Raw genomic sequence first — 56575 nt, forward strand, 5'->3', positions numbered from 1 at the left:
GGTCCCGGACGGTGCCGCGCTTCCAGGGCCGTTGCCGGGCCCCGGTCCTGAGCCCTGGTCAGCAGCTGCCGACGCGGGCGATGCGGGTGTGCCAGAGGGAGAGGTTGAAGTACTGCTGGGCGATCACCGCGCAGCTGCCACCGGGGACTGACGGGTCCGTGACGACGGATGAGTAGTCGCCGAAGCGGGTCTGGGTGGTGGAGTTGCCGATGAAGTGGACCTGCCCGGAGGCGATCAGGTTCGGGATGCCGCCGAACGGGAGGACCCAGTCGACGTTGTCGGTGGCGCCGAAGTTGGTGTCGGTGAAGGCCCAGTTGAGAAAAATGTAGTTGCCGCCGCCCGGGGCGATGCCGATCCCGATGCTGGGGTTGAAGTCATCGCTGGTGCCGCTGTGGAACGCGAAGGCGGTGGTGACCGTGTTGCTGGTGATGTTGATCGCGCCGTAGCGCACGGTCGGGAACCCGGCGAGGGACACGTCGTGGGCGAAGTAGATCGAGACGCCGTCGGTGACCGGCGACCACTGGATTCGCCCGTCGAGCGGGTCGAGGGTGACGCTGGTGCCCGGCTGGTTGATCCGCCGGGTCGGCGCGGTGAACGGCGAGCTGATCGTGGCCTGCAGGGTCAGGCTGGCGCTCAGCGTGCCGCTGTTGGTCATCCGGTAGAGCCGGTAGCCGGTGCCGGGCACGGCGACCACGAAATAGCTGGACGGGAACGTGAAGACCGTCGAGGTGTCGGCGTTGGACACCGGTGCGGAAAGACCATCCGTGGGAAAGGCGACGAAATCGACGTGCGCGCCGATGTAGAGTTTGCTCTTCGGCAGGCTGAACACGGTGAACGTCACGCTGCCGCCGGGCTTGACGTTGGCCGAGCTGATCAGCACCGAGTCGGTGTCCTGGCCGAGTATCGGGTAGTCGATCAGCGTGCCGGACGGGAACGAGCTGCCCTGGAAGGTGAGCCGGAAGCCGCGCCACGTGCCGCAGACGTCGCCGGTGTCGCTCGCCGCCACCCACATCGCCGGCGTGGCCGAGGACGACGGGGGTATGACCGTCACGGAAATCGTGAAACGGTCGAAGAGATGGTCGTACTGAATCCGGGGATCGGACAGGTTGTCCGAGGTCCTGAGGAACCTGTTGAGCGTGACACCCCCATTGCACAGGATCGAGCCGTTCTTGTCGGTGACCTGAAGGAACGTGTTCACGATCTCCGCGATCTCGGTGGGGCCCTTCGCGGCGTTGACGTCCGGGGGCTCACAGAAGCAGCTCGCGCCCTCGGCGATGCCCTCGAAGTTCTCCATGACGCCGAACGTCGGCGTCGGTGTGCCGTCGACGGTGCCGCCCTCGATGTCACGGGACTTCGCCGGCAGCGCGGGGCGGCTGCCGGTCGTGGGTCTGGACGGTAAGGCGGGCCGGGCCAACTCGTTGTGCTTGACGACCGCCGGCCGCGCCGGCTGGACGTCCGCCATGCCGGCCACGTCCCTGAGATTGACCACCACCGGCGCGTCTCCCCCGCCCCCACCCCCGCCATCACCCTGAATCACCGGCGCGGCGACCGCCGAACCGGTGAACGTGGTGATCACGGTGGATGCCATCAGGGCCGCAGCCGCGAAAGGCATGATTCTCCGCACGCACTCCTCCTAGCGTTGGAAATTGACTCCCGCTGCTTGGCGTTCCACCGAGTTCCACCTCCGGTCCTGGCGATGGAACACCCCACGGAATCAGTTGTGGTCGGCGCAGCCGGTGGCGAGGGCGTCCTGCGCGTCGCTGAGGGCGGAAACGATCGCGTTGGACTGGTCGACCGCGTTGCGGAAACGCTCGTGGGCGGTGCGGGCGCGGGCCGAGGTTTCCCTGCGACGCAGGCGTGTGGTGGCCGCACTCAAGCGGCTGCGGGAGGAAGCCGGGCTCACCATGATCCAGGTCAGCGAGAAGACCGGCTTCTCCCAGTCCCACGCTCAGCCGCGTCGAGGCACTCGAAGTCGGCATCAGCGGCGACGACACCCGCACCCTCTGCGAGACCTATGGCGTCGACAAGGACACCACCCACGCTCTGGCCGAACTTGCCCGCCACAGCCGAAAACGCGGCTGGTGGCACATCTACCCCGATGACGTGCTCGGCAAGTTCGTCGACTACGTCGAGCTGGAGACCGACGCCGGCTCGATCAGTGAGTTCCAGGTCGACGTGTACCCGGCCTGTTGCAGACCGATCGCCACGCCGAGGCGGTGATTCGGCATGGCTACCCCAACGCCGACGACGAAACCGTTACCACTCGCGTTGAAGTGAGAGTCGAGCGACGACAACTGTGGCACAAGAGGAACTTCGAGCTGTGGTCCATTGTGGACGAATCGGCTCTGCGGCGGCCGAATCGGAAACTCAGAGATCATGGCCGAGCGACTTGATCAACTGGTGGCGATGGCCGAACACCCCAAGCTCACGCTCCAGGTCTTGCCGACGAAAATCAGCGGCCACGTGGTGCTTGGCGTGCCACACGTCATCATCAATCTGCTCGACAGGGCGACCTTCGTGTACGTGGACACCTTGACCGGCGGGCTGTACCTCGAAGACGACAACGATGTGCGGCCATATGAACTGGCGTGGAAGCGACTCTCCGCGACAGCACTAGACTTTGACCACTCGACGCTTTGATCGAGCGGATCGCGGGTGAGCACAGGAGTGGTCATGTCAAGCAGCGTCGCCGAACGCACCAGGCGCAAGAGCAGTCGTGGCAACGCCAGCGGCGCATGCGTCGAGATCGCCTTTCCGCCCAACATCACCGCGGTACGTGATTCCAAGAACCCCGCCGGTGGCACCCTTGTTCTCGGTGCCGCCGCGTGGAAAGCCTTCTGCTCGGCGGTGCGAGGCTGAGCGGCATCGTCGTCGGAGCCGCCATCGTGCGGCACGGCACGCTGCTCGCCCAGCAACGTGCGTACCCGGAATCCGTTGCGGGGCAATGGGAACTGCCCGGCGGCCGGGTCGAACCGGGGGAGACTGACCGCGCCGCCGTGCTCCGCGAGTGCGTCGAGGAACTCGGTGTGCGGGTGCGGGCCGGCGATCAGATCGGACCCGATGTGCCGCTCCACGACGGCCTCGTGCTCAGGGTGTACCGCGCGGACCTCGACCCGTTCGATGCCACCCCGCACCCGCACGACCACCACGCCCTGCGCTGGGTTACCGCGGACGAACTGGACGAGGTCGGGTGGCTGCCGGCAGACCTGGTCCTGGTTCCGTATCTGCGGAGCGCGCTGATGCGGACTAGCGACGCTGGCGGGCGTTGAGTCGGGCGGCTTGGCGGGTGAGGTGGTCGCGTTCGGCGAGGTTGGGTGCTTTGTGGGCGGCCTCGGCGTAGAGCCGGGCCGCGGTGGCCAGGTCGCCGTCGCGTTCGTGGAGGTAGGCCGCGACTGCGGTGTGCCGGGGTAGTGCGTCGTCCAGGGCCGCGAGTGCGGCCAGGCCGGCGCGTGGTCCGTCGGCCTCGCCGAGGGCCACTGCGCGGTTGAGCCGGACGACCGGGCTGTCGGTCAGCCGGGCGAGCTCGTCGTACCACTCGAGGATCTGCACCCAGTCGGTCTCCTCGGCCGTCCGGGCGTCGGCGTGCAGTGCCGCGATGGCGGCCTGGGCCTGGAACTCGCCCAGCCGGTCGCGGGCGAGGGCCGCCTGCAGGATCTCGACGCCCTCGGCGATCGACTCGGTGTCCCACCGGCCGCGGTCCTGCTCGGCGAGCGGCACCAGGCTGCCGTCGGGCGTGGTTCGGGCGGTGCGCCGGGCGTGGTGGAGCAGCATGAGGGCGAGCAGCCCGGCCACCTCGGGGTGGTCGATCGCGGCCGCGAGTTGCCGGGTGAGCCGGATGGCCTCGACGGCGAGGTCGACATCGCCGGAGTAGCCCTCGTTGAAGACCAGGTAGAGGACGCGCAGCATGGTGGCGACATCGCCAGGCCGGTCGAACCGCACGCCGGAGACCGTGCGCTTGGCCCGGCTGATGCGCTGCGCCATGGTCGCCTCGGGCACCAGGTAGGCCGCCGCGATCTGGCGGGTGGTCAAACCGCCGACGGCGCGCAGCGTGAGCGCGACCGCCGACGACGGTGTCAGCAACGGGTGGGCGCACAGGAAATAGAGCTGGAGCGTGTCGTCCACCGTGGGCGCGGGCCCGGGCGCCGGCTGTTCGTCAAGGACGTCCTCACGCCGGCGGCGGGCGCCATCCGCGCGGGTCGCGTCGAGGAACCGGCGCCAGGCCACGGTGACCAGCCAGCCCTTCGGGTCCCGCGGCGGCTCGGCCGGCCAGACACGGACCGCCTCGACCAGCGCGTCCTGCACGGCGTCCTCGGCCGCCGCGAAGTCGGCTCCGCGGCGGACGAGGATCCCGAGCACGCTCGGCGTGAGGCTGCGCAGCAGGACCTCATCCACCGTGCGTCACTCCGTGATCGTGGGCGACGAGCCGTAGAACGGGCGCAACTCGAGCCACTCGTGGATCGGCTTCCCACCCGCCCCAGGCGCGGCCGACAGCTCCCCGGCCAGCTCGACGGCGCGCTCGTAACCGTCGACGTCGATCACCATCCAGCCGGCGATGAGGTCCTTGGTCTCGACGAACGGACCGTCGACCACCGGCGGGCGCCCCTCCCCGTCGTACCGGACCCACGTCCCCTCCGGGGCCAGCGCCTGACCGTCAACGAACTCGCCGGTCTCCTCCAGCCGGGCCGCGAAGTCGTGCATGTACTGCACGTGCGCCGAGATCTCCGCCGGCGTCCACCGGTCCATGGGCACATCGTTGACCGCAGCCGGAGCGCCGCGGTAGTGCTTGAGCAGCAGGTACTTGGCCATCGTGGTTCTCCTGGGGTGCTGGCGCGACCCATTGTGGTCGCGCTCATACCGGGGGACGGAGCCGGTCACCGGTTCTCGACATCGCCGTCGAAAATTCTCAGCCGACTCCGGCCAGGCGTAGCGCGGACTCCAGCCGGTGCGCCCCCCGCTCCCGGGCCATCACCGCACCCGAGGCCCGGATCTGGTCCAGCTCAACGGGATCCGCGAGCAGCTCCAGGGTCCGGGCGCGCACCGGGCGGAGCTCCTCGATCAACGCTTCGGCGACGGCCTCCTTCAGGGTGCCGTAGGAGGAGTACGCGGCGGCCACCTCGCGCGGGGCCTTTCCGGTGCAGGCGGCCTGGATCTCCAGCAGGTTGGCCAGGCCGGGCTGGTCGTCCGGGCGGTACTCGAGGCGGTCGAGGCTGTCGGTGATGGCCCGTTTCACCTTGCGGCGCACCAGGTCGGGCTCGTCGAGGACGAACACCACGCCGGGTGCGTCGCCGGCGGACTTGGCCATCTTCGCGTTCGGGTCGACGAGGTCGCGGATGCGGGCGGCGACCGGTGGGGTGACGGCCGTCGGCACCGTGAAGACCTCGCCGTAGGTGCCGTTGAACCGGCGGGCGAGGGCGCGGGCCAGCTCGACGTGCTGGGCCTGGTCATCGCCGACCGGGACCTCGGAGGCGCCCTGCAGCAGGATGTCGGCGGCCATCAGGACCGGGTAGGTGAACAGGCCCACCCGGACCGCGGCCTTGCCGTCGCCCTGGGTTTTCTCCTTGAACTGGGTCATGCGGGCCGCCTCGCCGTACGCGCAGGTGCACTCCAGCAACCAGGTCAGCGCCCCCAACTCGCGGACCAGGTCGGACTGGACGAACACCTGGTCCGGGGAGATCCCGCTGGCGACGAGCACGGCGAGCATCTCCCGGGCCCGGGCGCGCAGCTTCTGCGGGTGGTACGGGGTGGTCATCGCGTGCAGGTCGCTGACCAGGTAGAGGTCGCCGGGGCTGCCCTCGCGGGCCCAGCGCCGCACCGCGCCGAGGTAGTTGCCGACGTGGGCGTGCCCGGACGGGGTGATCGCGGACAGTCGGGCCATGGCTCGCACTCCTTCAGGTTCGCGCCACCCGTGCGGAGTGCCCCGTGCACGACGAAGGCCGCCCGTCCGGGCGGCCTGGCATTGGTCAACACCGTCACGGCCGCCGGTCGGCGGCCCACCACAGTCCGGTGTTGTGCGTCATGCGCACCATGGTAGCGGGGTCAGGCCGCCTTCCTGAACTCCGATTTCGCCTTCTTGAGCGCCAGCACCGGGCACCGCTTGCACCGCGGGCAGGACCGGCAGCACTTCTTCTTGAGCTTGCCAGCCTTGATCAACTTACGGACCCGGTCCGCCGGTGTCTTCGCCACGCCATTCACCTCGCACGCTCGGTGATGGCTGCCCTGTCGCCTCGCAAGCTCGGCGACAGGGCAGTATTCGATGGTTCGCTCGCAAGCTCGCTCACGCACACTCCGATTAGGTTAGGTTTACCTTGCTCAGTGTGCCGCATGGTCCGGCTCACACCAAGGGCCCGGCTATCCTGGGAAGCGGCCGTTCCCCCACGAAAGAAACAGGAGCACTTGTGCCTGCCGCCGATACCGGGACGGCCGTACTCATCCGTACCGACCTGCGCAACGTGGCGATCGTCGCCCACGTCGACCACGGCAAGACCACGCTGGTCGACGCGATGCTGCGCCAGTCCGGCGCGCTGTCCCACCGCTCCGAAGGCGTCGACCGGGTCATGGACTCCGGCGAGCTGGAGCGGGAGAAGGGCATCACGATCCTCGCCAAGAACACCGCCGTGCGGCGGGCAGACCCGCACGGCGGCGGAAAAACGGTGACCATCAACGTGGTGGACACCCCGGGCCACGCCGACTTCGGTGGCGAGGTCGAACGTGGACTGTCCATGGTGGACGGTGTGCTGCTGCTCGTGGACGCCAGCGAGGGCCCGCTGCCGCAGACCCGGTTCGTGCTGCGCAAGGCGCTCGCCGCGCACCTGCCGGTGATCCTGGTGGTGAACAAGGTGGACCGGCCGGACGCGCGGATCGCCGAGGTCGTCGACGAGACCCATGACCTGCTGCTGGAGCTGGCCGAGGAGCTTGACCACGTGGACGAGTCGGTGCTCGACCTGCCGGTGGTCTACGCCTCCGCCCGCGCCGGCCGGGCCAGCCTCACCGCGCCCGCGGACGGTGGCATGCCGGACAGCGAGAACCTGGACCCGCTGTTCGACACGCTGCTCGAGCACGTGCCCGCGCCCACCGGCGACCCGGGCGCCCCGCTCCGCGCGCTGGTCACCAACCTGGACGCGTCCAGCTTCCTCGGCCGGATCGCGCTCTGCCGCATCCATGCCGGGCGGCTGCGCAAGGGCCAGACCGTGGCCTGGTGCCGGGCGGACGGCTCGGTGGCCAACGTCCGGATCAGCGAGCTGCTGATCACCGAGGCACTCGCGCGGGTGCCGGGCACCGAGGCCAGCGCGGGCGACATCGTGGCCATCGCGGGCATTCCGGAGATCACGATCGGCGACACGCTGGCCGATGTGGACGATCCGCGCCCGTTGCCGCGGATCACCGTGGACGAGCCGGCGATCTCGGTGACCATCGGCGTCAACACCGGACCGCTGGCTGGGCGCGGCGGCGGCACCAAGCTCACCGCGCGGCTGGTGAAGGCGCGCCTGGACACCGAGCTGGTCGGCAACGTCAGCGTGCGGGTGCTGCCCACCGAGCGGCCGGACACCTGGGAGGTGCAGGGCCGCGGCGAGCTGGCGCTGGCGATCCTGGTGGAGACCATGCGCCGGGAGGGTTTCGAGCTCACCGTGGGCAAGCCCGAGGTGGTCACCCGCACCGTCGACGGCACCCTGTGCGAGCCGTTCGAGCGGCTCACCGTGGACGTCCCAGAGGAGCATCTCGGTGCGGTGACCCAGCTTCTGGCCACCCGCAAGGGACGGCTCGAGCACATGGGCGGGCACGGCACCGGCCGGGTGAAGCTGGACTTCGTGGTGCCGTCCCGCGGGCTGATCGGGTTTCGCACCGAGTTCCTCACCGAGACCCGCGGCACCGGCATCGCCAACGCGATCTTCGAGGGCTACCACCCGTGGGCCGGGGAGATCCGCAGCCGGTACAGCGGCTCCCTCGTGGCCGACCGGTCCGGCGCGGTCACCGCCTACGCCATGCTCCAGCTCGCCGACCGCGGCACGTTCTTCGTCGAGCCGGGTGCGGCGGTCTACGAGGGCATGGTGGTCGGCGAGAACCCGCGCGCCGAGGACCTCGACGTGAACGTCACCCGGGAGAAGAAGCTCACCAACATGCGCAGCTCCACCGGTGACGAACTGGAGCGCCTGGCCCGCCCCCGCAACCTCGGCCTGGAAGAGGCGATGGAGTTCTGCCACGCCGACGAATGCGTCGAGGTGGCACCGAACGTGGTGCGGATCCGCAAGGTGATCCTGGACGGCACCACCCGCGCCCGCGAACGCTCCCGCGCCAAAACCCGCGACCGCGCCTGATGCTCAGGCATTCAGTTCGGGGTTGATCTGGCGGTTGTCGAAGTCGAGCCAGATGCGCCTGTCCTGCCGGCAGTCGTACCGCCGGCAGACGCCGGGGCGCTGGGCGTAGATGTCGCAATGGTGGGTCTGGGCATTGGAGTGCACGCACAGCCCGTCAGCGCGCTGCAGGTTCAGGTATGGCGCGGACAGGTCCCATCGCACCATTCCCTCGTGGATGTCCTGCTCGCTGAGCGCGAAGCGAAGCTTGCAGCATGCGCCGTGGCACAGCTCGTACCGGGCCGCACAGTCGATCCGCACCTCCTCCGCCTCGGACAGCGCGTACTTGTCCGGCTCATCGGCAAGCTGGACGCCCATGCCGGCGTCCTCGGCCGACTTGGTGAGCCGGTTCTCCACGCCGCGCCTGGCCCGGTCCAACTCGTCCATGCCGATGACACCCTTGGCGATCAGCAACTCGGCCAGCGCGTAGGTCTGCGCGGTCGTCTCGGTCGACTGCTGCACGGTGACGCCGATCCGTCGGTACGCCTCGTGAAAGCCTGACGCGGCGTTCACGGGAAATTCTTGTTCCACTTGTCCTGTTCCTTCTGGATCAGCCCGTGGTTGGTGCTGTCGTCGTAGTCCTTCTGTTTCGTCTTCAGATCCTTCCTCGCGTCGTTGAAGAGTTCCGTGAGCCTGGTAGCGGGGTTGAGCGCGGCGAACGCCGTCGCCGCGCTCGCCAGGGCTTTCGCCTTGCCGCACTCCGTCATTTCCACGGACATCGTCGCCGCGGCCGCGCGCAGATCTGCCTGGAGTTTCGTCGCGATGCTGTTGGTGACATTGAAATGGACCTGCTCGTGATTCAGCAGGCGGGCCGATTCAGCCTTGTCGATCGTGTCGACCGACGCCTTGAAGCTCGTCACACAATCGGCTCTGGTCGCTGCCGTGGCACTGCCGCCCGCCGTGTGGGTGAAGGTGAACGAGCCGGGGGTGAAGCCCGCGAGCTCGGCCGCTTTGCAGTCGGTGACGAACGATTTGGCGCAGTCCTTGGCGGAGGTCGCGGTTACGGCCGTGGCCCCGACGGTCATGGTGAACGACGTACTGCCCGACTTGAATGCCTGCTTGCATTGGCCGGCCAGGGTCTTGCAGTCCGCCGCCGCCTGCGTCTTGAACTCCGCGAGCTGCCGGTCGAATTCCCGCTGGCACTTGGTGACCTGCCGGGCGGTGGCCGCTACAAGACCCTTCTTGAGGTCCGGCTCCGCACCGGACTGCTCCTGCGAGAAGAACGCCTTCACGTTGTCGAACATGGCCGGATCCACGGAGATCTTCACGGTGAACTCGGTCTTGCGCTGCTTGGCCTTCGGTGGCGTGCAGTCCGTGCCGGTGTCGACGATCTCCTTGGCCTGCTTGAGGTTCGGTAGCTTACGAATGTCCGACCTGGTGGTGGCCGGAAAGCCGCTGGACGGACTTCCCTTGAAGTCCGCCCAGGTCAACGGCCGGAAGTCGATGTCGGCGCGCTGCACCACGAGCCGCTGAGCATGCCTGAACTCCTGCGGCTTCTCCTCGGCGCACGAGCAGCCCGGATGCACCTCGCCGCCACAGCGCTGAACGATCTTCGGCGTCACGGCTGAAACGACCGCGGCGTTGCCGGCGAGTCGCTGCAGGGCAAGGATCGCGCGCATGTCCTTCGGTCCACGTCGCGGTATCGCCGCCGGTACGACCACCGGCGGGCCCCGGCGACGGCCGTCCGGGATCCGAGCGACGCGATCCAGATCCACCCCCGCAGTGAAACCGTTCGCCGCCCCATGAACCAGCGCCGCGGGTGTGCCCATGAGGGCAACCGGCATTGCCCTCGCCGCCCCGTCGCCCCACCGGCGGTACCGCTCCCGGAGGAAAAGGGTTTGGGGCACTCTGGAAGTCTGGTGCCGCGACCCGTTACAGGCCTGGGGAGGTGGACGTGGGTCGAACCGCCCGGTTGTTGCCGGCGCTGCTCGGTCTCGTCGCGCTCGCCGGCTGCACCAACGCGCCGCCTCCGCCGCTGGTGACCACGCCGGTGGCGAGCACGACGCCGAGCCGGCGGGTGAACCCGGGCGAGGTCGTCGTCGGGGTGGACAGCGTGACCGGGGGGCTCAACCCGCACAAGGTCTCCGACCAGTCCGCGGTCACCACGGCGCTGGCGACTCTGCTGCTGCCGTCGGTGTTCCGGCCCGCCCCGGACGGCACCGCCCGGCTGGACACCACGCTGATGGTCTCCGCCGAGGTGACCAGCGCCGACCCCTACACGGTGACCTACCAGATCCGGCCCGAGGCGTCCTGGGCGGACAACGCGCCGATCGCCGCGGAGGACTTCGTCTACCTGCGCGACCAGTTGCGCAGCGCGCCGGGCGCCATCGGGGCCGCCGGCTACCAGCTCATCTCGAACATCGCCGCCCGGGAGGCCGGGAAGATCGTCGAGGTGACGTTCGCCAAGCCGTACCCGGGCTGGCGGTCGCTGTTCACCGGGCTCGTGCCGGCGCATCTGCTCAAGGACGTGCCCGGCGGCTGGGCGAACGCGCTGAAGGACGGCTACCCGACCAGCGGCGGGCCGTTCGCGGTCAAGACGCTGGACCGGGACCGCGGCGAGATCGTGCTGGAACGCAACGACCGGTACTGGGAGCGGCCGGCCGCGCTGGACCGGATCATCCTGCGCCGCGGCGACCCGGCCGCCGTGGCCGACGCCCTGCGGGCCGGGCACGAGCAGCTCGCGCTGCTGCAGGCGGACGCGGCCGGGGCGACCATGCTGACCGCGCTCGGCACCGGGGTGAGCGTGCACGCCGTGGCCCGCTCCACCGTGGCCGCGCTGATCCTCCGCCCGCTCGGGCCGGACCTGGCCGCCGAGGGCGTGCGCCGCGCCCTGGTGGCGCTGCTCGACCGCGAGCCGCTGATCGCCATCGGCACCGGCAACGGGCCGGCGTCGCGGCTGCGCGCGGACGCCGAGGTGCTGGCCCCGGCGGTGCCCGGGTACACCCCGACAGTGCCCGCCGGCCCGCCGGTCAAGCCCAACCGCGACCTTGCCGCCCAGCTGCTCACCGAGTCCGGCTATGCCAAGGTCAGCGGCGCCTGGACGCGCGCCGGCCGGGCCCTGACCCTGGTGATCGCCGCACCCGCCGAACGCCAGCCGTACGTCGCCATGGCCTACGAGGTGCAGCGCCAGCTCGCCGTGGAAGGCGTGGCCAGCAAGGTGATCACCGCTCCGGCCGACGTGCTGATCACCAGCCAGCTCACCGCCGCGCCCAGCACCGAGGAGACGATCAACCTGGTGCTTGCCCCGCAACCCGCGGGCGGCGACCCGGCCACCGCGATGGCCACCAACTTCGGCTGTGTGAACCGGTCCGACGGCTCCGCCCCCGCGCCGCTGAGCCCGACCGGCAGCTGCGACCCCGCCATCCAGCCCACCATCGACGCCGCCCTCACCGGCGCTGTCTCCCTCGCCGACGCACTGTCCACAGTGGAACCGGCGCTCTGGCGCCAGGCGGTTTCCGTTCCGCTGTACCAGGAAGCCGACACGCTCGCGGTGCGCGCGGAGATGTCCGGCGTCACCCCCGGCCCGCCCCTCGCCGGCCCCTTCCCCGGAGCCCCCGAATGGCGCCGCACCCCGAACTGAATCAGGCCGAAACAGTGCCGCCGAGCCCAGGCACGGAGGGGGGCATGCGCGGGCTCGGCGGCACCCCCAGTGGAGCGGGCAGGGGTCCAGGCTGACCGGTCTGAGCGCGCGATGTCCACGTGGACCGGCGAAGATGGGACGATCTGGGACGGTCCGGTTCGCCGTATGTGCCTGGGGGTGATGACGGCATGCCGCCTTCGGACGGTGCCGATCTGGCGGAGGAGCTCCGCCGGATGAAGGACCGGGCCGGGCTGAGCCTGGCCCAGCTCGCCACGCGCACCTGGTACAGCAAGTCGTCACTGGAGCGCTACATCAACGGCAAGGTGTTCCCGCCGCGCCGGGTGGTGGAGGCGATCAGCGACAGCTGCGGCGGGGACACCGACGCGATGATCGCCGCCTGGGAGCGCGCCTGGTCGACCGTCCGGGACCGGTCCGGCCAGCCCAGCGCCTACCCCGCGCCGATGGAGCTGCCGGCCGAGCTGCCCGACTTCACCGGCCGGCGGGCCTACCGCGCCGCCCTCGAAGCCCAGCTCACCGCCCTCGACTCGCCGGCCCCCGCGGTGGCCGTGATCTGCGGCATGGCCGGCACCGGGAAGACCGCGTTGGCCGTGCACGTGGCGCACCGGGTCCGCGGCTACTTCCCGGACGGCGCGCTCTACCTGCACCTGGCCGGCATGTCGGAACGCCCGGTGCGACCCCGGGAGGCGCTCGGCCAGCTGCTGCGCTCGCTGGGCGTGGACGGCGGCGCGATCCCGGACGCCACCGAGGAACGCGCCGCGCTCTACCGGTCGAAGCTGGCCACCCGCCGGGTGCTGATCCTGGCCGACGACGCGCCGTCGGCCGAGGCGGTCCGCCCGCTCATCCCGGGCACGTCCGCGGCCGCGCTGATCATCACCAGCCGGTCCCGGCTGGCCGCACTGGCCGGCGCGCGGCTGCACCAGCTCGAGCCGTTCCGCCCGGACGAGGCGCTGGAGCTGCTGCGCGCCCTGGTCGGCGCGCACCGGGTGGATGCCGACCGGGCGGTGGCCGAGCGCGTCGCCTCCTCCTGCGGCAACCTGCCGCTGGCCATCCGGATCGCCGGCGCCCGCCTGGCCTCCGGGCTGCGCAGCGGGTTGGACGATCTCGCGGCCCGGCTGACCGACGAGCGGTGGCGCCTGGGCGAGCTGGCCGTCGGCGACGTCGCGGTCCGCTCCAGCCTGGAGCTCAGCTACCGCGGCCTCACCGCCGTGCACCAGGCCGTGCTCAGCCGGCTGGCCATGCTGGACCTGACCCGCTCGGCGCCGTGGCTGGTCGCCGCCCTGGCCGGAGTGGACCTCGCCGCGGCCGAGCGGATCATCGACGACCTGCTCGCGGCGAACCTGCTCACCGACGCCGGAACCGACGGCACCGGCGAGCGGACACTGGTCATGCACGACCTGGTTCGCGACCACGCCAAGGAAAGGGCCAGCGGTGACCCCGAAGCCGGCGCCGCCACCGGCCGGCTCCTCGGCGCCTGCCTGGACCGCGTCGAGCGGGCCGAGGCCGCGCTCAACCACCGCTTCTACCCGCCGCCGCCCGCGCTCGCGCCGCGGTGGCGGCCCGCGGACGCCGAGGACCCGCCCGCGGATCCGATGGCCTGGTTCGTCGCCCGGCGCCGGCTGCTGATCACCGCGGTACGCATCGCCTGCGACACCGGCCGGATCGGCCTGGCCACCGAGCTCGCCGTGGCGCTGAGCAGCTTCTTCGCCGCGCACAGCGACTGGGCCGGCTGGCGGATCACGCACCAGGCGGTGCTCGACGCGTCCGGCGGCACCGACCCGTACGCCCTGCGCGGCCTGGGCGAGCTGTACGTCTACCTGGACCGGCTGCCGGAGGCACTGGACACGCTGGACCGGGCCCGCCGGCTGCTGGACACCGGCGCCGATCCGCTGTCCGTGGCCTACGTGTACGTCCTGCTCGGGGTGGCGCACCGGAAGAGCGGGCACGCGCGCGCCGCGGTCCGCTACTACAACCTCGCGGCCGCGCGGTTCGCCGAGCTCGACGACGAGCTCGGCCGCGCGCAGATCCGCTACCAGCTGGGCATCCAGCGGATCTACGAGGGCCGGTTGGCGCCGGCGGAGGACCTGCTGCGCACCGCGCTGGACGGGTTCGAGGCCGGTAACGACTCCCGGGACGTGGCTTGGACCTGCTACTGGCTCGGGATCGCGAACCAGCTGCGCGGGCACATCACGTCGGCGCAGCACTGGCACGACCGGGCCGAGCGGGGGTTCGCCGGCCTCTCCGACCGCGCCGGGGCAGCGTCCTGCCTGCGGGAGAAGGCGGAGCTGCTGCGCCAGCAGGGGGCGCTGGACGAGGCGGCGGCGCTGTGCGTCAAGGCGCTGGCCACGCACCGCGAGCTCGGCGACCGGTCCGGTGAGCTGAGCGACCTCCGCCAGCTCGGCATGATCACCGGCGAGACCGATCCGGTGCGCGGCCTGGCGCTACTGGAACGGGCTCGGATACGCGCGGCCGAGCAAGGGCGTGAACCCGTAGTCCGGCGAATCGCGGCGGCCATCGAGGAGTTGCGCCGGCGCGTACCGGCTGATCGCCCGGATGCCGGATAGTGGAATCCCGTTTGCATCCAACTGCGTCCTATTTCCGAAACGAGGAACATTCACAACGATCACGGACCTGGCAGAGCTTGGCCAGGCTTGGCTGGTGGTGGGCCGGCCACTCGGCGGGCCAGCGTGCCGTGCGGTGTTCGCGGTCTGTCGTCATCATGGCAGCGCTGGTCACGGGTCCGACCGCTCGGGCTGACCATCCTCTGCCCCGCCTCACCCGCTCATCGTGGCGCTCCGCGCCGCAGTGCCCTCAAGCGGCCGGCCCTCGCGTCCGGTGGCGAACACCGCCCGGCGGCCCACCCTCGCTGGGCCGGCGTTGCGAATAACCCTCGCTGTGCCAGTTGCGCAATTCTGTTTTCGCCGGTAATGCGCTGCGCCGTTCGGCGGGTTGACAAGCGGGTGGGGCCAGCGCGCTAACCTAGGCCCGGTGTCCCGTAGTAACGGAAGGGTCGCGCGTTGCCGTCAACGTGTCACCCTTTGGTCACGATCGTACTCCGACAGGTGACCGCGGCCTTTCCTGTTCCTAACGTCCTGCAACGGCGCGCCCGCCAAACGGTGCGAACGCGTCACAAGATCCGAGGATGCAGACAGAGGTTCGTTACGGCGTGCACGTCATGATCGATCGCGATGCGACGGACGCTTCCCCCGAGAGCCCCCGTCGCGCGGCATCCACGGGTTCCGTGCACGATGTGCAACGACAAAACCGGGCGCACGCCCGCCCCCGTGCGTGCTCGCTCATGGAGGATTGACTTGAGTACGAAATCAGTGTGGCTGCGTGCCGCGGTGGGCCTGACGGTCGCCGGGCTTGCGCTCGCCGGCTGTGCGAAGAAGGAGAACACCGGCACGAGCGGCGGCAACCAGGGCGGCAACAATGCCCAGCCGACTGCCGGCTGGCCGGAGACCGCCGAGGTCAAGATCCAGCCGGGCAAGCCGGGCGGCACGTTCCGCCAGGGCCTGACCGAGCCGACCGCCATCGACCCGGTCAACGCCCAGGAGTCCGAGGGCATCAACATCGCCCAGTACATCTTCACCGGCCTGATCAAGGTCGACCCGGACGGTGCCACGAAGGAGGGCGCGGCCACCAAGTGGGAGCCGAACAACGACTGCTCCGAGTGGACCTTCACGCTGAAGGCCGGCGCCAAGTTCACCAACGGTGAAGAGGTCACGTCCCAGTCCTTCAAGTTCGCCTGGGAGCGCGAGGCGGCCAAGGCGTCGGCCTCCGAGGTGGCCTACCACATGGAGCCGATCAAGGGCTTCAAGGAGCTGCAGGACGGCACCGCGACCACGTTCTCCGGTGTGGACGCGTCCGACCCGGGCAAGCTGAAGGTCACCCTGACCGACCCGGACTGCGAGTTCTACCTGCGCACGTACCACACCGTCTTCGCCCCGCTGCCCAAGGTGGCCGGTGCCGGCGACAACAAGGCGTTCAACGACATGCCGCTCGGTAACGGCCCGTTCAAGATGGCCGGCCCGTGGCAGCACGACAAGGGCATCAAGCTGGTGCGCAACGACGACTACGCCTACGGCCAGAAGGCCTACCTGGACGCCGTCGAGTTCACCATCGTGCCCAACGGCAACAACGACGAGTACGACGGCTTCAACAACGGCACGTTCGACTGGGCCCGGATCCCGGTGCCGGCGCTGACCAAGGCCCGTTCCGACAACGAGCCCAAGAGCCAGTGGATCCGCAAGAACACCAACGGCATCAACTACCTGCTGCCGATGCTGCACGAGAAGCCGCTGGACAACGTGAAGGCCCGGCAGGCCATCTCGCTGGCCCTCGACCGCGGTGCCGTCGCCGAAGGCGTGTTCAAGGGTTCGCAGATCCCGGCGACCTCGTTCGTGCCCGGCGTGTTCAAGAAGGCCTACCAGGCGGGTGTCTGCGGCTTCTGCAAGTTCGACCTCGAGCAGGCCAAGAAGCTGGCCCAGGAGGCCGGCCTCACCCCGGGCACCGAGCTGAACATGCAGTTCAACTCCGGTGGCGGCCACGAGGAGTACATGGCGGCCTACAAGCAGCAGCTGGAGAAGAACCTCGGCCTGAAGGTCAACCTGACCGCGGTGCAGTTCAAGGACCTGCTCAACAACGAGCAGGCTCCGCACGCGACCGGCCTGTACCGGGCTGCGTGGGGCGCGGACTACGCGACCCCGGGCAACTTCCTGGCCCCGCTGCTGAGCTGCAAGGCCACCGGCCTCGACGACCCGAGCGACCTGAGCAAGCCGGTCGTCGGCGACAACCGGGCCCGGTACTGCAACAAGCAGTTCGACGACCTGCTCAACAAGGCCAAGGCCAGCAAGAGCGAGGACGAGCGGACCAAGCTGTACCAGCAGGCCGAGAAGATCGCCATCGGCGACGACCTCGCCCTGATCCCGACCTTCGTCCGCACGCAGAACCGCCTGTGCAACACCGCGAAGTTCATCAACTGCCGGATGGACTTCAACGAGAACGCTGACATCTCGGTAATCAGCATCAAGTGAACTAACGTGGTGGCCGGCGGATCCCGTATCCCGGGGTTCGCCGGCCATCAGCCATAATCAAACCGTCTCGAGGCCGGAGCTCGCAGTGGGCAAGTTCATCATCCGCAGGATGGCCCAGGGCGTCCTGGTGATCATCGCGGCGATGGCCGCGATCTTCCTGGCGTTGTTCGCGATCGGCGACCCGTTCTCGTCCAGCGGGGACAAGGTGGTCCCGCCGGACACCCAGGCGCTGCTGCGTTCGAAGTTCGGTCTGGACAAGCCGCTGCCGCTGCAGTTCGTGATCTATCTGAAGAACATGTTCACCGGCGACCTGGGCATCGACTACGACCAGCGCCGGCAGGTCTCGAGCATGCTCGGTGAGGCGTTGCCGCACACCGTCCGGCTGGCCCTGGTGGCGATCGTCCTCGACATCCTGATCGGGGTGATCGCCGGCATCATCGCCGCGGTGTTCCGCTACACGTTCTGGGACGTGCTGGTCACGATCCTGACCACGCTCGCCCTCGGCGTCCCGGTGTTCGTGCTGGGCCTGAGCCTGCGGGCGAACGTCACCGGCCACTTCTTCTTCCCGGCGGTACCCAGAAGCGCGTTCGGGGAGGAACCGTTCTGGCTGGCCGAGGTGATACTTCCGGCGCTCGCCCTGGCGGTCACCGACGCAGCGTTCGTCGCCCGGCTGATGCGCGGGTCCATGCTCGAGGTGATGCGCGCCGACTACATCCGCACGGCCAGGGCCAAGGGTCTGTCCGAGCGCACGGTCATCGGCCGGCACGCGCTGCGCAACTCGGTCATCCCGGTGGTGACCTACATGGGTATCGGGTTCGGCACCCTGCTCGGCGGCGCGATCATCACCGAGACGATCTTCCTGTATCCGGGGGTCGGCCTGCTCCTGTTCAAGTCGATCCAGAACAACAACAACCCGGTGATCATGGCGGTCGCCGCGTTCGCTGTGATCGTGTTCGTCGGGCTCAGCCTGATCGTCGATATCCTCTACGCCTACCTCGATCCGCGGATCAGGTTGAGTTGAGCGAGGTGACTTACCGGTGACCACCACACCCGATCCCGCCGACCTCCGGTTCCCCGCCGAGGCCCTGCTGACCGAACCGGCCGTCGAGGAGGTCATCCCGGTCGGCGAGGACGTTCCGGTCAAGCGGCGGTCCAACAGCCAGTGGGCCGACGTCTGGCGCCGGTACAAGCGCAACAAGCTCGCCATGGTCGGCTTGGGCGTCATCGGCGTGCTGTTCGTGCTCGCCGTCGTCGGGCAGTTCCTCGCGCCGTACGACCCGTTCGAGCAGAACCTGATCAACACCTTGGAGGGGCCGAGCGCCGACCACTGGTTCGGCACCGACGAGCTCGGCCGGGACCTGTTCTCGGGCCTGCTGTACGGGCTGCGGCTGGCGTTCATCGTGGGCCTCTCGGTCATGGTCGGCTCGCTGCTGATCGGGGTCACCCTCGGGGCGATCGCCGGCTATCTCGGCGGCGCTATGGACAGCCTGCTGATGCGCATCACCGACGTGTTCCTGGCGTTCCCGTACCTGATCGCGGCGATCATCCTGATTCGCGCCTTCGACCCCGGCCGCCAGCACGTCTATCCGGTGGTGATCGTGCTCGTGGTGCTGGCCTGGCCGACCACCGGCCGGCTGATGCGCGGCCAGGTGCTGGCCGCCCGCGAGGCCGAGTACGTCGAGGCGGCCCGGTCGATCGGCGCCCCCGGACCGCGCATCGTGCTGCGGCACATCCTGCCGAACTCGATCGCACCCGTGCTGGTGTACGCGTTCACCGGGATCGGTGTGGCCATCGTGTCCATGGCCGGACTGTCCTTTCTCGGTATCGGGGTGCCGACGGACGAGCCCGAGTGGGGGCGGATGATCGCGGCCGGATTCAAGTTCTTCCAGGTTCCCGGATCGAGCTACCTGTGGGTCTTCCCGAGCATCGCGATCGTGATCACCGTCCTCGCGTTCGCGTTCGTGGCAGACGGGCTGCGCGACTCCCTCGACCCGAAGCTGCGATAGGAGAACCCGCGCGTGGTGGTGGAAGACATCGGCCTTGACGCCTCGGCCCCGCTGCTCGAGGTCCGCGACCTGCGGGTGCACTTCAAGACCGACCGCGGCACGGTCAAGGCGGTCGACGGCGTCTCGTGGTCGATCAGCGAGGGCGAGACGATGGCGATCGTCGGGGAGTCCGGCTCCGGCAAGTCGGTCTCCGCGATGACGATCCTCGGCCTGATCCAGAGCCCGCCGGCGACGTTCCCGACCGGGGACATCTTCCTGCGCGGCCGGTCGCTGATGAGGATGCCGGAGAAGCAGCAGCGCCGGTTGCGGGGCAAGGAGATCGCCATGATCTTCCAGGACCCGCTGACCGCGCTGAACCCGGTCTTCAAGGTCGGCGACCAGATCGCCGAGATGGTGCGCAACCACCAGGACGTCAGCAAGACCGTGGCCAAGCGGCGGGCGCTCGACCTGCTCGGCGAGGTCGGCATCCCGAACCCGGCGGTGCGGCTCAACCAGTACCCGCACGAGTTCTCCGGCGGCATGCGGCAGCGCGCGATGATCGCCATGGCGCTGGCCAACGACCCGCAGGTGCTGCTGGCCGACGAGCCGACCACCGCGCTGGACGTGACCGTGCAGGCGCAGATCATGGCGCTGCTGACGAAGCTGCAGGAGGACCGCAACACCGCGATCGTGCTGATCACGCATGACCTCGGGGTGGTGGCCAGCCACGCGGACCGGATCAACGTGATGTACGCCGGCCGGATCGTCGAGTCCGGCACCACCGACGAGATCTTCTACCAGCCCCGGCACGCCTACACGTTCGGCCTGCTGTCCAGCCTGGCCCGGATGGACTTCAGCCGGCAGGAGCGGCTGCTGCCGATCAAGGGTCAGCCGCCGAGCCTGGCCAACGTGCCGAAGGGCTGTGCGTTCCATCCGCGCTGCGCGTTCACCACCGAGAAGTGCACGGCGGCGATACCCGTCCTCGAGCCGGTGGGCGGCGACGGGCATGTCGCCGCCTGTGTGCACAGCGACCGGGTCGCGATCGCCTACGAGGAGAGGGTGGTCACGCCATGACCGAGCAGGGGGCAGTCTCGCCGGGCGCGGTGGGCACCTTGTCGGGCAACGGCACGCCGATGCTTGAGGTGCGCAACCTCGTCAAGCACTTCCCGATCCGCAGCGGCATCTTCATCAAGCGGGTCATCGGGCACGTCAAGGCCGTCGACGACATCTCCCTCACCATCCACAAGGGACAGACGGTGGCCCTGGTCGGCGAGTCCGGCTGCGGCAAGTCCACCACGGCGCGGGCGATCCTGCGGCTCGTGGAGCCCACCAGCGGCACGGTGAACCTGGACGGCCTCGAGGTCACCAAGCTGGGCAAGGAGAAGCTCCGCCGGGCCCGGCGCGACATGCAGATCATCTTCCAGGACCCGTACGCGTCGCTGAACCCGCGGATGACGATCCGGCAGATCCTGTCCGAGAAGTACCAGCTGCTCGGCAGCGAGGTCACCAAGTCCACGATCAGCGACCTGCTGGACACCGTGGGCCTGGCCGACGAGTACGCCGACCGCTACCCGCACGAGTTCTCCGGCGGCCAGCGGCAGCGCATCGGCATCGCCCGGGCCATCGCGCTCAACCCGAAGTTCGTGGTGCTGGACGAGCCGGTGTCCGCGCTGGACGTGTCCATCCAGGCGCAGATCGTCAACCTGCTCGAGGACCTGCAGGACGAGCTCGGCCTCACCTACCTGTTCATCGCGCACGACCTGTCGGTGGTGCGGCACATCTCCGACATCGTGGCCGTGATGTACCTCGGCCAGATCGTGGAGATCGCCAGCCGGGACGACCTGTTCGACCGGCCGTACCACCCGTACACCCAGGCGCTGATCTCCGCGGTGCCGATCCCGGACCCGAAGGTGGAGCGGCTGCGCGAGACCATCGTGCTGCGCGGCGACGTGCCGAACCCGGCGAACCCGCCGTCCGGCTGCCGGTTCCGCACCCGCTGCTGGAAGTTCGAGCAGCTGTCCGAGTCCGAGCGGCAGGTGTGCATCGAGGAGCCGCCGCCGCTGAACCTGGTGCCCGGGGCGACGACGCACCGGTCCGCCTGCCACTACGCCGCGGTGCGTGAGGTGGTCCGCGCCTGATCAAGCCTGGAGGGGGGCCTGCCCGTGCTGATCTTCACCGTTCGCCGGTTCGCGCAGGCCGTGCTGGTGCTCATCGGTTCCACGTTCCTGATGTACATCGCGGTGTTCCAGCTCGGCGACCCGTTCCTGACCAAGCCCGGGTCGGAGAAGGTGGTCTCGCCGGAGGCGCGGGCCCTGCTGCACGCCCACTTCGGCCTGGACAAGCCGTTCTACCTGCAGTACCTGATCTACCTGAAGAACATCTTCACGCTCGACTTCGGGATCGACTTCGACCAGCGCCGGCAGGTCTCGGAGCTGCTGGGAGCCGCGGCGCCGAACACGGTCCGGCTGGCCGTGCTGGCCATCGCGCTCAACGTGCTGTTCGGGGTGCTGGCCGGGATCGCCGCGGCGGTCTGGAAGGACACGTTCATCGACGCGCTGGTCACGGTCAGCACGGTCATGCTGCTGTGCGTCCCGAGCTTCGTGCTCGGCTTGATCCTCCGGGCGAAGCTGTCCGGTCTGCACGTGTTCGGCAGCGAGCTGTTCCCCCAGCTCCCGCATCCGTTCGGGGTGGAACCGCCGTGGTTCAAGGCTGTGCTGCTGCCCGCGTTCACCCTCGGCGCGCTTGAGATCGCGTTCGTGTCCCGGCTGGTGCGCGCCTCGATGCTGGAGGTCATGCACGAGACCTACCTGCACACGGCCCGGGCCAAGGGCCTACCGGAGCGCATCGTGATCTTCAAGCACGCCGCGCGCAACGCCCTGCTGCCGGTGGTAACCCACGTCGGCATCGCGTTCGGCGCCCTGCTCGGCGGCGCGGTGATCACCGAGACGATCTTCAGCTACCCGGGCCTCGGTTACCTGTTCATCCGGTCCGTGGCCAACGTGAACAACCCGGTCATGCTCGCCATCGCGGTGCTCGCCGTGATCACGTTCGTCACGTTGAGCGCGGTCGTGGACGTGCTCAGCGCCTACCTCGATCCCCGGATCCGGGTGAGCTGAGCCATGCTGGTTTTCGTCGCACGCCGGTTCGGCCAGGCCGTGCTCGCGCTCCTCGGGTCCACGTTCCTGATGTACCTCGCCGTTTTCCGGCTCGGCGACCCGTTCAAGTGGCGGGGGGAGAAGCTGCTGCCACCGGACACGCAGGTGATGCTGAAGGCCCACTTCGGCCTGGACAAGCCGATGTTCGAGCAGTACCTGATCTACCTGAAGAACATCGTCACGCTCGACTTCGGAGTCGACTTCACCACCCGCAAGCCGGTCGCGGACCTGCTCGCGGCGGCGGCGCCGAACACGCTGCGGCTGACCACGCTGGCGATCATCATCGACGTGCTGATCGGGGTGCTCGCCGGCATCGCCGCGGCGGTCTGGAAGGACACGTTCCTCGACGCACTCGTGTCGGTCAGCACGATCCTGATCCTGTGCGTGCCGCTGTTCGTGATCGCCTTCGTCCTGCGCACCACGCTGACCGGCGTGCACGTCCTCGGCATCGAGGTCTTCCCGCAGCTGCCGCCACCGTTCGGGGTCGAGGTGCCGTGGTACCGGAAGGTCCTCCTGCCGGCGATCAGCCTGGCGTTGATGGACATCGCGTTCATGGCGCGGCTCATGCGCGCCTCGATGATCGAGGTGCTGGGCCAGCCCTACCTGAACACCGCCCGGGGTAAGGGTTTGCCGGAACGGACGATCATCTTCAGGCACGCCGCGCGCAACGCGTTGCTGCCGGTGGTCACCCACATCGGGATCCTTTTCGGCCTGCTGATGGGCGGCGCGATCATCGTGGAGTTCGTGTTCAGCTACCCCGGCCTCGGACTCCTGTTCGTCGGTGCTCTGGGCGGCCCGAACATCCCGATCCTGCTGGCCATCGCGGTCCTGTCGCTGATCACGTTCGTGACCCTGAGCGCTGTTGTCGACGTGTTTGCCGCCTACCTCGACCCCCGGATCCGCGTCTAGCCCGCCTCCCAGCCCGCCTCTCCGGAATTGTTGACGGTGGTGGCGTTTCGGGGAACGCGGCGGTTGCGGGGTGGATTGTGGCTGGGTTGCGTCACGGTCCCCTGAGGTTTCGTTGGCTGGGCCGGGACTTCGCACGACGAGCCAACGGGCGGGAGCGTGGGCGCGGGGCACTACGCTTTTCCGGGTGACCCTGACCGCTCCACCCCGGCTGCTGCTGGTGCACGCGCATCCGGACGACGAGAGCCTGTGGACCGGCGGCACGATCGCCCGGTACGCCGCGGCCGGGGTGCAGGTCACGCTGGTCACCTGCACGCTGGGGGAGGAGGGCGAGGTCATCCCGGAGTCCCTGCGCCGGCTGGCGGCCGGCGAGGCGGACCAGCTCGGCGGGTACCGGGTCGGCGAGCTGCGCACCGCCTGCGCCGCGCTGGGCGTGTCCGACCACCGCTACCTGGGCGGCATCGGGCGGTGGCGGGACTCGGGCATGGCCGGCACCCCGGCCAACTCCCACCCGCGCGCCTTCGCCGCCGGCGACCTTTCCGAGCAGGCCGGCGCGCTGGCCGAGATCCTGGCCGAGGTCGCGCCGCAGGTGGTGGTCAGCTACGGCCCGGACGGCGGGTACGGCCACCCGGACCACGTCCGCGCCCACGACATCACCATGGCCGCCGGCGCCTCGGTGTCCACTGTGGACCGCGTGTTCTACGCCGTGACCTCCCGCCGGGCCACCGAGGAAGGCGTTGCCGCACTGTCCACAATGGACGGACTGCCGTTCCGCCTGCCCCGGCCCGGCGAGCTCCCGGTGACCGAGGACGCGGAGATCACCACGGTGGTCCCGGTGTCCGAGGTGCTGCCGGCCAAGCTCGCCGCCATGCGCGCGCACGCCACCCAGGTCACCGTCTGGCAGGGCGCCGACGGCGAGCGCTGCTACGCACTCTCCAACGCCATCGCCCAACCCATCGTCACCGACGAGTTCTACGTGCTGGCCCGCGGTTCCGCCGACCGGGCCGGCACGGACCTGTTCGGCGGGTTGGGATGACTCTCCGGCAGCGCCTCGTGTTGGCTGTGCTGATCGCCGACAGCGTGCTGCTGGCCGCGCTCGAGCTGCTCTACCTGCCGCTGCGGTTCGACGGCTTCCTGCTCCCCGACCTCGACGGGTTCCCGCTCCCGCTCACCGCCGTCGTGGCCGCGCTGACCATGCCCTGGCTGGTGTCCGTGGCCGGCACCCTCTCCACCCGGCTCTCCGTCGCCGCCGCGCCGCTGCTGGTCTGGCTGCTCTGCATCGGCGTGTTCGGCCTCGCCGGCCCCGGCGGCGACATCGTCCTCGTCCAGGACTGGCGCGCGCTCCTGCTCCTGGCCGGCGGCTCGCTCCCGGCCGCGATGGCCCTCGGAGCCCGGCGTGGCTGAGCTGATCCAGGACAAGCACGTGGTCGCCGTGCTCCGGCCGTTCGTCCGGGCCACCACGCCGATGCTGGCCGCGTTGCGCGAATCCGACCCGCTGGGCCTGGTGCGCCGGGTGCTCCCGACGGCCCGCGCGATGGACGGTGGGGCGGCGCCGGATGGCCTGGCGGGCGAGGATGCCCGGACGCTCGGCGGCGTGGAGCGCGGGCTGCGGGAACGCCTCGCCGACGGGCTGGAAAGTGTGCGGGTGCCCGGCACCGCGGCGTGGGGCCGGATGAGCGTCGAGGAGCGGGACGACTGGTGGGTCAACCGGGTCGGCCGGTTCACCGTGCTGCTGGCCGCGATCCCGGGGCTCGGCGGCGCGCTCGCCGACCGGCTGCCGGTGCAGGACACGCTGGCCCTGGCCGGGCAGGGGCTGCTGCTGTGCGCCATCGCGGCCGAGCACGGGGTCACCGCCGAGGCCGACCGGGTCCGGTTGCTCGCGTCGGTCCTGTTCCAGCGCGACATCGACCCGGCCCTCGCCGCGCGCCCGGCCGACCGGGCCGCGGAGGACCGGGAGACCGCCGAGCTGACCGAGGAGCTCACCGAGTCCACCAAGAAGCACGGCCGGATCACCGTCCGCGCCGCGGCCCGCACGCTGTGGCGGTTCGGCCGCACTCTGTGGGCCCTCGGCGACGAGTTGGACAAGCGCCCGCAGGGCCGGTTCTACCACCGCGCGCTGGGCGCGATCCCGGTCGTCGGCATCGCCGGCGACTACTTCGGCGAGCGGTCCGCGCTCAAGCGCGCCGTCAAGTCCGCCCGCCGCTGGCTCGCCGCCCAGACCTGACCATCCACCTGCTGAGATGATGTGAGTTGGGTGGCACCCAGTGCGGGTGGGCGGACGTTCAGAGGGATACTAGGCAGCGCCGGTAACCTCGCGACTGCACGCCAGTTCAGGATAGGAGCAGGAGAGCGCAGTGACCTATGTGATCGCCGAGCCCTGCGTCGACGTGCTCGACAAGGCTTGCATCGAAGAGTGTCCGGTCGACTGCATCTACGAGGGCGAGCGGATGCTGTACATCCACCCCGACGAGTGCGTCGACTGCGGCGCGTGCGAGCCGGTCTGCCCGGTGGAGGCCATCTACTACGAGGACGACGTGCCCGACCAGTGGAAGGACTACACCAAGGCGAACGTCGATTTCTTCATCGAGCTCGGTTCCCCCGGCGGCGCGGCGAAGGTCGGCAAGGTGGCCGCCGACCCGCCGTTGATCATGAACCTGCCGCCCATGGGCGAGAGCAACGGTGCGGCTGACCACTGAGCTCCCGGAGTTCCCCTGGGACCTGCTGGCCGGGCACGGCGCTCGGGCCCGCGCCCACCCGGACGGCGTGATCAACCTTTCGGTCGGCACGCCCGTGGACCCCGTCCCCCCGTTCATCCGCGACGCCTTGGCCTCGGTCGCCGATGCCCCCGGCTACCCGACCACGCACGGCACCCCCGAGCTGCGGAAGGCCGCCGTCGACGCCCTGCGCCGCCGGCACGGCGTGCTCGGCGTCAAACCGGACGCGGTGCTCCCCACGATCGGCTCGAAGGAGCTGGTGGCCTGGCTGCCGATCCTGCTCGGCGTGCGCCCCGGCGACACCGTGGTGATCCCGTCGCTCGCCTACCCCACCTACGAGGTCGGCGTCCGCCTCGCCGGGGCCACCCTGGTCCGCTCCGACAGCCTGCTCGCGCTCGGCCCGGCGCGGCCCGCGGTGGTGTGGCTGAACTCTCCGTCCAACCCGACCGGCCGTGTGCTCCCGGCCGAGCACCTGCGCAAGGTCGTCGACTGGGCCCGCGAGCGCGACGCCATCGTGGTGTCCGACGAGTGCTACCTGACCCTCGGCTGGGACGCCGAGCCGGTCTCCGTGCTGCACCCCGACGTCTGCGCCGGCCGCTTCGACGGCCTGCTGGCCGTGCACTCCCTGTCCAAGTGCTCCAGCCTCGCCGGCTACCGCGCCGGCTTCGTCACCGGCGACCCGGCCCTCGTCGCCCGCCTCCTGGAGATCCGCCGGCACGCCGGCATGATCGTTCCCCGCCCGGTCCAGGCCGCGATGACCGCCGCGCTCTCCGACGACGACCACGTCGCCGCCCAGCGCGCCCGCTTCGCCGCCCGCCGCACCCTCCTCCAGGAGGCGCTCCAGAATGCCGGGTTCCGCATCGACCACTCCGAAGCCGGCCTCTACCTCTGGGCCACCCGCGGCGAGGACGCCTGGTCCACCATCGCCTGGCTCGCCGACCGCGGCATCCTCGCCGCCCCCGGCACCTTCTACGGCCCGTCCGGTTCGCGCCACATCCGGGTCGCCCTCACCGAATCCGACACCCGCGTCGCCGAGGTAGCGGCGCGCCTGACTGGTCCGCCGCTCCGGAATTGACTCCTGTCGTTGCGTTCCGGGGAACGGTGCGGTTGTCGGGTTGATGGTGGCTGGGTGCCGTCGGTGTCCCCTGAGGTGCGGTTGGTAGGGGCGAGGCTGTCCGTGGGTGTCAAACTCGCTGGGTCAGCCGGCCAGCACTTTGGTGGCGTTGGAGTCGACGGCGGCGAGGGCGTCGCGCCAGCGGGCGCGGCAGTCGGCGCGGCGGGTGCGTTCGCGCTCGACCAGGCGGCCGGCGGCGACGCCGACGTCGAGCGGCACCGGGTCCTCGAGCTCGGTGAGCAGGCGGCGCACCTCCTGCTCGGCCACCACGGCGTCCTGATGGTCGCCCAGCAGGTCCTGGAACTCCTTGGTTGCCTTGATCAACTTTCGCACCGGCTTGCCGCCGGTGGGCACGGCGAGCTCGGCGGCGTAGCGCAGCCGCTTGCCCTGGATGCGCAGCGCGTGCAGATCGTCGTCGGGCGGGTCCTCGTCCAGGGCGCTCGCCGTCCGGCGCAGCTTCCGGTACGGCCGCTTGATCAACTCGATCAGCCCGCCGGCGCGTGCCTTGCGGCTGGCCGGGAACTCGTCACCGGCCGGAACCTCGCTGCGCGCCGCCGCCGCGAGCGCCTCGAGCAGCGCGGTGTAGCGCGGGCTTTTCAGTGCGCCGAGCAGGCGCTGCCGTGCCTTCCGCCGGGCCGCGCGCAGCCCGAGCAGCAGCCGCTCCACCGCGTCACGCTCGGCCGGCTCGAAGTCGGCGGCGAGGCCGCGCAGGTGGTCGAGCTGAACATCCAGATCCCGGACCGGGCCGAGCACCCCGCCCAGCCACTTCATCTCCGCCTGCAGCTCGTCGGCGGCCGGCCCCAGGCTCGCGCCCTCGGCCTTCAGCGCCGCCCGGAGCCGCCGCACGGTCACCCGCATCTGGTGTACGCCTTCGGGATCCGAGCCCTCGCGGGCCACCGGATCGTGCACCAGCAGCGCCCGCAACTGCTCGTCCAGCCGCGCCCGCACGTGCACCGCCGGCGGGTCACCGGGCCGCGCGGTCAGCGGGGTCTTGGTCAATCCTAAGTCGACAGTGCGGATCGGCTCGGTGTCACGGGATCGGCGCGTGGTCGCAGCTGTCGAAGAGCTCACGGGTAAATAGTAGGTGAACGGCGGGCGCCCACAACGTGAGCTTTGTGCCGTCAGTCGTTGGCGTGCAGGGCAGCGTTGAGCTCGACGCCGCCGGCCGTGTGCGGCACCGCCTCGACCCGTCCGGTGGTGGAGTTGCGCCGGAACAGCAGCCCGGTGCGCCCCGACAGTTCACGGGCCTTGACCACGCGCCCGTCCGGCAGCGTGACCTTGGTGCCGGCGGTGACATAGAGGCCCGCCTCCACGACGCAGTCGGCGCCGAGCGAGATACCGATGCCCGCGTTCGCGCCGACCAGGCAGCCCTTGCCGATCGTGATCGTCTCGCGGCCGCCGCCGGAGAGCGTGCCCATGATCGACGCCCCGCCGCCGACGTCGGAGCCGTCCGCCACCACGACGCCCTGCGAGATCCGGCCCTCGATCATGGACGAGCCGAGCGTGCCGGCGTTGAAGTTGACGAACCCCTCGTGCATCACGGTGGTGCCGGCGGCCAGGTGCGCCCCCAACCGCACGCGGTCGGCGTCGGCGATGCGCACTCCGGACGGCACCACGTAGTCGACCATCCGCGGCAGTTTGTCGACCAGGTGCACGGTGACCGGGCCGCTGGCCCGCAGCCTCAACCGGGTCGACTCGAACCCCTCCACCCGGCACGGCCCCCGGTTGGTCCAGACCACGTTGGTGAGTAGGCCGAAGAGCCCGTCCAGGTTCAGCCCGTTGGGCTGCACCAGCCGGGTGGAGAGCAGGTGCAGGCGCAGGTACACGTCGTAGGCGTCGGCCGGTGGGTCCGACAGCCGGGTGATCCCGGTCCGCACCGGGATGACCTCGACGCCCCGGTCGGCGTCCGGCCCGAGCAGCGCGGACACCTCACGCCCCAGCTCGTCGGCCGCGTCCTGCTCGGACAGGTGCTGCGTGCCCGGTGCCCGCCCGGCCCCCAGCCGCGGCCGCGGGAACCACGCGTCCAGCACGGTCCCGTCGTCACCAACCGTCGCCAACCCGACGCCGTGCGCGCCGGTCGAGTCCACAGAGCTGCTCACGTCACGCAAGGCTAGTCAGTTCTCCACGAACGGATTCCGCACGGTCAGCAATCCGAACGTCTGGCCGTGCTGCATGTCCTCGGACAGTAACGTCTTCGCTCCGCTCCGCATCGCCGCCTCAATGATCAACGCATCCCACCAGGAGGTCGAATACCTTTCCTGAAGCGAACTTGCCCAAACAAGTTGTAGCGGGCTGGTATTCGATGAACACCACGTGCCGTAGTCCGTCATAATGGCACGTGCTTCGCTTTTGGACATCGCAGGCTTCAGCTTTTGAGTTGCAGTATTGTAGAACTCTATCAGCACTTGCGTGCTGAGCACGCCGGTGCGGTCTCGCCACAACTTTCGGAGTAACGCTTGCGCGATCTCCTGTTTGCCGGGATCCCGTTGGTCATGTGCGTACAGGAGAATGTTCGTGTCAATGAAGGACCGATCGGTGTTGCTGCTCATTCGTCGAACATTTCCTCGTAGAGTTCGTCACGGGTCGATGTAATGCCACCCCGGTCGATGGCATTGTCCATTGCCTCGAGGGCGCGCTCCATGGCCTGCCGGTATCGGATTTCGGCCGACACCATCTCCTCCAGCTTCTGGGTCACCAGGCCGCTGACCGACGTGTTCCTGCGGACAGCTAACTCTTTGGCCTGCTGAATGATCTCCTCGTCCAGTTGGATGGTGAGGTTCCGCTTCCGTCCACCGGTGCCCTTGTTCAATCCAACGCTCTTAGGCATGACCACAGTCTATCACGTGCTCCACGTGACTTCCACGTGGAGTCGTCGCGCTCGTAGCCTACCCACTGTGACCGCAGCCCTTCAGCTTGCCGGCGATCCTGTGGAGCTGGCCGCCGCGTTGGTAGACGTCCCGAGCGTGTCTGGTCAGGAAGCCGAGCTGGCCGCGCTTGTCGAGACCGCGCTCCGTGAGCAGGCGCCGCACCTCGAGCTCGTCCGGTCCGGCAACACGGTGCTGGCCCGCACCACGCTCGGCCGGCCGTTCCGGGTGGTGCTCGCCGGGCACCTGGACACCGTGCCGGTCAACGGAAACCTGCCGGGCAAACGCACCGGGGAAGGCGACGAGGAGATCCTGCACGGCCTCGGCTCGGTGGACATGAAGGGTGGCGACGCGGTGCTGCTGCACCTGGCCGCCACCGCCACCGCACCTACCCACGACCTGACGTTCGTGTTCTACGACTGCGAGGAGGTCGACGCCGCACGCAACGGGCTCGGCCGGATCGAGCGGTGGCTGCCCGAGTGGCTGGCCGGGGACCTGGCGATCGTCGGCGAGCCGTCGAACGCCGTGGTGGAGGCCGGCTGCCAGGGCACCATGCGGGTCGAGGTGCACACCACCGGTCGCCGCGCGCACACCGCCCGGGCCTGGATGGGGGCGAACGCCATCCACGCCATGAGCGGGGCACTGCGCCGGCTCGACGAGTACGAGCCGCGCAGGGTCGAGATCGACGGTTGCCACTACCGGGAAGGGCTTCAGGCGGTGGCCATCTCTGGCGGGGTGCAAGGAAACGTGGTGCCGGACGAGGCGGTGCTCACGGTGAACTACCGGTTCGCCCCGGACCGCACGCCCGACCAGGCCGAAGAGCACCTGTGCCAGGTGTTCGCCGGCTACGCGGTGACCGTCGTCGATCACGCCGCCGGCGCCATGCCGGGCCTGTCCGCACCCGCCGCCCGGCAGCTCGTGCATGCCTCGGGTGGCGACCCGGTGGCCAAGCTCGGCTGGACCGACGTCGCCCGGTTCGCCGCCGCCGGCCTCCCCGCGGTCAACTTCGGCCCCGGCGACCCCACCCTCGCGCACACCCGCGAGGAGCACGTCCCGGTCGCCCAGATCCGCCGCTGCGCCGACGTGCTCACCCGCTTCCTCATGTCCCCCTAGACTCGCGCGGGTGACAAGTCAGGAGCCCGCGGAGCTGTCGGAGGACGAGGAGCATCCGCGGGAGAAGCAGCGGGGACCGGTGGTGCTGCGACGGGGAAGGCGAGCCGAGCCGACCACGACGGACCAGCGGCTGCTGGACTCGCGCGGGCCGACCGACTGGGTGCACACCGATCCCTGGCGGGTGCTGCGGATTCAGGCCGAGTTCGTCGAGGGGTTCGGGGCGCTTGCCGAGGTGCCGCGAGCGGTGACGGTGTTCGGGTCGGCGCGCACGCAACGGGACCACCCCGAGTACGAGCTGGGCCGGAAGATCGGTGCGGCGCTCGCACACGCCGGGTTCGCCGCGATCACCGGCGGCGGGCCGGGCTCGATGGAGGCGGTCAACCGTGGCTGCTCGGAGGCCGGCGGGCTGTCCATCGGTCTGGGCATCGAGCTGCCGTTCGAGCAGGGCCTCAACCCGTGGGTGGACCTCGGGGTGAATTTCCGGTACTTCTTCACCCGCAAGACCATGTTCATCAAGTACGCCCAGGCGTTCATCTGCCTGCCCGGCGGATTCGGCACTCTGGACGAGCTGTTCGAGGCGCTCACCCTGGTGCAGACCAAGAAGGTCACCAAGTTCCCGGTTGTCCTCTTCGGACGGTCCTACTGGGGGGGTCTGCATTCCTGGGTGCGGGACTTCGTCTACGCGCAGGGGAAGATCGGCGAGAAGGACCTCGCCCTGCTGCACCTCACCGACGACATCGACGACGCGATCCGGGTGGTCGAGGAGGCCTACCAGGCCTGGACCGAGACGCATTGAGCGGGCGTGCGCTCGCCGTCGCCGTCTACTGTGGATCGCACGCGTCGGTGCCCGATTCCTATCTGGAGCTGGCCGCCGCGGTCGGCGCGGAGATCGCCGCCCGGAGCGCCTCGCTGGTGTGGGGCGGCGGCCGCGCGTCGATGATGGGCGCGGTCGCGCGGGCCGCCCGCCGGGGTGGCGCCCGGACGGTCGGGGTCATCCCGCGGGCGCTGGTGGACCGGGAGTGGGCCGACCACGACGCGGACGAGCTGCTCGTGGTGGACACCATGCGGGAGCGCAAGGCGCTGATGGAGGCACACGCGGACGCGTTCCTCGCGCTGCCCGGCGGCCTCGGCACCTGCGAGGAGCTGTTCGAGGTCTGGACCGCCCGCTACCTCGGTATGCACGACAAACCGGTGGTGCTGCTCGACCCCGACACGCACTGGACCGGGCTGATCGGCTGGGTGCAAGGCTTGCGCGACAAGGGTTTCGCGTCAACCAGGGCGCTGGACGCGTTGGCCGTCACTACCACCGTCGCCGGCGCGCTGGACGCGTGCGGCGTTTCCTGAGCGTCACATATTGTGACCACGACGTATCGTGGGCGGGCCGGCCGCCGGGTGCATGGCACCATCGGGGCGTGGCAGCCCTCCGGTTCGGCACCCGTGCGGTGGCCGACGATCGTGCCCTGGTGATGGCGATCGTGAACCGCACCAGGGACTCCTTCTACGACCGCGGCGCGACGTTCGACGACCGGGCGGCGATGGCGGCGGTCGACCGCGCGGTGGCCGAGGGCGCGGACATCGTCGACGTCGGCGGGGTCCGGGCCGGCTCACACGGCGAGGAGGTGGACGCCGCCGAGGAGAGCCGGCGGGTCGTGCCGTTCGTCGCCGCGGTGCGGGAGCGCCATCCCGACCTCGTGATCAGCGTGGACACCTGGCGGCACGACGTGGCCCGGCCGGCCTGCCGCAACGGCGCCGACCTGATCAACGACACCTGGGCGGGCGCCGACCCGGCGCTGGCCGAGGTGGCCGCCGAGTTCGGCGCCGGCATCGTCTGCTCGCACACCGGCGGGGCGGCGCCGCGCACCGACCCGCACCGGGTGCGCTACCTGGACGTGGTCGCCGAGGTGGCGGCCGAGCTGGTGGAGCGGGCCGAGCGGATGGTCGCGCTGGGTGTGCCGCGAGAGGGCGTGCTGATCGATCCGACGCACGACTTCGGCAAGAACACCTGGCACGGCCTGGAGTTGCTGCGCCGCCTGGACGAGCTGGTGGACACCGGCTGGCCGGTGCTGATGGCGTTGTCCAACAAGGACTTCGTGGGCGAGACGCTGGGTGCGGAGCTCGCCGACCGGGTGGACGGCACGCTGGCCGCGACATCGGTGGCCGCGTTCGCCGGCGCCCGGGTCTTCCGCGCGCACCAGGTGCGCCAGACCAGGAGGGTGGTCGAGATGGTCGCCAGCATCGCCGGAACCCGGCCGCCGGCCCGCTGCCTGCGGGCATTGGCATGAAGTCGACCTTGGCCAACATTCGCGAGTTGGACGGCGAGGCGTGATGCACCCGGACGCGCACACCTGGTTCGCCGAGCGGACCTGGCAGGGCAGTGCCTGGTCGGTGCCGGAACTGGTGCGGGCCAAGGGATCCCGCACGGTCAGCGTGGTGCTGCCGGCGCTGAACGAGGAGGCCACGGTCGGCCGGGTGGTGGCCTCGGTGCGCCCGCTGCTCGGCTCGCTGGTGGACGAGCTGGTGATGGTCGACTCCGGCTCCACCGACCGGACGATCGAGGTCGCGGCCGCGGCCGGGGCCCGGGTGGTGCGCCGCACGGACGTGCTCGCCGACCTGGAACCGTTGCCCGGCAAGGGCGAGGTGCTCTGGCGCTCGCTCGCCGCGACCACCGGCGAGCTGCTCGTGTTCATCGACTCCGACCTGGTCGACCCGGATCCCGGCTTCGTCCCGGCCCTGCTCGGCCCGCTGCTGACCGAGCCGGACGTGCAGCTGGTGAAGGCGTTCTACCGCCGGCCGTTCGGCGGCGAGGGCTCCGGCGGCGGGCGAGTCACCGAGCTGATGGCGCGGCCGCTGCTCTCGGCGCTGCGCCCGGAGCTCTCCGGGGTGATCCAGCCGCTGGCCGGGGAGTACGCGGGCACCCGGGCGCTGCTCGAGTCGGTGCCGTTCGCGGCCGGGTACGGCGTGGAGATCGGCCTGCTGCTGGACGCCTACGCGGTGCTGGGCCTGGCCGGGCTCGCACAGGTCAACCTCGGCGTGCGAAAGCACCGGAACCGCCCGCTGGCCGAACTGGGCCTGATGGCGCGGCAGATCCTGGGCACGGCGCTGTCCCGGTGCGGCATCCCGCCGGCGCCCGGCGGGCTCACCCAGTTCCTCCAGGTCGCCGGCGAGTGGCTGCCGGACACCGCCACCATCCTCGCCGCCGACCGCCCACCGATGCGCGATCTCCTGGTGGCCAGGGGCTCGGCTGCGTGACTGTGCGGGCTCACCGGCGACGACGGTAGGCCACAATGGGGCGCAGCGGCGCGGAGCGCCACGATGAGCGGGTGAGGGCGGGGCAGAGGATGGTCTGCCCGGGGAGTCGGTTCCTGCCAAGCCGCTCACAGCGGTAGCGGAACGGGGCCCGAGCCCTCACCCTCGGATTCAACACCGTCGGACCGGCGTGACACGATCGTCGGCGTGACCACCGCGCTCATCTACCTGGTCGTGATGGTGCTCGTCGCGGCCGTGGTGTTCCTGCTGGCGTCGATCCTGTTCGGCCGCGGCGAGGAGCTGCCGGCGCTGCCGCCCGGCGCCTCGCCGACCCGGCTGCCCGAAGCCGGCATCACCGCCGAGGACCTGCATGACGTTCGGTTCCAGCAGGTCGTGCGCGGCTACAAGATGTCCGAAGTGGACTGGGTGCTGGCGCGGGCCGGGGCCGAGCTGGGCGAGCTGCGCGCCCGGGTCGCCGAGCTGGAAGCCGGGCAGGACACGACAACCAAGGCCGAGCAGCCGTGACCGATGGCCGTCCCCGGTGCGGATGGGGCGACTCGGCGCCGGAGTACGTCGATTACCACGACAACGAGTGGGGCGTGCCACTGCACGGTGCGGTGCCGCTGTTCGAGCGGCTGACCCTGGAGGCGTTCCAGTCCGGCCTGTCCTGGCTGATCATCCTGCGCAAGCGGGAGGGCTTCCGGCGCGCGTTCGCCGGCTTCGACCCGGCCCGGGTCGCCGCGTTCGGCCCGGACGACGTCGCCCGGCTGCTGGCCGACACCGCCATCGTGCGGAACCGGGCCAAGATCGACGCGGCGATCCGCAACGCGCGCGCCGTCGCCGAGCTGGACACCCCGCTGGACAAGCTGCTCTGGTCGTTCGCGCCGGACCCGGCCGGCCGGCCCCGCCCGGCCACGCTCGCCGACGTGCCGGCCGTGACGCCCGAGTCCACGGCCATGGCCAAGGAGCTCAAGCGCCGCGGCTTCACCTTTGTCGGCCCGACCACCTGCTACGCGATGATGCAGGCCACCGGCATGGTCGACGACCACGTCGCCACCTGCTGGCGCGCAATGCCATGAATGACTCATTCGATGCGTCCACCGCACTGAATGAGTCATTCATCGCTCCCTAACGCCCGGTGAAGGTCGGGGTGCGCTTGGCCACGAAGGCGTCGACGGCCTCCAGGTGGTCGGCGGTGGCGCCGGCCTCGGCCTGGGTGCGCGCCTCGGTGGCGAGCGCGTCGTCCAGCGTCCCGGCGGCCGCCGCGAGGAACGCCTCCTTGATCTTGCCGTAGGCCGTCGTGGGTCCGGCGGCCATCCGCTTGGCCAGCTCCTGCGCGGTGGGCAGCACCGAGTCGTCCGCGACCACCTGGGTGACCATGCCGATCGCCAGCGCCTGCTCGGCCGGGACCGGCGCGGCCAGCAGCATCATCTCCATCGCCCGCCCGTAGCCGATCAGCCGGGGCAGCGTGAACGACGCGCCGGAGTCGGCGGTCAACCCGACGTTGGCGAAGGCCATCAGGAACTTCGCCGACGCCGCGGCGATGCGCAGGTCGCAGGCGTAGGCCAGGGACGCGCCGGCGCCCGCGGCCATCCCGTTCACCGCGGCGATCACCGGCTTGGGCATGCCGGTGATCGTGCTGATGATCGGGTTGTAGTGCGCGGAGACCGTCGAGAGCGGCGCCGGGTCGTTCGCCCGCAGCAGGGCCACATGCTCCTTGAGGTCCTGGCCGGCGCAGAACGCCCGCCCGGCGCCGGTGAGCACCACCGCCCGCACCCCGTCGTCGGCGGCCGCGTCGCGGAGCGCCGCCAGCAGGTCCTCCTTGAGCCGCAGGGTGAGCGAGTTGAACGCGTCCGGCCGGTTCAGCGTCAGCGTGCGCACACCGTCGGCGTCGTCGATGACCAGGGGAGCGGTGTCGGTCAAGGTTCTTTTCCTTTGGTTGTGGGGACTTACGCGGTCGATCGGGCGCGGCGCTGGTGGTCCAGACAACGGTCGAGGAACTCCTCGGCGGCCGGCGCCAGCCGCGCGGTCTGCCGGTCGAAGAACGCGGCGGCCCGGGTGCCGGGCCAGTCCGGCGGCAGCAGGTCCGCCGGCAACCCGGGATCCCGGAACAGGAACCGCCGCCAGGCGTGCAGCAGCCGCTGTGACGCGGCGAACGCCTCGGCCGGCACCGAACCGTCCACAGCCGACAGTTCGGATTCCCACTCCTCGACGAACGCGGTGTACTCCGCGCCCAATGCCTCGAGATTCCAGGCCCGTGCTGCCAGCTCGGCGTCGGTGCCCTCGTGCGGGCCGTGGAAGACGCTCGCGGTGACGTCCTCGGCGGCCAGCAGGTCGGCGAGCTCCGGCGAGGTGCGCGGGGCGATCCAGGTGGTCGGCCCGAGCGGGGCGTATCCGAGCAACCGCAACGAGGAGTCGAGCCGCTCGCGGTCGCCGCGGGTGGGCAGCTCGGCCAGCACCAGCACGTGCCACCGGCCGTCCCAGGTGGACGGTCGGGTGCGGTAGATCCGCGCGGCGGCCTCGTCCAGCCGGCGCTCGGCCCGCCGGGTCAGCGCGTAGCCGGGACCTTCGGCCAGCCGCACCGGCTCCAGCCAACCCTGCCGGACCATTCGGGATACGGCCGTCCGGATGGCGGGTGCGCCAAAACCCAGCGGCTCGAGCAACCGGACCAGCGCGGCGATGGCCGCCGAACCGCCCCGTGCCCTGAGGTAGCCGCCGTACACATCGAACAGCGCCGAACGAGCCCGCACGACGTTTGAGTCTGGCACCGCCCGGGGGACATGCGCCACTGCGTCCGGGCATCGTGGCACGTCAGCGCGACACGCGTTGATCGGTTCGATTTCACCGCCGAGACGCGATGGGGGAGAATGTCCTGGGCTCTGACCGGGCGACCCCGTTCAGAGTGGGAGGCACCGACGGAGGGAGCACGCTATGGCGGCCATGAAGCCCCGGACCGGAGACGGTCCCCTCGAGGTGACGAAGGAGGGTCGGGGCATCGTGATGCGCGTCCCCCTGGAGGGTGGTGGTCGCCTCGTGGTCGAGATGTCGGCGGACGAGGCCAACGCCCTGGGCGACGCGCTCAAGGCCGCGGCGGGCTGACGCCTCCCATCCCGACGCGAGTGAGCTCGGCCCCGGTCCGCGTTCGCCGTAGCTTCGCGCACGGTCCAACGTGGAGGCCGGGGCTAGCCTTTTTCCAGGGAGGACTCCTTGCCCACGCCGTTGCCCGCCTTACCGACCCGGCTTCCCGATGTGGAGGTGGTTGCGGCGGCGCGGGGCGGGCCGGTCGCGGTCGTGACCCGGACCGCCGCCGGCGAATCGGCGCCGTCGATCGGGCCGGGCGGTGCGGATCTCACCGCCGAATGGATCGATTCCGTAGGCCTCACCGGCCAGACCGGTGAGGTCCACTTAGGACCGGTGGGCGCGGTGGCGCGCTGGGTGGTCGGGGTCGGCGACGGCCTGCCGGCGGCCTGGCGCACCGCGGGCGCGGCGCTGACCCGGGCGGTGAACGACCGCCTCGCCGCCGACTCGGATGCCGGCCGGCGGGTGGAACGCACGCTGCAGCTGCGGCTTCCGGACGGCGCGGGTACGGCCGAGGTCGCCGAGCTGGTGCGCGGGCTGCGGCTGGGGGGCTACCAGTTCACCGCCGCCACGGCCGCCCCGAAGCCGCGGCTGCGGACGATCCGCGTGGTCGCGCCCCGCCCCGAGGAACTGGCCGAACTGGCCGCGGCGGCCGAGCGCGCGACCGTGCTGGCCGAGGCGACGTCGCTGACCCGCGACCTGGCCAACGCCCCGTCCAACATCAAGGATCCCGCCTGGCTCGCCGCGATGGCCACCCGCGCGGCCGCTGGGCTGCCCGGCGTGCGGGCGGCCGTCCACGACGAGCGGTGGCTGGCCGCGCACGGCTTCGGCGGCACGCTCGCCGTGGGCTCCGGCTCCGCCCGCCCGCCCCGGCTGATCGAGCTGCGCTGGCAGCCGCCCGTGCCGGCGGCCGTGCACCTGGTGCTGATCGGCAAGGGCATCACGTTCGACACCGGCGGCATCTCGATCAAGCACGCCGACGGCATGCACCTGATGCGCACCGACATGGCCGGGGGCGCCGCGGTGATCGCCGCCCTGGTCGCCATCGCCCGGCTGGGCCTGGGGGTCCGCGCCACGGCCCTGGTCGCCTGCGCGGAGAACCACGTCTCCGGGTCCGCCTACCGCCCGGGCGACGTGGTCCGCCACTACGGCGGCCGGACCACCGAGGTGACGAACACCGACGCCGAAGGCCGCATGGTCCTGGCCGACGCGATGGCCTACGCCACCGAGCGGCTCGACCCCGACCTCATGATCGACGTCGCCACCCTCACCGGGGGCATGAAGGTCGCCCTCGGGCTGCGCATCGGTGGCCTGTTCGCCACCGACGAGGACCTGGCCGCCCGCATCCGCGCCGCCGGCGACCTGGCCGGCGAACGCTGGTGGCGGATGCCCCTGACCGACGACCTGGACAGCCTCGCCGCCGAGCTAGCCGACGCCGTCCGCAGCGACGTCGCCGACGTCCGCCAGTGCCCACCCGGGCCGGGCAGCATCACCGCCGCCCTGTTCCTGCGCGAGTTCACGGGCGGTCTTCCGTGGGCGCACCTCGACATCGCCGGTCCGGCGCGCGCCGACAAGACCTACGAAGACATAGCTCCGGGCGCCACCGGGTTCGCCGCCCGCACCCTCGTCGAACTGGCCGCTTCCTATGCGCCGAACGAAAAGAAAGCGGTCCAGGGTTAGAAACTTCGCCACGAACACGGGTGCGCCGCCGAGCAGGTAGGCGAGGTTGAGCGCGACCGTGTGCAGGGACGGGTCGGTGACGAGGGGATCGACGAGGGCGTCCGCGAGGGTCACCGTGCCGATGGAGAGCAGGCCGGTGGCGGCGGTGACGATGACATAGACGGTGACCTGCCGGGACAGCGGGCCGGCCGCCCACCGCCGGATCAGCAGGAAGTGCGGGACGGCACCCGCGGCGAAGGCGATGGTGCCGGCGGCGACGGCGGGAGTCCGGCCGGAAAGGACCGCCAGCACCACCTGGCTGACGGCCGTGGCGAACCCGGAGGCCAGGGTGTAGCGGGTGAAAACCGCGGAGGGCGCCACACTTCGAATGTATCGACGGCCGCTGAACGGATTCTCAGCAAAGGACCGAGTGGTAGATCTCCACGGTCTGCGCGGCGGCCGCGCTCCAGCTGAACTCGTCGCGGGCGCGGGCCATGCCGGCGGCGCCCATGGTCCGCGCCAGGGCGGGGTCGGCGAGCAGCCGGTTCACCCCGGCGGCCAGCCCGTGCCGGTAGCCCTCGATGTCGGCCGGGTCGTAGTGGACGAGGAGTCCGGTGCATCCGTCGTCGACCACCTCGGGAATGCCGCCGACGTCGGAGGCGACCACGGCGGTGCCGCAGGCCATCGCCTCCAGGTTGACGATCCCGAGCGGCTCGTACACCGACGGGCAGACGAACACCTGCGCGTGGCTGAGCAGCTGACGGACCTCGGCGACGTCGAGCATGCGCTGGATCCAGAACACGCCGGGCCGGGCGTCGGACAGCCGGCGTACCGCGGCGGCGATCTCCCCGGCCAGATCCGGGGTGTCCGGCGCGCCGGCGCAGAGCACGAGCTGGGCCTCCGCGGCGATCTCGTGCGCCGCGGCCACCAGGTGCGCGACCCCCTTCTGCCGGGTGATCCGCCCGACGAACAGCACGATCGGACGCGCGGGGTCGATCCCCAGCCCGGTCAGCACGTCCGTGGCCGGGACCGGGTGGTACACGCCGGTGTCGATGCCGTTGTAGACCACGTGCACGCGCGCGGGATCCAGCGACGGGTAGCAGTCCAGGACGTCGGCGCGCATGCCCCGGCTCACCGCGATGATCGCGTCGGCCGCCTCGTACGCGGTGCGCTCCGCCCAGCAGGACACCGCGTAGCCGCCGCCCAGCTGCTCGGCCTTCCACGGCCGGCGCGGCTCCAGCGAGTGCGCGGTGACCACGTGCGGCACCCCGTGCAGCAGCTTCGCCAGGTGCCCGGCCAGGTTCGCGTACCAGGTGTGGGAGTGCACGAGGTCGAGTCCGGCCGTGGCGGCGGCCATCGACAGGTCCACCGACAGCGTGCGCAGGGCGGGATTCGCCGACTCGAGCCCGGGCGCCACGGCGTGGTTGACGGCGTCCGGCCGCGGCCCGCCGAAGCAGTGCACGTCCACCGAGATCAGCTCGCGCAGCCGCGGGACCAGCGCGCCCAGGTGTACCCCGGCCCCGCCGTAGATCTCCGGTGGGTACTCGCGGGTCAGCAAACCGATGCGCACGCTCAGCACCCTAAGCCGCCCTCGTGACCGGGCAGTGTCCGGCATGAACACTCGGACAACGGGACCGGCCCATCCGCGTGTGCACTGGTGACGCCCGCCTCGGCGTGGTTATGGTGGACTGTGCATGGCCAGCCTCATGTGCTCGGGATAGTGCTCGCGGGCGGCGAGGGAAAGCGGTTGTGGCCGCTGACCGCCGACCGCGCGAAGCCGGCCGTCCCGTTCGGCGGGAACTACCGCTTGGTCGACTTCGTGCTGTCCAATCTGGTCAACGCCGGCTTCCACCGGCTCTGCGTGCTGACCCAGTACAAGTCGCACTCGCTCGACCGGCACATCTCGACCACCTGGCGGTTGTCCAGCGTGCTCGGTCAGTACATCACCCCGGTCCCGGCGCAGCAGCGGCTCGGCCCGCGCTGGTACACCGGCAGCGCCGACGCCATCTACCAGTCCCTCAACCTGGTGCACGACGAGAAACCGGACCACATCGTGGTGTTCGGCGCCGACCACGTGTACCGCATGGACCCTTCGCAGATGCTCGCCCAGCACGTGGACACCGGCGCGGGCGTGACCGTGGCCGGCATCCGGGTGGCCCGGGCGGAGGCGAAGGCGTTCGGCTGCATCGACTCCGATGCCACCGGCAAGATCACCCGGTTCCTGGAGAAACCCGCCAACCCGCCGCACGTGCCGGGCGACCCGGACGTGACGTTCGCCTCGATGGGCAACTACATCTTCCGCACCGAGGTGCTGCTCGAGGCGCTGCGCGCGGACGCCGCCGACCCGGACTCCATCCACGACATGGGCGGCGACATCATCCCGATGCTGGTCGACGCCGGCGCCGCCGCGGTCTACGACTTCGACGACAACGAGGTGCCCGGCGCGGCCGAGCGGGACCGCGGCTACTGGCGCGACGTCGGCACGCTGGACGCCTACTACGACGCGCACATGGACCTGGTGTCCGTGCACCCGGTGTTCAACCTCTACAACCAGGCCTGGCCGATCCGCACCGCGACGCCGCCGCTGCCGCCGGCCAAGTTCGTCAACTCCGGCTCGGCCACGGAGTCCATCGTCGGCCTCGGCTCGATCATCTCCGGCTCGGTCGTGCGCGAGTCGGTGATCAGCAGCGACGTGACGATCGAGGACGGCGCCACGGTCGAGGGCAGCGTGCTGCTGCCGGGTGTGCGGGTCGGCAAGGGCGCCACCGTGCGCTCGGCGATCCTGGACAAGAACGTGGTGGTCGCCGACGGCGCGCAGATCGGCGTGGACCTGGCCGCCGACCGGGAGCGCTACACGGTCAGCTCGGGCGGCGTCGTGGTGTTGGGCAAAGGAATCCGGGCCGAGTAGTTCCACGGTGCCATCCTCAAATGAGCACTGTTCAAAACGATCGTGAAGCCTGGTAGGGGCCGGTTCGAGATGGTTGGCGGGTAGGGCCGACCGCTCGGGCGGGCCAGCGTGCCGGACGGTGTTCGCGGTCTGTGGTCGGCTTGACCGCGCTGGTTGCCGGACCGACCACTCGGGCAGACCTCCGGCCTGCCCTCGCGGCCGGTGGCGAACACCGCCCAGCGGCCCACCGTCGCGGCCGGCGTTTTGAACTGCCCTCATGGTGGTGTTGTCCCGGGTTGCCCTTTACCGTTCGACGCATGGAGCCGGAAAGGCCGCAGGGGGAAGATCCGTACCAGTCCGTGTGGAACATGACCCCGGTCGGCGGGACGGACGGGGTGCGGCGGCGCACCGAGCTGCGCATCCTGCCCGGCCTGATCGCTGGGCTGGTGGTGTTCCTGCCGTTCGGTGTGCTGGCCGCCTATCTCTGGGGTCTGTGGGGTGAGCTGCATGCCACGGCGGCCGGCTGGGTGGTGACGCTGGTGGGCCTGGCCGGGGCGTTCTCGATGGGCGCGTTCGTCGCCTCAGACCGGTCGTGAGTCGAGTGCCCTGAATGCCACATTCGAGACGTTGGACGCCCCATACGTGGCATTCAGGGCATCAACCCGCCCGGGCGGCCACCAGCATCCCGTCGGCGACCGGGAGCAGCACCGGCACCAGCCGGTCGTCGTCGCGCACGGCCCTGGCCACCTCGCGCAGCGCCAGGGCCTCCGCGTCGCGCCGGGCCGGGTTGGCCACGCCGGAGAACAGCACCCGGTCGAAGGCGATCACGCCGCCGGGCCGCAGCAGCCGCACGCCGTGCTCGTGGTAGCTCGGATACTCCGGCCGGGCGGCGTCCACGAACAGCAGGTCGTAGGCGGCGTCGGTGAGCCGGGGCAGCACGTCCAGGGCCCGGCCCATGATCAGCCGGGTGCGGCCGGGTGCGATCCGGGCGTCGGTGAACGCCCGCTTGGCCGCGCCCTGGTGCTCCGGGTCCACGTCGATCGAGGTGAGCACGCCGTCGCCGGCCATCCCACGGAGCAGGTACAGCCCGCTCACCCCGGCTCCGGTGCCGATCTCCACCACCGCCCGGGCCCGCAGCGCCGCGGCCAGGAACTGCAGCATGGCCCCGCTCGCCGGCTCGACCGCCGGGCAGCCGAGCTCCAGCCCGCGGGCCCGCGCGGTCGTCAGGGCGTCGTCCTCGACGAGATAGCCCTCGACGTAATCACGCAGCGCGGCCGCGTCAGTCGTCGGCAAATCGGGCGTCACGGATTGTGAGATTAGCGGTCACCGGCCCGCTGTGTCCGACATGACACAGGGCCCGCCGATTCTCAGTCGGCTCTCAGCCGGATCTCACTAACGTCATAGGCGCACCAACGATGATCTCCCCATCAGGGGGTGGATGCCACATCACGTCGGGGTAGGGGAACAAGGTGAACACAGCGCGCGTTGAGTCGAGCAGTGAACGGTCCGGTCCGGAGGTGGGTACGCGCTCGATGCTGGCAGAAGCGACTGTTGCGCCGGAGGTGACGCCGGGCGAGCTGGGGTGGACCCCGCCGTCCTGGGACGAGGTCGTGCGTGAGCACGCCGACCGGGTGTACCGCCTGGCCTACCGGCTGACCGGTAACCCGCACGACGCCGAGGACCTCACCCAGGAGACCTTCATCCGGGTGTTCCGCTCGCTGGCCTCCTACAAGCCGGGCACGTTCGAGGGCTGGCTGCACCGCATCACCACCAACCTCTTCCTGGACATGGCGCGCCGGCGCTCACGGCTGCGCATGGAGGGGCTGCCCGAGGACACCGACCGGCTGGCCGGCGACGACCCGAGCCCCGAGCAGGTCTGGTCGGAGACCCACCTGGACCCCGATCTGCAGGAAGCGCTGGACGAGCTGCCGCCGGAGTTCCGCGCCGCGGTCGTGCTGTGTGACGTCGAGGGCCTGTCCTACGAGGAGATCGGCGCCACACTCGGCGTGAAACTGGGTACTGTTCGAAGCAGGATCCACCGCGGCCGGCAGGCCTTGCGGGCGTCGCTGGAGCGGCGGCGTTTTCCTGGGGGCCAAGCCCCCAGACCCCCGGCCGGCGGGGCTCCGCCCCCCGGACCCCCCGGGGGACTTGCACGGGAGGGCACGGCATGAAGCTAGCGGAATGCCGGGCGAGGGAGTCGGCCCACCGCGACGAGGTGGGCCCGATGAACTGGGGTCTGGGGCCCTTGCCCCAGTGGAACACGGTCTGCCCGAGGAGCAGTCCAGTGGCCGGGCACCTGAAGCGACCCATGACTTCGGCCGACATGCCCGAGTTGGAGGATGCGGCATGACCGAGGGGCGCGGCGGCTGGAGTCAGCACCTCCTGCCGGACGCGGTGGTGGCGTTCGTCGACGGCGAACTGACGCCGACGGCCTGTGACCGGGCCGCCTCGCACATCGCCCGGTGCGCCATCTGCGCCGCCGAGATCTCCGCCCAGCGCCAGGCCAGGGCCGCCGTGCGGGCCGCGGACACGCCGCCGCCACCGGCCGGCCTGCTGGCGTCGCTGCGGGCCATCCCGCAGGAGGTCGAGCTGCCCGCGACGCCGGACGGGCTCGCGGTCACCGACGACGGCCAGCTGGTCACCGTGCAGCGCCCGGACCGGGTGGCGCCGCTGGGTTCCGGCCAGCCGTTCGGCTCCTCGCCCAAGCTCGGCGAAGGCAAGGCCGTCTTGGGCTTCCGCTTCGGCCGGCGAACAGTGCCCAATTCCTCACCTCGCTGGCGTAGCGCCGGTCAGGGCGCGGGAGTCGTTGTGTCCGGGCTCGTGCTCGGCGCGCTCGCCCTGGTCAACTCCGGCAGCAGCCCGGTGTCCGACTCCGGTGACGACCCGGTGTTGGACGGGCGGCCGGCGGTCAACGTCGAGCCGGCCGGGCTCTACGCCAACCAGCTGGGTGTGGCCGCGCAGCGCTGACCCCCACTTCACCGTCCGACAGGCAGGGTAAGCACTGATGAGCGAGCCCTCGAACCCTCCGCCGAGCCCGCCGGAACAGAGCCCGGACGGGCGATCCGATCCGCCGCACCGCGTCGGTCCCCGCCCGCTGGACCGGCCGCCCGCCGACCCCGCCGCGGCCGCCGTGTTCGGCCGGCCGGCCGGCGTGGACGGCGCGTTCGCCCCGCCGCCCGGTGGGCCGCTCGGCGCGCGGGCCGCGTTCGCCGAGCTCAAGGTCACCCCGCCACCGCCGGCAGCGCTGGCCACGGCGTTCCGCCGGCCGTCCGGCAGCGCGGAGATCCTGCAGCGCCCGCCCGGATCGCCAGGCCAGGACGACGACGGCTCCGAAGACGCGTTGTGGAGTTCGGAGAACGGCAGCGACCCGTGGCGCGACCCGGCGGCCAGCACGGTCATCGGGCCGCCGGCGGTCGGCAAGGACGCGGAAGGCGCCAAGGACCCGAAGCGTCCGCCCGGCGCGCTGCTCAGCCTGCCCGAATTGATCTTCGGGCGGCGGGTGAAGCCCACCGCGCTGCTCGTTCTCGGCCTGGTCGCGCTGCTGATCGGCGGCGCGGGCGGGCTGGTCGGCTGGGTGATCGCGCGTGGGGGTGACGTGTTGACCAGCGACGTGACGCTCGCCCAGACCCAGCCCGGCAAGGAACGGCCGAGTGGGTCGGTCGCCGACATCGCCACCCGGGTCGCCCCGGGCGTGGTGTCCATCGAGGTCCGGGCGAACCAGGAGGCGGGCACCGGCTCCGGCGTGCTGATCGACGGCAAGGGCTACATCGTCACCAACGACCACGTGGTGACCCTTGCCGGCCGGGCCACCGGGAACCAGAGGATCACCGTGGTGTTCATCGACGGGCACCGGGTGGACGCCAAGATGGTCGGCCGGGACGCGAAGACCGATCTGGCCGTGATCAAGGTCGACGTGGCCAATCCGACCGTGCTCCAGCTCGGCGACTCGGACAAGCTCCAGGTGGGCGACGCGGTGATCGCCATCGGCTCCCCGCTCGGCCTGGAGAACACGGTCACCGAGGGCATCGTCAGCGCGCTGCACCGCCCGGTGGTGGCCGGCGGGGAGAACGGCGACGACCCGGTGGTCTACGACGGCATCCAGACCGACGCGGCGATCAACCGGGGCAACTCCGGCGGCGCGCTGGTGGACTCCACCGGCGCGCTGGTAGGGATCAACTCGGTGATCCGCACGGCGGAGGGCAGCACCGGCAGCATCGGACTGGGTTTCGCCATTCCGGTCAACAACATGTCCCGGATCACCGAGGCGCTGATCCGGGACGGCAAGGTGACGCACGCCGACCTGGGCCTCAACGCGAAGTCGGTGTCCGCCGAGACCGCCGAGGGCGCCCAGGTGGTCAACGTGACCGACAACGGTGCGGCCAAGCGGGCCGGCATCGAGGAGGGCGACGTGATCACCAAGCTGGGCGACCGGCTGGTGCGCAACGCCCCCGAGCTGATCGTCGCGGTGCGCCAGTACCAGCCGGGGCAGCAGCTCCCGCTGGTGCTCGCCCGGCAGGGCCGGGAGCTGACGATTCAGGTGACCCTGGGCTCGGACTGAGCGGTTACCCTTGAGACGAGCGGACGTGCGGAGGAGACCGGGGTGTTCGAGAGCGTCGGGTGGTTGGAGATCCTGGTCCTGGGCGTAGCCGGGTTGTTCATCCTCGGCCCCGAGCGGCTCCCCTCGGCCGCCGCCTGGCTGGGCCGCAACATCCGCAAGCTGCGTGACTACGCCTCCGGCGCCCGGGACCAGCTGCGTGCCGAGGTGGGTCCGGAGTTCGACGAGCTGCGCAAACCCCTGCAGGATCTCCAGCAACTGCGCAGCTTCGACCCCAAGCGCGCGGTCGCCAAGCACCTCTTCGATGACGACGGCTACGGCAACGGCACCAAGCCCAACGGTTACACCCCGCCGCCCAAACAGATCGAGCCCCCGCCCTCCCTATCCCCGGGCGAGAAGGCGCCGTACGACCCCGACGCCACCTGACTCCCGGGCGTGTTGGCGCCTGGCGTCGCCATGTTTGCCGCTGGCGTCGAAATGTTGGCGTCTGGCGCGAATTCCACCCCACCCCCTCACCGCGTCACGTGCCAACACACCGACGCGCGGCGCCAACACACCGACGTGAGCGGCCAACACGCCGGTCAGCGGCCCGCGGGGGTCACCGAGAGCATCCGGCCGGCGAGTCCGCGGGCGCGGGTGGACAGCCGGGTGGCGATGTCGCGCAGCACCACCGCGGCGGGGGTGTCCGGGGCGGAGATGACCAGCGGGATGCCGTTGTCGCCGGCTTCGCGCAGCCGCGCGTCCAGCGGGACCTGACCGAGCAGCGGGACCTCGGCACCGACGGTGCGGGTGAGCGACTCGGCCACGGCCGCGCCGCCGCCGGAGCCGAAGATCTCGGTGCGGGTGCCGTCCGGCAGCTCGAGCCAGGACATGTTCTCGATCACGCCGGCCAGCCGCTGCCGGGTCTGCAGGGAGATCGCGCCGGCCCGCTCGGCCACCTCGGCCGCGGCCGGCTGCGGGGTGGTGACGACCAGGATCTCCGCGTTCGGGATCAGCTGGGCCACCGAGATCGCCACGTCCCCGGTGCCCGGCGGGAGATCGAGCAGGAGGATGTCCAGGTCGCCCCAGAACACGTCGGCGAGGAACTGCTGCAGCGCGCGGTGCAGCATCGGGCCGCGCCACACCACGGGGGTGTTGCCCGGGGTGAACATGCCGATCGAGATGACCTTCACCCCGTGCGCCTGCGGCGGCATGATCATCTTCTCGACGCGGGTCGGTTTTCCCGTCGCACCAAGCATCCGCGGCACCGAATGGCCGTAGATGTCGGCGTCCACCACCCCCACCGAGAGCCCGCGCGCGGCCATGGCCACCGCGAGGTTCACCGTCACGCTCGACTTGCCGACCCCGCCCTTGCCGGACGCCACGCAGTACACCCGGGTCAGCGAACCGGGCTCGGCGAACGGGATGCGCGGTTCCTCCGCCTCCCCGCGCAGTGACTTGCGCAGCTCCGCACGCTGCTTGTCGCTCATCACGTCCAGGGCGACCCGGACCTCGGCCACGCCCGGCACCGCGGACACCGCGCCGGTCACGTCCCGGGTGATCTTGTCGCGCAGCGGGCACCCGGCGATCGTCAGGTAGACCTCGACGTCAACCACACCGCCCTGCACGCGGACGTCCTTGACCATGCCGAGGTCGGTGATCGGTCGGTTGATCTCCGGGTCCTGCACGGTGGCGAGCGCCGCGCGGACCGCCTCGACGCTCGGAGTGGGGGTGTCGGTCACGGTTCCCATGCTACGTACGATCGGTGATCATGGTGGAGCCTGGCTTATCGCGGTCGCCGACCCGAACCGAGCTGCACGCGTGGCGCACGTTCCTCACCGCCCACGCGCGGGTGCTGCGCAACCTCGAGGCGGAGCTGCTCGCCGCGCACCGTCTCTCCCTGGTCAGCTACGACGTGCTGGTGCAGCTCGCCGAGGCTCCCGAGCGGCGCCTGCGGATGGCTGAGCTCGCCGACCGGGTGCTGCTCTCCCGATCCGGTGTGACCCGCCTGGTGGACCGCCTCGAACGCGCCGGCCTGGTTTCCCGCCAACGGGTCGCCGCCGACGGCCGCGGAGTGATCGCCGAGCTCACCGCCGACGGCCTGGAACGCCTCCGCACCGCCGCCAGCACCCATCTCAGCGGCATCACCCGCCACTTCACCGCCCACTTCACCCCTGCGGAGCTGCACGACCTCGCCGATCTCTGCACCCGCCTAGCCCCCGACCCCTGACCTCCCCGCGAGTTCGACACTCCAGCAACTGAGTTCGACGCTCCGGCAACCGAGTCGCACGTTCCAGCGCCTTCAGGAGCCGGCGTGGTCGTCCCAGCGGGAGTCCGCGCGGACGGTGTCGGCGGTCGGACGGGAGCGGGACCGCGGTTTGGCCGGCAGGTCCGCGCGCAGCCGGTCCAGCTCGGTGCGCAGGTAGTCCCGGGTGGCGACCTCCCCGATGGCCAGGCGCAGGGCGGCCAGCTCGCGGGCCAGGAACTCGGTGTCCGCCTTGGTCTGCGCGGCCCGCGCGCGGTCCTCCTCCAGCGCCACCCGGTCCCGGTCGTCCTGCCGGTTCTGCGCCAGCAGGATCAGCGGCGCGGCGTACGCGGCCTGCGTGGAGAACGCCAGGTTGAGCAGGATGAACGGGTACGGGTCCCACCGGTACCGCACGGCGAGCAGGTTCACCGTGATCCAGATGAGCACCACGAGCGTCTGCCAGAACAGGAACTTGCCGGTGCCGAGGAACCGCGCCAGCCGCTCGGAGAACCGGGCGAACGCCTCCGGGTCCACCTCGAAGCGCAGTGCCCGCGGCCGGCGCGGCTGGTCGAGCCGGCGGCGGGGAAGCAGTTCAGGCATCGGTGGTCTCCCGCCAGCCCTCGGGCAACAGGTGGTCCAGGATGTCGTCCACGGTGACCGCGCCGAGCAGGTGGTGCTGCTCGTCCACCACCGGCGCGCAGACCAGGTTGTAGGCGGCGAAGTACTTGGTCACCTGGGTCAGCGAGTCGTCGGGGTGGAGGCTGGCCAGCTCGGTGTCCAGGGCGCCGGCGACCAGGTCGGACGGCGGCTCGCGCAAGAGTCGCTGGATGTGCGCGCAGCCGAGGTACTTGCCGGTCGGGGTGTCGGTCGGCGGCCGGCAGACGAACACCATGCTGGCCAGCGCCGGGGTGAGGTCGGGGTTGCGCACCCGGGCGAGCGCCTCGGCGATGGACGCGTCCGGGGTGAGCACGATCGGCTCCGGGGTCATCAGCCCGCCGGCGCTGTCGGTCGGGTACGCCAGCAGCCGGCGCACCGGCGCGGACTCGGCCGGCTCCATCAGCTCGAGCAGCCGGTTCTTGTCCATTTCGGACAGTTCGGCGAGCAGGTCGGCCGCGTCGTCGGGATCCATGGCCTCCAGGACATCCGCCGCCCGTTCATCCTCCAAATGCGACAGTACGTCCTTCTGGTCGTCCTCGTGCAGCTCCTGCAGGACGTCGGCGAGCCGCTCGTCGTCCAGCGCGTCCGCCACCTCGTAGCGGCGCTTGGCCGGCAGCTCGTGCAGCGCCGCGGCCACGTCGGTGGCGCGCATGCCGTCGAACAACGCGAGCAGCCGGTGCGCGCCCTGCGGGGTCTGTGCCAGCTCGGTCAGCCCGGGCGCGCGGACCTCCTCCCAGGGCAGCACCTGTACCGGTCCGCGCCGGCCGAGCCGCCCGATCCGGTTGCGCACCGCCACCCGGCAGACGATCCAGTCCCGCGTCCTGGTCGGCTCGATCGCCACGTCCATCACGATCGCCTCGGTGCCGGTGGACTCGACCGCCGCGCGCGCGTCCAGCAGCTGCCCGATCACCAGAACCTCGTTGGGGCGCTTGTGAAAGTGGCGGAGGTTGACCGATCCGGTGGCTAGCGTGACGGCGGTGGGCTCGATCGAGGTCACCCGCAGCATGGGCACGAAGATGCGCCGGCGCGTGGCCATCTCCACCACGACGCCGAGCACCCGCGGCGCCAGCCGGTCCACCCGCAGCGCCACCACGACGTCGCGGAGCTTGCCGATCGACTCACCGTCCGGCCCGAACACCGGCAGCCCGGCGAGCTGCGCGACGAACACCTTCGTCGTGGTGGCCACGTTGATCAGGCTAATCGCCGGTCAACCGTCCAGCGCGTCACCCTGCTCGGTGCGCCGGTACAGCACCGTCCGCCGGTCACGCGATCGGGTTACCAGGCCTGAGCCGTGCAGCACCCGCAGGTGGTAGGACACGGTGGCCGGGGCGAGTTGGTGCCGGACCGAGAGCTCGGTAGTCGAGCGCGGCACGGTCAGGTCACGCAGCAGCGTGGCCCGGGTGTTGCCGACCAGGCGCCCCAGCGTGCCGTCGCCGGCCGGCGGTGCGTTCGAGCCGACCCCGAGCGCCGGGTAGCTCAGCATGGCGTCCGCGGGGTCGGTCAGCTGCGACCACACCTCGGGCCAGGCGAGCACGGTCGGGGCGAGCACCAACTCCGCACCGGCGAGGCGCACCTCGAAGTCGGCGACGTTGTACACGGTCAGACCGGATCCGGTCCAGGAAACCTTGGGGCTCAGGGTGTCGAACAGCGCACCGATTCCGTGGGTGGCCATCGTCTCGGCCCGGACCGTCAGGTCCGCACGCAGCCGTTCCTGCAGACCGGGCCAGCTGTCGGCGATGGCATGCCGCCAGAACACGTTCAGCCCGTTGGCCGCCCGGCGGGCGAACGCGCCGGCGTCGCGCGAGACGACGTCCGGACACAGCTCCAGCTGCGCGACGACGGCCTCCGGCGACGTCTCACGCGTCATCTCCAGCTGCCGGTCCCAGACGCGGTTTGCCGGTCCCGCAACGGGTTTGGGCGTGAGCAGGTCAGGCATGTACCGATCGTTGGCGGAGAGCACGGTGGCCAGCAGCGCGACGTCGGGGTCGCGCAGCGCGAACCGGGCCGCTGGTCCCGGGTCGCCGAACACCGGGTGCCGGTTCCCGAACGCGGTCATCCGCAGCCAGGTCACGGCCTCACACGCGGGCGAGACCGCCAGCCGGACCCTGGCCATCGACGCCGCATCCAGGTGCGCGGTGATCACAGTGACCAGACATTAGACGGCGCCGGCCCGGCTCGGATTCGATTCGAATCGTTCCCGGCTACCCGGGCGGCCACGATCCACTTGACCCGAAGGCCGCGCCCACGGCGGGCATACGCGCTCAACTGGGGGTGCCCGCCGACCTCCCCGGGGATCCGCCGCTTACCTCCCCGGGTCGAGTGGGCGCGGCCTTCTCGCGTGGCCTTGGCGACATCCGGGCGGCGGGCGGCGGTCCGGATCCCTAGGGTTACCGGCAGGTAAGGAGGCTGCTCTATGCGCTCACCCAAGGACTTCTTCCGCCCGCTCGCCGTCGGCGCGCCGGACCCGGTCCGGGAGATCCCGCCGCGGCCGTCCCGGATGATCCACTTCTTCGATCCGGGCAACGAGAAGATGGTGGCCAAGGTGCCCGACCTCGTTTCCCAGGTGGACGTGCTGCTCGGCAACCTCGAGGACGGTGTGCAGGCCGGCCGCAAGGAGGCCGCGCGGGCCGGGCTGGTCCGCATCGCGCGGGACACCGATTTCGGTCCGACCCAGCTGTGGACCAGGGTGAACAGCCTCGACTCGCCCTGGGCGCTGGACGACCTGCTGACCCTGGTCACCGAGGTCGGCGACAAGCTCGACGTGATCATGATGCCGAAGGTCGAAGGGCCCGAGGACATCCACTACGCCGACCGGCTGCTGGCCCAGCTCGAGGCCCGGGCCGGGCTGGACCGGCCGCTGCTGCTGCACGCCATCCTGGAGACCGCGAGCGGGGTCGCCCGGGTCGAGGAGATCGCCGGCGCCAGCCCGCGGATGCAGGGCCTGTCACTGGGTCCGGCCGACCTGGCGGCAAGCCGGCGGATGAAGACCACGCGGGTCGGCGGCGGGCACCCCGGCTACCTGGTGCGGGCCGACCCGTCCCCCGACATCTCGCACCTCGACCGCCCCACCGCCCAGCAGGACCTCTGGCACTACACGCTGGCGCGCATGGTGGACGCCTGCGTGGCCGCCGGGATTCTGCCGTACTACGGGCCGTTTGGTGACATCGGCGACGTCGTCGGCTGCGCCGACCAGTTCCGCAGCGCCTACGTGCTCGGCTGCGTCGGCGCCTGGAGCCTGCACCCGGTGCAGATCGCCATCGCCCGCAAGGTTTTCTCGCCCGAGCCGGCCGAGGTGGCCTGGGCCCGCCGGGTGATCGCGGCGATGGGCGACGGCACCGGCGCGGTGATGCTGGACGGCAAGATGCAGGACGACGCCACGGTCCGGCAGTGCCAGGTGGTGGCCACGCTGGCGGACGCGCTGGCCGCCCGCGATCCCGATCTCGCGCACGCCTACGACACCGCCACGAAGGAGGTGTTGGGCGAATGACCGTGCTCCGCCCGCGCCGCTCGGTGCTGTACATGCCGGGTGCGAACGAGCGGGCGCTCGAGAAGGCCAGGACCCTGCCGGCCGACGCGCTGATCCTCGATCTCGAGGACGCCGTCGCGCCGGACGCGAAAACCGAGGCACGGCAACGGGTCTGTGCCGCGGTCGGGTCCGGTGCGTACGGCCGGCGCGAGCTCGTCATCCGGGTGAACGGGCTGGACACGCCGTGGCACGCCGGCGATGTGCGGGCCGCCGCCGAGGCCGGGCCGGACGCCGTGCTGGTGCCCAAGGTCAATTCCGCCGCCGACGTGCACGCCATCGAGCGGATGCTGGCGGACGCCGGCGCGCCGGACCGCACGGCGATCTGGGCGATGGTGGAGACGCCGGTGGCGATGCTGCACGCCGAGTCCGTCGCCGCGGCCAGCGCGCGGCTGACCGTGCTCGTCATGGGCACCAACGACCTGGCCAAGGAGCTGCACGCGGAGCACGTGCCCGGCCGCGTGCCGCTGCTCGGTGCGCTGTCGCTGGCGCTGCTGGCCGCGCGGGCGACCGGCAAGGTGATCCTGGACGGGGTCTACAACGACGTCCGCGACCTCGGCGGGTTCGAGGCGGAATGCCGGCAGGGCCGGCAGTTGGGCTTCGACGGCAAGACGCTGATCCACCCGAGCCAGCTCGAGCCGTGCAACCGGATCTTCGCTCCGTCCGGGGCGGACATTGGCGGCGCGCGCGAGATCATCGACGCGTTCGAGCGGGCGCGCCGGGAGGGCCGGGGCGTGGTCACGGTGAACGGCCGCATGATCGAGAATCTGCATGTGGACAACGCCCGCCGGGTGCTCGCCCTGGCCGACGCCATCGAGGAGCAGCGTGCCGACGTCGCCGGATGACTCGCCGTGGTTCGTGCTGGTCGAGGAGACCACCGGCAGCGGGGACAGCCGCATGTGGTCGCTGACCGAGGTTCGGCCCGCCAGCTCCTACGAGGACGCTCAGCGGCAGGCGCACGACCTGGCTTTCACGTTCAGTCCGCGGCATCCGTTCAGCGCGCGCCAGCGCTCGGTGTTCCAGATCGGCGATGACACCTGGGTCGCCCTGGTGGAGGGCGCGACCAAGTCGTTCCACCTCCGGGTCTCGGTGGCGCGCTGGCTCGGCGACGTACCGCAGTGAGCGCGCGTAGCATCGGGGCATAGCCGCGGAACGCTCGATTTCCGGGCCCTGACAAGGGAGTACGTGATGCTCCTGGTCTACCTCCTGCTGCTGATCGTGGCCGTCGCCGGCCTCTGGGCGAGCGCCAGCGTCCGGGTGGTCAAGCAGTTCGAACGTGGGTTGGTGTTCCGGTTCGGCCGGGTGCATCCGGTCATCCGGGAGCCCGGGCTGGCCGTGATCATGCCGATCGCGGACCGGCTGCAGAAGGTGAACATGCAGATCGTCACGATGCCGGTGCCCGCGCAGGACGGCATCACCCGGGACAACGTGACGGTTCGGGTGGACGCGGTCGTGTACTTCAAGGTGATCGACCCGGCGCTGGCGGTGATCAGCGTGCAGGACTACCGGTTCGCCGTGGCGCAGGTGGCGCAGACGTCGCTGCGGTCGATCATCGGCAAGAGCGACCTGGACGACCTGCTGTCCAACCGGGAACGGCTCAACCAGGGCCTCGAGGTGATGATCGACAGCCCGGCGCTGGACTGGGGCATCCACATCGACCGGGTGGAGATCAAGGACGTCGCGCTGCCGGAGTCGATGAAGCGCTCGATGTCCCGGCAGGCCGAGGCCGAGCGGGAGCGGCGGGCCCGGATCATCTCGGCCGACGGCGAGTTCCAGGCGTCGCAGAAGCTCTCCGAGGCCGCCGCGGTCATGGCCGACACCCCGGCCGCGCTGCAGCTGCGGCTGCTGGAGACCGTGGTCGAGGTGGCCGCCGAGAAGAACTCCACACTCGTGCTGCCGTTCCCGGTGGAGCTGCTCCGTTTTCTCGAGAGCGCCAGCGGCGGCCCGCCGGTGGCGCCGATGAAGAAGGAGGCGAAGGCGGAGCGGACTGACGGGCAGGCCCCGCCGCCCGCACCCCGGCCGGCCACCGACCTGGAAACCCCGGCGAACGGTCCCGTCACACCGTGATCACGGAACGTCAGAATGGCTACGGTTCGTGGCTGTAGACGTGACGGATGGTCGAAGGTTGCAGTGACATAACGCACAGATCACGGTTCGGGCTTGCCCTGACCCCACCCGAATGGGTGATGGTGTTCGCCATGGGTAGACACAGCGTCGCCAAGGACCGGACCCGGCCGCGCCTGTTCGGCCGGGCGCGGGACGACCTTTTCGAGCGCAGTTTCCGCTCCTGCATCCGGTGTGGCGAAGACGTGTACGTGCTGGCCGAAGACTGCCGCGAGTGCGGCACCCGACTGGAGCTCCGCGCCGGCTGACCAATTCCAGTGGCCCTGGGCACCTTTCCCGTGCAAACGGACGTTAACCGCGAGATACTCACGGGTAACCCCGTTGCCGGAAAGGGAGTTCCGTGATGGCCCGCCTCGCCCAGACCGCCGGACTGACCGATGTGCAGCGGGAGATCCTGGCCACCGTCCGCGACTTCGTGGACAAGGAGATCATTCCGCACGCGCAGGCGCTCGAGCACGCGGACGCGTACCCGGCCGACATCGTGGACGGCATGAAGGAGATGGGCCTGTTCGGGCTCACCATCCCGGAGTCCTACGGCGGCCTCGGCGAATCCCTGCTCACCTACGCGCTGGTCGTCGAGCAGATCGCGCGCGGCTGGATGAGCGTCTCCGGCGTGATCAACACGCATTTCATCGTGGCGCACATGATCAAGCAGCACGGCACGGAGGCGCAGAAGGCCGAGCTCCTGCCGCGGATGGCCACCGGCGAGGTGCGCGGTGCGTTCTCCATGTCCGAACCGGACCTCGGCTCCGACGTCGCCGCGATCAAGACCCGGGCCAGGAAGGACGGGTCCGACTACATCGTCGACGGCGCCAAGATGTGGCTCACCAACGGCGGAAGCTCCAATTTGATCGCGTTGCTGGTGCGTACCGACGAGGGGGCCGACCGTCCGCATCAGAACCTGACCGCGTTCCTGGTGGAGAAGCCCGAGGGGTTCGGCGAGGTGGCGCCCGGCCTGGTGATCCCCGGCAAGATCGACAAGATGGGGTACAAGGGCGTCGACACCACCGAGGCGGTGTTCTCCGGCTACCGGATCGGCGCGGACCGCGTGCTCGGCGGGTCATCCGGTCGGGGGTTCGCCCAGATGATGGACGGCGTCGAGGTCGGCCGCGTCAACGTGGCCGCGCGGGCGTGCGGCATCGCCATCCGCGCGTTCGAGCTGGCCGTGGAGTACGCCCAGCAGCGCCGCACGTTCGGCAAACCGATTGCCGAGCACCAGGCGATCGCGTTCAAGCTCGCCGAGATGGCCACGAAGGTCGAGGCCGCGCACCTGATGATGGTCAACGCCGCCCGGCTCAAGGACTCCGGTGAGCGCAACGACGTCGAGGCCGGGATGGCCAAACTGCTGGCGTCGGAGTACTGCGTCGAGGTGACCCAGGAGGCGTTCCGCATCCACGGCGGCTACGGCTACTCCAAGGAGTACGAGATCGAACGCCTGATGCGTGAAGCGCCGTTCCTGCTGATCGGCGAGGGCACCAGCGAGATCCAGAAGACCATCATCAGCCGCGGCCTGCTCCGCGAGTACCGTTTGCGAAGCTGAGGCTCACGGGACGGCGCGCGTCCGAGATGCCCGCATTGGTGGCATCATTGCAACGGTGACGGGTGCGTTTTCCGGCTCCACGCGAGCCAGCCAGGGCCTGCCGAAGGTGCCGACGCCGCCGACCGGGTGGCCGATCGGCTCCTACGAGACCTACGCCGAGGCCCACCGCGCGGTGGAATACCTGGCCACCAACGACTTCCCGGTCCAGGACGTCACCATCGTCGGCGTGGATCTGATGCTGGTCGAGCG

63 protein-coding genes (1 of these 63 cut by a window edge) are annotated in these 56575 nt (G+C 70.8%); 43 read left to right on the forward strand and 20 right to left on the reverse strand.

Annotated features, from left to right (window positions below):
• Positions 1 to 58 precede the first annotated feature (58 nt).
• Positions 59 to 1612 (reverse strand): hypothetical protein, encoded by a 1554-nt coding sequence (locus tag VGR06_RS18900; protein ID WP_327560414.1) that lies wholly within the window; start codon positions 1610 to 1612, stop codon positions 59 to 61.
• 102 nt (positions 1613 to 1714) lie between these two features.
• Entirely contained in the window at positions 1715 to 1876 is a 162-nt protein-coding gene (locus VGR06_RS18905) for a hypothetical protein (RefSeq protein ID WP_327560415.1), read from the reverse strand.
• A gap of 340 nt (positions 1877 to 2216) precedes the next feature.
• On the opposite strand from VGR06_RS18905, the gene VGR06_RS43935 reads away from it, so the two are divergent.
• From VGR06_RS43935 to VGR06_RS18920, 4 genes are read left to right on the forward strand one after another with little or no spacing between them, the layout of a single operon-like run.
• The gene (locus VGR06_RS43935; protein WP_414637297.1) at positions 2217 to 2393 is read left to right on the forward strand and encodes a Scr1 family TA system antitoxin-like transcriptional regulator; all 177 of its coding nucleotides are present in this window, start codon (positions 2217 to 2219) and stop codon (positions 2391 to 2393) included.
• On the forward strand, positions 2329 to 2640 hold the full coding sequence (locus VGR06_RS18910) for a Scr1 family TA system antitoxin-like transcriptional regulator (protein WP_327560416.1): 312 nt from the start codon (positions 2329 to 2331) through the stop codon (positions 2638 to 2640). Before VGR06_RS43935 ends, VGR06_RS18910 begins: the two co-directional genes overlap by 65 nt.
• Before the next feature lie 33 nt (positions 2641 to 2673).
• Complete coding sequence (locus tag VGR06_RS18915; RefSeq protein ID WP_327560417.1) at positions 2674 to 2859, forward strand: DUF397 domain-containing protein; 186 nt, start codon at positions 2674 to 2676, stop codon at positions 2857 to 2859.
• Entirely contained in the window at positions 2826 to 3269 is a 444-nt protein-coding gene (locus VGR06_RS18920) for a (deoxy)nucleoside triphosphate pyrophosphohydrolase (RefSeq protein WP_327560418.1), read from the forward strand. The genes VGR06_RS18915 and VGR06_RS18920 overlap by 34 nt, the downstream gene beginning before the upstream one ends.
• Here VGR06_RS18920 and VGR06_RS18925 read toward each other — a convergent pair.
• The 4 genes from VGR06_RS18925 to VGR06_RS18940 form a co-directional block, all read right to left on the reverse strand.
• Positions 3247 to 4392 carry an RNA polymerase sigma factor gene (locus VGR06_RS18925; protein ID WP_327560419.1) on the reverse strand — a complete coding sequence of 382 codons (1146 nt, stop codon included), beginning with the start codon at positions 4390 to 4392 and terminating at the stop codon, positions 3247 to 3249. The two genes, VGR06_RS18920 and VGR06_RS18925, sit on opposite strands and share 23 nt — an antisense overlap.
• A 6-nt stretch (positions 4393 to 4398) precedes the next feature.
• Positions 4399 to 4806: a YciI family protein gene (locus tag VGR06_RS18930; protein WP_327560420.1), complete on the reverse strand. Its 408-nt coding sequence runs from the start codon at positions 4804 to 4806 to the stop codon at positions 4399 to 4401.
• A 97-nt stretch (positions 4807 to 4903) separates the two neighbouring features.
• A complete protein-coding gene (gene trpS, locus VGR06_RS18935; RefSeq protein WP_327560421.1) occupies positions 4904 to 5875 on the reverse strand; it encodes a tryptophan--tRNA ligase in 972 nt (323 codons plus the stop codon).
• A gap of 161 nt (positions 5876 to 6036) precedes the next feature.
• Positions 6037 to 6183: a hypothetical protein gene (locus VGR06_RS18940; RefSeq protein ID WP_327560422.1), complete on the reverse strand. Its 147-nt coding sequence runs from the start codon at positions 6181 to 6183 to the stop codon at positions 6037 to 6039.
• Between the two features lie 212 nt (positions 6184 to 6395).
• Between VGR06_RS18940 and typA the strand changes: the two genes are divergently transcribed.
• Positions 6396 to 8312, forward strand: a complete 1917-nt coding sequence (gene typA / locus VGR06_RS18945) for a translational GTPase TypA (RefSeq protein ID WP_327560423.1) — start codon at positions 6396 to 6398, stop codon at positions 8310 to 8312.
• 3 nt (positions 8313 to 8315) lie between these two features.
• On the opposite strand, the gene VGR06_RS18950 is transcribed toward typA, so the two are convergent.
• Both VGR06_RS18950 and VGR06_RS18955 read right to left on the reverse strand, forming a co-directional pair.
• Positions 8316 to 8861: a YkgJ family cysteine cluster protein gene (locus VGR06_RS18950; RefSeq protein WP_327560424.1), complete on the reverse strand. Its 546-nt coding sequence runs from the start codon at positions 8859 to 8861 to the stop codon at positions 8316 to 8318.
• Entirely contained in the window at positions 8858 to 10117 is a 1260-nt protein-coding gene (locus VGR06_RS18955; protein WP_327560425.1) for a hypothetical protein, read from the reverse strand. Before VGR06_RS18955 ends, VGR06_RS18950 begins: the two co-directional genes overlap by 4 nt.
• Positions 10118 to 10242: 125 nt before the next feature.
• On the opposite strand from VGR06_RS18955, the gene VGR06_RS18960 reads away from it, so the two are divergent.
• The 14 genes from VGR06_RS18960 (at position 10243) to dapC (ending at position 26817) form a co-directional block, all read left to right on the forward strand.
• The gene (locus tag VGR06_RS18960; RefSeq protein WP_327560426.1) at positions 10243 to 11928 is read left to right on the forward strand and encodes an ABC transporter family substrate-binding protein; all 1686 of its coding nucleotides are present in this window, start codon (positions 10243 to 10245) and stop codon (positions 11926 to 11928) included.
• A 188-nt stretch (positions 11929 to 12116) separates the two neighbouring features.
• Complete coding sequence (locus VGR06_RS18965; protein WP_327560427.1) at positions 12117 to 14510, forward strand: helix-turn-helix domain-containing protein; 2394 nt, start codon at positions 12117 to 12119, stop codon at positions 14508 to 14510.
• Between the two features lie 747 nt (positions 14511 to 15257).
• A complete protein-coding gene (locus tag VGR06_RS18970; protein WP_327560428.1) occupies positions 15258 to 16982 on the forward strand; it encodes an ABC transporter substrate-binding protein in 1725 nt (574 codons plus the stop codon).
• 85 nt (positions 16983 to 17067) lie between these two features.
• Positions 17068 to 18003, forward strand: a complete 936-nt coding sequence (locus tag VGR06_RS18975) for an ABC transporter permease (protein ID WP_327560429.1) — start codon at positions 17068 to 17070, stop codon at positions 18001 to 18003.
• A gap of 16 nt (positions 18004 to 18019) precedes the next feature.
• Entirely contained in the window at positions 18020 to 18988 is a 969-nt protein-coding gene (locus VGR06_RS18980; RefSeq protein WP_327560430.1) for an ABC transporter permease, read from the forward strand.
• A gap of 12 nt (positions 18989 to 19000) precedes the next feature.
• Complete coding sequence (locus VGR06_RS18985; RefSeq protein ID WP_327560431.1) at positions 19001 to 20041, forward strand: ABC transporter ATP-binding protein; 1041 nt, start codon at positions 19001 to 19003, stop codon at positions 20039 to 20041.
• Positions 20038 to 21105, forward strand: a complete 1068-nt coding sequence (locus tag VGR06_RS18990; RefSeq protein ID WP_327560432.1) for an ABC transporter ATP-binding protein — start codon at positions 20038 to 20040, stop codon at positions 21103 to 21105. The genes VGR06_RS18985 and VGR06_RS18990 overlap by 4 nt, the downstream gene beginning before the upstream one ends.
• A 24-nt stretch (positions 21106 to 21129) precedes the next feature.
• A complete protein-coding gene (locus tag VGR06_RS18995; protein WP_327560433.1) occupies positions 21130 to 22083 on the forward strand; it encodes an ABC transporter permease in 954 nt (317 codons plus the stop codon).
• A gap of 3 nt (positions 22084 to 22086) precedes the next feature.
• Positions 22087 to 23031: an ABC transporter permease gene (locus VGR06_RS19000; RefSeq protein ID WP_327560434.1), complete on the forward strand. Its 945-nt coding sequence runs from the start codon at positions 22087 to 22089 to the stop codon at positions 23029 to 23031.
• Between the two features lie 184 nt (positions 23032 to 23215).
• Complete coding sequence (mshB, locus tag VGR06_RS19005; protein ID WP_327560435.1) at positions 23216 to 24064, forward strand: N-acetyl-1-D-myo-inositol-2-amino-2-deoxy-alpha-D-glucopyranoside deacetylase; 849 nt, start codon at positions 23216 to 23218, stop codon at positions 24062 to 24064.
• Positions 24065 to 24081: 17 nt separating this feature from the next.
• Positions 24082 to 24432 carry a hypothetical protein gene (locus VGR06_RS19010; protein WP_327560436.1) on the forward strand — a complete coding sequence of 117 codons (351 nt, stop codon included), beginning with the start codon at positions 24082 to 24084 and terminating at the stop codon, positions 24430 to 24432.
• Positions 24425 to 25252, forward strand: a complete 828-nt coding sequence (locus tag VGR06_RS19015) for a hypothetical protein (RefSeq protein ID WP_327560437.1) — start codon at positions 24425 to 24427, stop codon at positions 25250 to 25252. Before VGR06_RS19010 ends, VGR06_RS19015 begins: the two co-directional genes overlap by 8 nt.
• Before the next feature lie 130 nt (positions 25253 to 25382).
• Positions 25383 to 25724, forward strand: coding sequence for a ferredoxin (gene fdxA / locus VGR06_RS19020; protein WP_327560438.1), 342 nt, complete (start codon positions 25383 to 25385; stop codon positions 25722 to 25724).
• Positions 25714 to 26817, forward strand: a complete 1104-nt coding sequence (gene dapC, locus VGR06_RS19025) for a succinyldiaminopimelate transaminase (protein ID WP_327560497.1) — start codon at positions 25714 to 25716, stop codon at positions 26815 to 26817. The genes fdxA and dapC overlap by 11 nt, the downstream gene beginning before the upstream one ends.
• Positions 26818 to 26940: 123 nt before the next feature.
• On the opposite strand, the gene VGR06_RS19030 is transcribed toward dapC, so the two are convergent.
• From VGR06_RS19030 to VGR06_RS19045, 4 genes are all read right to left on the reverse strand, one after another.
• The gene (locus VGR06_RS19030) at positions 26941 to 27855 is read right to left on the reverse strand and encodes a CHAD domain-containing protein (RefSeq protein WP_327560439.1); all 915 of its coding nucleotides are present in this window, start codon (positions 27853 to 27855) and stop codon (positions 26941 to 26943) included.
• A 122-nt stretch (positions 27856 to 27977) separates the two neighbouring features.
• On the reverse strand, positions 27978 to 28964 hold the full coding sequence (dapD, locus tag VGR06_RS19035) for a 2,3,4,5-tetrahydropyridine-2,6-dicarboxylate N-succinyltransferase (RefSeq protein WP_327560440.1): 987 nt from the start codon (positions 28962 to 28964) through the stop codon (positions 27978 to 27980).
• A gap of 6 nt (positions 28965 to 28970) precedes the next feature.
• Positions 28971 to 29405, reverse strand: coding sequence for a PIN domain-containing protein (locus VGR06_RS19040; RefSeq protein WP_327560441.1), 435 nt, complete (start codon positions 29403 to 29405; stop codon positions 28971 to 28973).
• Positions 29402 to 29683 (reverse strand): DUF6364 family protein, encoded by a 282-nt coding sequence (locus tag VGR06_RS19045; RefSeq protein WP_327560442.1) that lies wholly within the window; start codon positions 29681 to 29683, stop codon positions 29402 to 29404. Before VGR06_RS19045 ends, VGR06_RS19040 begins: the two co-directional genes overlap by 4 nt.
• Positions 29684 to 29750: 67 nt before the next feature.
• Between VGR06_RS19045 and dapE the strand changes: the two genes are divergently transcribed.
• The 7 genes from dapE to VGR06_RS19080 all read left to right on the forward strand — a co-directional run bounded on the left by dapE (position 29751) and on the right by VGR06_RS19080 (position 35158).
• Positions 29751 to 30833 carry a succinyl-diaminopimelate desuccinylase gene (dapE, locus tag VGR06_RS19050; RefSeq protein ID WP_327560443.1) on the forward strand — a complete coding sequence of 361 codons (1083 nt, stop codon included), beginning with the start codon at positions 29751 to 29753 and terminating at the stop codon, positions 30831 to 30833.
• Between the two features lie 10 nt (positions 30834 to 30843).
• Positions 30844 to 31629 (forward strand): TIGR00730 family Rossman fold protein, encoded by a 786-nt coding sequence (locus VGR06_RS19055; RefSeq protein ID WP_327560444.1) that lies wholly within the window; start codon positions 30844 to 30846, stop codon positions 31627 to 31629.
• The gene (locus VGR06_RS19060; RefSeq protein WP_327560445.1) at positions 31626 to 32177 is read left to right on the forward strand and encodes a TIGR00730 family Rossman fold protein; all 552 of its coding nucleotides are present in this window, start codon (positions 31626 to 31628) and stop codon (positions 32175 to 32177) included. The genes VGR06_RS19055 and VGR06_RS19060 overlap by 4 nt, the downstream gene beginning before the upstream one ends.
• Before the next feature lie 68 nt (positions 32178 to 32245).
• Positions 32246 to 33115 (forward strand): dihydropteroate synthase, encoded by an 870-nt coding sequence (gene folP, locus VGR06_RS19065; RefSeq protein ID WP_327560446.1) that lies wholly within the window; start codon positions 32246 to 32248, stop codon positions 33113 to 33115.
• Between the two features lie 43 nt (positions 33116 to 33158).
• Positions 33159 to 34082: a glucosyl-3-phosphoglycerate synthase gene (locus VGR06_RS19070; RefSeq protein WP_327560447.1), complete on the forward strand. Its 924-nt coding sequence runs from the start codon at positions 33159 to 33161 to the stop codon at positions 34080 to 34082.
• A 204-nt stretch (positions 34083 to 34286) separates the two neighbouring features.
• A complete protein-coding gene (locus VGR06_RS19075) occupies positions 34287 to 34604 on the forward strand; it encodes a DivIVA domain-containing protein (protein ID WP_327560448.1) in 318 nt (105 codons plus the stop codon).
• Positions 34601 to 35158, forward strand: a complete 558-nt coding sequence (locus VGR06_RS19080; RefSeq protein WP_327560449.1) for a DNA-3-methyladenine glycosylase I — start codon at positions 34601 to 34603, stop codon at positions 35156 to 35158. Before VGR06_RS19075 ends, VGR06_RS19080 begins: the two co-directional genes overlap by 4 nt.
• A gap of 49 nt (positions 35159 to 35207) precedes the next feature.
• On the opposite strand, the gene VGR06_RS19085 is transcribed toward VGR06_RS19080, so the two are convergent.
• On the reverse strand, positions 35208 to 36002 hold the full coding sequence (locus VGR06_RS19085; RefSeq protein ID WP_327560450.1) for an enoyl-CoA hydratase-related protein: 795 nt from the start codon (positions 36000 to 36002) through the stop codon (positions 35208 to 35210).
• A 26-nt stretch (positions 36003 to 36028) separates the two neighbouring features.
• On the reverse strand, positions 36029 to 36829 hold the full coding sequence (locus VGR06_RS19090; protein WP_327560451.1) for a PaaX family transcriptional regulator C-terminal domain-containing protein: 801 nt from the start codon (positions 36827 to 36829) through the stop codon (positions 36029 to 36031).
• Positions 36830 to 37010: 181 nt separating this feature from the next.
• Here VGR06_RS19090 and VGR06_RS19095 point away from each other — a divergent pair, with 181 nt between their 5' ends.
• The 3 genes from VGR06_RS19095 (at position 37011) to VGR06_RS19105 (ending at position 39171) form a co-directional block, all read left to right on the forward strand.
• Positions 37011 to 37178 (forward strand): DUF3117 domain-containing protein, encoded by a 168-nt coding sequence (locus tag VGR06_RS19095; RefSeq protein WP_012783412.1) that lies wholly within the window; start codon positions 37011 to 37013, stop codon positions 37176 to 37178.
• 108 nt (positions 37179 to 37286) lie between these two features.
• Positions 37287 to 38837 (forward strand): leucyl aminopeptidase family protein, encoded by a 1551-nt coding sequence (locus VGR06_RS19100; protein ID WP_327560452.1) that lies wholly within the window; start codon positions 37287 to 37289, stop codon positions 38835 to 38837.
• Positions 38838 to 39000: 163 nt separating this feature from the next.
• A complete protein-coding gene (locus tag VGR06_RS19105) occupies positions 39001 to 39171 on the forward strand; it encodes a hypothetical protein (RefSeq protein ID WP_327560453.1) in 171 nt (56 codons plus the stop codon).
• A 60-nt stretch (positions 39172 to 39231) separates the two neighbouring features.
• Here VGR06_RS19105 and glgA read toward each other — a convergent pair whose 3' ends face one another.
• A complete protein-coding gene (gene glgA, locus VGR06_RS19110) occupies positions 39232 to 40386 on the reverse strand; it encodes a glycogen synthase (protein ID WP_327560454.1) in 1155 nt (384 codons plus the stop codon).
• A 120-nt stretch (positions 40387 to 40506) separates the two neighbouring features.
• Between glgA and glgC the strand changes: the two genes are divergently transcribed.
• Together glgC and VGR06_RS19120 are read left to right on the forward strand one after the other, a co-directional pair.
• Positions 40507 to 41724, forward strand: coding sequence for a glucose-1-phosphate adenylyltransferase (gene glgC / locus VGR06_RS19115; protein WP_327560455.1), 1218 nt, complete (start codon positions 40507 to 40509; stop codon positions 41722 to 41724).
• A gap of 296 nt (positions 41725 to 42020) precedes the next feature.
• A complete protein-coding gene (locus tag VGR06_RS19120) occupies positions 42021 to 42299 on the forward strand; it encodes a hypothetical protein (protein WP_327560456.1) in 279 nt (92 codons plus the stop codon).
• 61 nt (positions 42300 to 42360) lie between these two features.
• Here VGR06_RS19120 and VGR06_RS19125 read toward each other — a convergent pair whose 3' ends face one another.
• A complete protein-coding gene (locus tag VGR06_RS19125; RefSeq protein ID WP_327560457.1) occupies positions 42361 to 43008 on the reverse strand; it encodes an O-methyltransferase in 648 nt (215 codons plus the stop codon).
• 212 nt (positions 43009 to 43220) lie between these two features.
• Between VGR06_RS19125 and sigE the strand changes: the two genes are divergently transcribed.
• The 4 genes from sigE (at position 43221) to tatB (ending at position 46684) form a co-directional block, all read left to right on the forward strand.
• Positions 43221 to 43874: an RNA polymerase sigma factor SigE gene (sigE, locus tag VGR06_RS19130; protein ID WP_327560458.1), complete on the forward strand. Its 654-nt coding sequence runs from the start codon at positions 43221 to 43223 to the stop codon at positions 43872 to 43874.
• Positions 43875 to 44049: 175 nt separating this feature from the next.
• A complete protein-coding gene (locus VGR06_RS19135; RefSeq protein WP_327560459.1) occupies positions 44050 to 44670 on the forward strand; it encodes a zf-HC2 domain-containing protein in 621 nt (206 codons plus the stop codon).
• Positions 44671 to 44707: 37 nt separating this feature from the next.
• Positions 44708 to 46261 carry a S1C family serine protease gene (locus VGR06_RS19140; protein WP_327560460.1) on the forward strand — a complete coding sequence of 518 codons (1554 nt, stop codon included), beginning with the start codon at positions 44708 to 44710 and terminating at the stop codon, positions 46259 to 46261.
• Between the two features lie 42 nt (positions 46262 to 46303).
• On the forward strand, positions 46304 to 46684 hold the full coding sequence (gene tatB, locus VGR06_RS19145; RefSeq protein WP_327560461.1) for a Sec-independent protein translocase protein TatB: 381 nt from the start codon (positions 46304 to 46306) through the stop codon (positions 46682 to 46684).
• A gap of 155 nt (positions 46685 to 46839) precedes the next feature.
• On the opposite strand, the gene VGR06_RS19150 is transcribed toward tatB, so the two are convergent.
• Entirely contained in the window at positions 46840 to 47988 is a 1149-nt protein-coding gene (locus tag VGR06_RS19150; RefSeq protein WP_414637296.1) for an Mrp/NBP35 family ATP-binding protein, read from the reverse strand.
• A gap of 20 nt (positions 47989 to 48008) precedes the next feature.
• Between VGR06_RS19150 and VGR06_RS19155 the strand changes: the two genes are divergently transcribed.
• Positions 48009 to 48467 (forward strand): MarR family winged helix-turn-helix transcriptional regulator, encoded by a 459-nt coding sequence (locus tag VGR06_RS19155; RefSeq protein WP_327560463.1) that lies wholly within the window; start codon positions 48009 to 48011, stop codon positions 48465 to 48467.
• Positions 48468 to 48539: 72 nt separating this feature from the next.
• Here the strand turns inward: VGR06_RS19155 and VGR06_RS19160 are convergent, their stop codons facing one another.
• Genes VGR06_RS19160 through VGR06_RS19170 form a run of 3 tightly spaced genes read right to left on the reverse strand, consistent with a single transcriptional unit; the run spans position 48540 to position 51282 of the window.
• Positions 48540 to 49082 carry a DUF1003 domain-containing protein gene (locus tag VGR06_RS19160; RefSeq protein WP_327560464.1) on the reverse strand — a complete coding sequence of 181 codons (543 nt, stop codon included), beginning with the start codon at positions 49080 to 49082 and terminating at the stop codon, positions 48540 to 48542.
• Positions 49075 to 50325: a magnesium transporter MgtE N-terminal domain-containing protein gene (locus VGR06_RS19165; protein WP_327560465.1), complete on the reverse strand. Its 1251-nt coding sequence runs from the start codon at positions 50323 to 50325 to the stop codon at positions 49075 to 49077. Before VGR06_RS19165 ends, VGR06_RS19160 begins: the two co-directional genes overlap by 8 nt.
• Positions 50326 to 50346: 21 nt before the next feature.
• Positions 50347 to 51282, reverse strand: a complete 936-nt coding sequence (locus tag VGR06_RS19170; RefSeq protein ID WP_327560466.1) for an ArsR/SmtB family transcription factor — start codon at positions 51280 to 51282, stop codon at positions 50347 to 50349.
• Between the two features lie 270 nt (positions 51283 to 51552).
• On the opposite strand from VGR06_RS19170, the gene VGR06_RS19175 reads away from it, so the two are divergent.
• From VGR06_RS19175 to VGR06_RS19205, 7 genes are all read left to right on the forward strand, one after another.
• Complete coding sequence (locus VGR06_RS19175; RefSeq protein WP_327560467.1) at positions 51553 to 52626, forward strand: CoA ester lyase; 1074 nt, start codon at positions 51553 to 51555, stop codon at positions 52624 to 52626.
• Positions 52623 to 53507: a CoA ester lyase gene (locus tag VGR06_RS19180; protein WP_327560468.1), complete on the forward strand. Its 885-nt coding sequence runs from the start codon at positions 52623 to 52625 to the stop codon at positions 53505 to 53507. Before VGR06_RS19175 ends, VGR06_RS19180 begins: the two co-directional genes overlap by 4 nt.
• On the forward strand, positions 53488 to 53784 hold the full coding sequence (locus VGR06_RS19185; protein ID WP_327560469.1) for a hypothetical protein: 297 nt from the start codon (positions 53488 to 53490) through the stop codon (positions 53782 to 53784). The genes VGR06_RS19180 and VGR06_RS19185 overlap by 20 nt, the downstream gene beginning before the upstream one ends.
• A 66-nt stretch (positions 53785 to 53850) precedes the next feature.
• A complete protein-coding gene (locus VGR06_RS19190; protein WP_327560470.1) occupies positions 53851 to 54729 on the forward strand; it encodes a slipin family protein in 879 nt (292 codons plus the stop codon).
• Between the two features lie 131 nt (positions 54730 to 54860).
• Positions 54861 to 55034 carry a hypothetical protein gene (locus VGR06_RS19195; RefSeq protein ID WP_327560471.1) on the forward strand — a complete coding sequence of 58 codons (174 nt, stop codon included), beginning with the start codon at positions 54861 to 54863 and terminating at the stop codon, positions 55032 to 55034.
• Between the two features lie 95 nt (positions 55035 to 55129).
• Positions 55130 to 56326, forward strand: a complete 1197-nt coding sequence (locus VGR06_RS19200) for an acyl-CoA dehydrogenase family protein (RefSeq protein WP_327560472.1) — start codon at positions 55130 to 55132, stop codon at positions 56324 to 56326.
• A gap of 46 nt (positions 56327 to 56372) precedes the next feature.
• On the forward strand, positions 56373 to 56575 hold the start of the coding sequence (locus VGR06_RS19205) for a general stress protein (RefSeq protein ID WP_414637298.1). The gene runs 322 nt beyond the window's last position; only the first 203 of its 525 coding nucleotides appear in the window; it begins with the start codon at positions 56373 to 56375; its stop codon lies off the right edge, out of view.

The sequence above is a fragment of the Actinophytocola sp. genome (assembly GCF_036002505.1).
Classification (GTDB): domain Bacteria; phylum Actinomycetota; class Actinomycetes; order Mycobacteriales; family Pseudonocardiaceae; genus DASYTH01.

Bases quoted from the DNA above. Each gene is read 5' to 3' on its own strand.
- VGR06_RS19150 (WP_414637296.1), bottom strand. From the start codon at position 47,988: ATGGGAACCGTGACCGACACCCCCACTCCGAGCGTCGAGGCGGTCCGC.
- VGR06_RS19135 (WP_327560459.1), top strand. From the start codon at position 44,050: ATGACCGAGGGGCGCGGCGGCTGGAGTCAGCACCTCCTGCCGGACGCG.
- VGR06_RS18900 (WP_327560414.1), bottom strand. From the start codon at position 1,612: ATGCCTTTCGCGGCTGCGGCCCTGATGGCATCCACCGTGATCACCACG.
- VGR06_RS19120 (WP_327560456.1), top strand. From the start codon at position 42,021: ATGGAGCCGGAAAGGCCGCAGGGGGAAGATCCGTACCAGTCCGTGTGG.
- VGR06_RS19070 (WP_327560447.1), top strand. From the start codon at position 33,159: ATGCACCCGGACGCGCACACCTGGTTCGCCGAGCGGACCTGGCAGGGC.
- trpS (WP_327560421.1), bottom strand. From the start codon at position 5,875: ATGGCCCGACTGTCCGCGATCACCCCGTCCGGGCACGCCCACGTCGGC.
- VGR06_RS18990 (WP_327560432.1), top strand. From the start codon at position 20,038: ATGACCGAGCAGGGGGCAGTCTCGCCGGGCGCGGTGGGCACCTTGTCG.
- VGR06_RS19045 (WP_327560442.1), bottom strand. From the start codon at position 29,683: ATGCCTAAGAGCGTTGGATTGAACAAGGGCACCGGTGGACGGAAGCGG.
- VGR06_RS18965 (WP_327560427.1), top strand. From the start codon at position 12,117: ATGCCGCCTTCGGACGGTGCCGATCTGGCGGAGGAGCTCCGCCGGATG.
- VGR06_RS19040 (WP_327560441.1), bottom strand. From the start codon at position 29,405: ATGAGCAGCAACACCGATCGGTCCTTCATTGACACGAACATTCTCCTG.
- VGR06_RS19175 (WP_327560467.1), top strand. From the start codon at position 51,553: ATGCGCTCACCCAAGGACTTCTTCCGCCCGCTCGCCGTCGGCGCGCCG.
- VGR06_RS19195 (WP_327560471.1), top strand. From the start codon at position 54,861: ATGGGTAGACACAGCGTCGCCAAGGACCGGACCCGGCCGCGCCTGTTC.
- VGR06_RS18930 (WP_327560420.1), bottom strand. From the start codon at position 4,806: ATGGCCAAGTACCTGCTGCTCAAGCACTACCGCGGCGCTCCGGCTGCG.
- VGR06_RS19200 (WP_327560472.1), top strand. From the start codon at position 55,130: ATGGCCCGCCTCGCCCAGACCGCCGGACTGACCGATGTGCAGCGGGAG.
- VGR06_RS19155 (WP_327560463.1), top strand. From the start codon at position 48,009: ATGGTGGAGCCTGGCTTATCGCGGTCGCCGACCCGAACCGAGCTGCAC.
- VGR06_RS19140 (WP_327560460.1), top strand. From the start codon at position 44,708: ATGAGCGAGCCCTCGAACCCTCCGCCGAGCCCGCCGGAACAGAGCCCG.
- VGR06_RS19160 (WP_327560464.1), bottom strand. From the start codon at position 49,082: ATGCCTGAACTGCTTCCCCGCCGCCGGCTCGACCAGCCGCGCCGGCCG.
- VGR06_RS18955 (WP_327560425.1), bottom strand. From the start codon at position 10,117: ATGGGCACACCCGCGGCGCTGGTTCATGGGGCGGCGAACGGTTTCACT.
- VGR06_RS19180 (WP_327560468.1), top strand. From the start codon at position 52,623: ATGACCGTGCTCCGCCCGCGCCGCTCGGTGCTGTACATGCCGGGTGCG.
- VGR06_RS19190 (WP_327560470.1), top strand. From the start codon at position 53,851: ATGCTCCTGGTCTACCTCCTGCTGCTGATCGTGGCCGTCGCCGGCCTC.
- VGR06_RS19000 (WP_327560434.1), top strand. From the start codon at position 22,087: ATGCTGGTTTTCGTCGCACGCCGGTTCGGCCAGGCCGTGCTCGCGCTC.
- VGR06_RS18915 (WP_327560417.1), top strand. From the start codon at position 2,674: ATGTCAAGCAGCGTCGCCGAACGCACCAGGCGCAAGAGCAGTCGTGGC.
- VGR06_RS19095 (WP_012783412.1), top strand. From the start codon at position 37,011: ATGGCGGCCATGAAGCCCCGGACCGGAGACGGTCCCCTCGAGGTGACG.